The 55,827-nt window shown below is 71.5% G+C and carries 51 protein-coding genes and 4 tRNA genes (2 of these 55 only partly in view); 32 read left to right on the top strand and 23 right to left on the bottom strand.

The features are described from left to right. A protein-coding gene (glmS, locus tag ACIBJF_RS04770; protein WP_399172241.1) for a glutamine--fructose-6-phosphate transaminase (isomerizing) crosses the window boundary here: on the top strand, positions 1-1,718 show its 3' portion. 100 nt of this gene lie to the left of the window's left edge; the window shows 1,718 of its 1,818 coding nt (coding positions 101-1,818); its start codon lies beyond the left edge, outside the window; the stop codon is at positions 1,716-1,718. 146 nt (positions 1,719-1,864) lie between these two features. On the opposite strand, the gene ACIBJF_RS04775 is transcribed toward glmS, so the two are convergent. Next, a complete protein-coding gene (locus tag ACIBJF_RS04775; RefSeq protein WP_399172242.1) occupies positions 1,865-2,425 on the bottom strand; it encodes a GPR1/FUN34/YaaH family transporter in 561 nt (186 codons plus the stop codon). Positions 2,426-2,540: 115 nt separating this feature from the next. Further along, a complete protein-coding gene (locus tag ACIBJF_RS04780) occupies positions 2,541-3,068 on the bottom strand; it encodes a universal stress protein (RefSeq protein WP_351808640.1) in 528 nt (175 codons plus the stop codon). A gap of 317 nt (positions 3,069-3,385) precedes the next feature. Here ACIBJF_RS04780 and ACIBJF_RS04785 point away from each other — a divergent pair, with 317 nt between their 5' ends. The 4 genes from ACIBJF_RS04785 to ACIBJF_RS04800 all read left to right on the top strand — a co-directional run bounded on the left by ACIBJF_RS04785 (position 3,386) and on the right by ACIBJF_RS04800 (position 6,183). Continuing rightward, positions 3,386-3,676 (top strand): hypothetical protein, encoded by a 291-nt coding sequence (locus ACIBJF_RS04785; RefSeq protein ID WP_399172243.1) that lies wholly within the window; start codon positions 3,386-3,388, stop codon positions 3,674-3,676. 377 nt (positions 3,677-4,053) lie between these two features. Continuing rightward, positions 4,054-5,271 (top strand): helix-turn-helix domain-containing protein, encoded by a 1,218-nt coding sequence (locus ACIBJF_RS04790; RefSeq protein WP_399172244.1) that lies wholly within the window; start codon positions 4,054-4,056, stop codon positions 5,269-5,271. A gap of 107 nt (positions 5,272-5,378) precedes the next feature. Next, entirely contained in the window at positions 5,379-5,981 is a 603-nt protein-coding gene (gene orn / locus ACIBJF_RS04795) for an oligoribonuclease (protein ID WP_351808649.1), read from the top strand. A gap of 129 nt (positions 5,982-6,110) precedes the next feature. Continuing rightward, a tRNA-His gene (locus ACIBJF_RS04800) sits at positions 6,111-6,183 on the top strand. A 77-nt stretch (positions 6,184-6,260) separates the two neighbouring features. Here ACIBJF_RS04800 and sigJ read toward each other — a convergent pair. Further along, positions 6,261-7,202, bottom strand: a complete 942-nt coding sequence (sigJ, locus tag ACIBJF_RS04805; protein ID WP_399172463.1) for an RNA polymerase sigma factor SigJ — start codon at positions 7,200-7,202, stop codon at positions 6,261-6,263. Between the two features lie 131 nt (positions 7,203-7,333). Here sigJ and ACIBJF_RS04810 point away from each other — a divergent pair, with 131 nt between their 5' ends. Further along, a complete protein-coding gene (locus ACIBJF_RS04810; protein ID WP_399172245.1) occupies positions 7,334-7,720 on the top strand; it encodes a DoxX family protein in 387 nt (128 codons plus the stop codon). Positions 7,721-7,791: 71 nt separating this feature from the next. On the opposite strand, the gene ACIBJF_RS04815 is transcribed toward ACIBJF_RS04810, so the two are convergent. After that, positions 7,792-8,847: a LacI family DNA-binding transcriptional regulator gene (locus tag ACIBJF_RS04815; RefSeq protein WP_399172246.1), complete on the bottom strand. Its 1,056-nt coding sequence runs from the start codon at positions 8,845-8,847 to the stop codon at positions 7,792-7,794. Positions 8,848-9,237: 390 nt separating this feature from the next. Between ACIBJF_RS04815 and ACIBJF_RS04820 the strand changes: the two genes are divergently transcribed. From ACIBJF_RS04820 to ACIBJF_RS04835, 4 genes are all read left to right on the top strand, one after another. Beyond that, positions 9,238-10,572, top strand: coding sequence for an ABC transporter substrate-binding protein (locus ACIBJF_RS04820; protein ID WP_399172247.1), 1,335 nt, complete (start codon positions 9,238-9,240; stop codon positions 10,570-10,572). Continuing rightward, positions 10,569-11,594 carry a carbohydrate ABC transporter permease gene (locus ACIBJF_RS04825; RefSeq protein WP_399172248.1) on the top strand — a complete coding sequence of 342 codons (1,026 nt, stop codon included), beginning with the start codon at positions 10,569-10,571 and terminating at the stop codon, positions 11,592-11,594. The genes ACIBJF_RS04820 and ACIBJF_RS04825 overlap by 4 nt, the downstream gene beginning before the upstream one ends. Beyond that, a complete protein-coding gene (locus ACIBJF_RS04830) occupies positions 11,591-12,484 on the top strand; it encodes a carbohydrate ABC transporter permease (protein ID WP_356309570.1) in 894 nt (297 codons plus the stop codon). The genes ACIBJF_RS04825 and ACIBJF_RS04830 overlap by 4 nt, the downstream gene beginning before the upstream one ends. A 101-nt stretch (positions 12,485-12,585) precedes the next feature. Beyond that, positions 12,586-14,016, top strand: coding sequence for a GH1 family beta-glucosidase (locus tag ACIBJF_RS04835; RefSeq protein ID WP_399172250.1), 1,431 nt, complete (start codon positions 12,586-12,588; stop codon positions 14,014-14,016). Positions 14,017-14,089: 73 nt separating this feature from the next. On the opposite strand, the gene ACIBJF_RS04840 is transcribed toward ACIBJF_RS04835, so the two are convergent. From ACIBJF_RS04840 to ACIBJF_RS04855, 4 genes are all read right to left on the bottom strand, one after another. Next, entirely contained in the window at positions 14,090-14,617 is a 528-nt protein-coding gene (locus ACIBJF_RS04840; RefSeq protein ID WP_399172251.1) for a hypothetical protein, read from the bottom strand. 548 nt (positions 14,618-15,165) lie between these two features. Further along, positions 15,166-16,626 carry a cellulose binding domain-containing protein gene (locus tag ACIBJF_RS04845; protein ID WP_399172252.1) on the bottom strand — a complete coding sequence of 487 codons (1,461 nt, stop codon included), beginning with the start codon at positions 16,624-16,626 and terminating at the stop codon, positions 15,166-15,168. 135 nt (positions 16,627-16,761) lie between these two features. Continuing rightward, positions 16,762-18,147: a sensor histidine kinase gene (locus ACIBJF_RS04850; protein ID WP_399172253.1), complete on the bottom strand. Its 1,386-nt coding sequence runs from the start codon at positions 18,145-18,147 to the stop codon at positions 16,762-16,764. Next, the gene (locus ACIBJF_RS04855) at positions 18,144-18,863 is read right to left on the bottom strand and encodes a response regulator transcription factor (RefSeq protein ID WP_399172254.1); all 720 of its coding nucleotides are present in this window, start codon (positions 18,861-18,863) and stop codon (positions 18,144-18,146) included. Before ACIBJF_RS04855 ends, ACIBJF_RS04850 begins: the two co-directional genes overlap by 4 nt. A 98-nt stretch (positions 18,864-18,961) precedes the next feature. On the opposite strand from ACIBJF_RS04855, the gene ACIBJF_RS04860 reads away from it, so the two are divergent. Continuing rightward, on the top strand, positions 18,962-19,474 hold the full coding sequence (locus ACIBJF_RS04860; protein WP_399172255.1) for a hypothetical protein: 513 nt from the start codon (positions 18,962-18,964) through the stop codon (positions 19,472-19,474). 24 nt (positions 19,475-19,498) lie between these two features. On the opposite strand, the gene ACIBJF_RS04865 is transcribed toward ACIBJF_RS04860, so the two are convergent. Both ACIBJF_RS04865 and ACIBJF_RS04870 read right to left on the bottom strand, forming a co-directional pair. Continuing rightward, positions 19,499-20,368, bottom strand: a complete 870-nt coding sequence (locus ACIBJF_RS04865; protein WP_399172256.1) for a spermidine synthase — start codon at positions 20,366-20,368, stop codon at positions 19,499-19,501. Positions 20,369-20,443: 75 nt separating this feature from the next. Then, positions 20,444-20,857, bottom strand: a complete 414-nt coding sequence (locus ACIBJF_RS04870) for a hypothetical protein (protein WP_399172257.1) — start codon at positions 20,855-20,857, stop codon at positions 20,444-20,446. Between the two features lie 266 nt (positions 20,858-21,123). On the opposite strand from ACIBJF_RS04870, the gene ACIBJF_RS04875 reads away from it, so the two are divergent. Next, positions 21,124-22,587, top strand: coding sequence for a hypothetical protein (locus ACIBJF_RS04875; protein WP_399172258.1), 1,464 nt, complete (start codon positions 21,124-21,126; stop codon positions 22,585-22,587). A gap of 6 nt (positions 22,588-22,593) precedes the next feature. Here the strand turns inward: ACIBJF_RS04875 and ACIBJF_RS04880 are convergent, their stop codons facing one another. Further along, the gene (locus ACIBJF_RS04880) at positions 22,594-23,190 is read right to left on the bottom strand and encodes a histidine phosphatase family protein (protein WP_399172259.1); all 597 of its coding nucleotides are present in this window, start codon (positions 23,188-23,190) and stop codon (positions 22,594-22,596) included. 215 nt (positions 23,191-23,405) lie between these two features. On the opposite strand from ACIBJF_RS04880, the gene ACIBJF_RS04885 reads away from it, so the two are divergent. The 7 genes from ACIBJF_RS04885 (at position 23,406) to ACIBJF_RS04915 (ending at position 29,683) form a co-directional block, all read left to right on the top strand. Further along, entirely contained in the window at positions 23,406-24,350 is a 945-nt protein-coding gene (locus ACIBJF_RS04885; protein ID WP_399172261.1) for a phosphatase PAP2 family protein, read from the top strand. After that, positions 24,247-25,473 (top strand): hypothetical protein, encoded by a 1,227-nt coding sequence (locus tag ACIBJF_RS04890; RefSeq protein WP_399172262.1) that lies wholly within the window; start codon positions 24,247-24,249, stop codon positions 25,471-25,473. Before ACIBJF_RS04885 ends, ACIBJF_RS04890 begins: the two co-directional genes overlap by 104 nt. After that, positions 25,464-27,062 carry a hypothetical protein gene (locus tag ACIBJF_RS04895; protein ID WP_399172263.1) on the top strand — a complete coding sequence of 533 codons (1,599 nt, stop codon included), beginning with the start codon at positions 25,464-25,466 and terminating at the stop codon, positions 27,060-27,062. Before ACIBJF_RS04890 ends, ACIBJF_RS04895 begins: the two co-directional genes overlap by 10 nt. After that, complete coding sequence (locus ACIBJF_RS04900; RefSeq protein ID WP_399172264.1) at positions 27,059-28,396, top strand: AAA domain-containing protein; 1,338 nt, start codon at positions 27,059-27,061, stop codon at positions 28,394-28,396. Before ACIBJF_RS04895 ends, ACIBJF_RS04900 begins: the two co-directional genes overlap by 4 nt. Positions 28,397-28,522: 126 nt before the next feature. After that, positions 28,523-28,891, top strand: coding sequence for a hypothetical protein (locus ACIBJF_RS04905; RefSeq protein WP_351808705.1), 369 nt, complete (start codon positions 28,523-28,525; stop codon positions 28,889-28,891). After that, entirely contained in the window at positions 28,888-29,619 is a 732-nt protein-coding gene (locus ACIBJF_RS04910) for a bifunctional DNA primase/polymerase (RefSeq protein WP_399172265.1), read from the top strand. Before ACIBJF_RS04905 ends, ACIBJF_RS04910 begins: the two co-directional genes overlap by 4 nt. Beyond that, a tRNA-Lys gene (locus tag ACIBJF_RS04915) sits at positions 29,610-29,683 on the top strand. The genes ACIBJF_RS04910 and ACIBJF_RS04915 overlap by 10 nt, the downstream gene beginning before the upstream one ends. Before the next feature lie 159 nt (positions 29,684-29,842). Here ACIBJF_RS04915 and ACIBJF_RS04920 read toward each other — a convergent pair. Then, positions 29,843-31,132: a M6 family metalloprotease domain-containing protein gene (locus tag ACIBJF_RS04920; protein ID WP_399172266.1), complete on the bottom strand. Its 1,290-nt coding sequence runs from the start codon at positions 31,130-31,132 to the stop codon at positions 29,843-29,845. A gap of 289 nt (positions 31,133-31,421) precedes the next feature. Here ACIBJF_RS04920 and ACIBJF_RS04925 point away from each other — a divergent pair, with 289 nt between their 5' ends. After that, on the top strand, positions 31,422-33,230 hold the full coding sequence (locus ACIBJF_RS04925) for a putative bifunctional diguanylate cyclase/phosphodiesterase (protein WP_399172267.1): 1,809 nt from the start codon (positions 31,422-31,424) through the stop codon (positions 33,228-33,230). Here the strand turns inward: ACIBJF_RS04925 and ACIBJF_RS04930 are convergent. From ACIBJF_RS04930 to ACIBJF_RS04940, 3 genes are all read right to left on the bottom strand, one after another. Then, a complete protein-coding gene (locus ACIBJF_RS04930) occupies positions 33,209-34,324 on the bottom strand; it encodes an LLM class flavin-dependent oxidoreductase (RefSeq protein WP_399172268.1) in 1,116 nt (371 codons plus the stop codon). The genes ACIBJF_RS04925 and ACIBJF_RS04930 overlap by 22 nt on opposite strands. 76 nt (positions 34,325-34,400) lie before the next feature. Further along, positions 34,401-35,138 carry a decarboxylase gene (locus tag ACIBJF_RS04935; RefSeq protein ID WP_365323347.1) on the bottom strand — a complete coding sequence of 246 codons (738 nt, stop codon included), beginning with the start codon at positions 35,136-35,138 and terminating at the stop codon, positions 34,401-34,403. Next, positions 35,135-35,935, bottom strand: a complete 801-nt coding sequence (locus ACIBJF_RS04940; protein WP_399172269.1) for a decarboxylase — start codon at positions 35,933-35,935, stop codon at positions 35,135-35,137. The genes ACIBJF_RS04935 and ACIBJF_RS04940 overlap by 4 nt, the downstream gene beginning before the upstream one ends. Positions 35,936-36,096: 161 nt before the next feature. On the opposite strand from ACIBJF_RS04940, the gene ACIBJF_RS04945 reads away from it, so the two are divergent. Together ACIBJF_RS04945 and ACIBJF_RS04950 are read left to right on the top strand one after the other, a co-directional pair. Beyond that, a complete protein-coding gene (locus ACIBJF_RS04945; RefSeq protein ID WP_399172270.1) occupies positions 36,097-37,047 on the top strand; it encodes a D-2-hydroxyacid dehydrogenase in 951 nt (316 codons plus the stop codon). A gap of 24 nt (positions 37,048-37,071) precedes the next feature. Continuing rightward, positions 37,072-38,487, top strand: coding sequence for an amidase (locus tag ACIBJF_RS04950; protein WP_399172271.1), 1,416 nt, complete (start codon positions 37,072-37,074; stop codon positions 38,485-38,487). Positions 38,488-38,499: 12 nt separating this feature from the next. Here the strand turns inward: ACIBJF_RS04950 and ACIBJF_RS04955 are convergent, their stop codons facing one another. Beyond that, the gene (locus tag ACIBJF_RS04955; protein WP_399172272.1) at positions 38,500-38,994 is read right to left on the bottom strand and encodes a DUF3830 family protein; all 495 of its coding nucleotides are present in this window, start codon (positions 38,992-38,994) and stop codon (positions 38,500-38,502) included. 47 nt (positions 38,995-39,041) lie between these two features. Between ACIBJF_RS04955 and ehuB the strand changes: the two genes are divergently transcribed. From ehuB to ACIBJF_RS04985, 6 genes are all read left to right on the top strand, one after another. Continuing rightward, positions 39,042-39,968: an ectoine/hydroxyectoine ABC transporter substrate-binding protein EhuB gene (gene ehuB, locus ACIBJF_RS04960; RefSeq protein ID WP_399172273.1), complete on the top strand. Its 927-nt coding sequence runs from the start codon at positions 39,042-39,044 to the stop codon at positions 39,966-39,968. Continuing rightward, positions 39,965-40,684: an ectoine/hydroxyectoine ABC transporter permease subunit EhuC gene (gene ehuC / locus ACIBJF_RS04965; RefSeq protein ID WP_399172274.1), complete on the top strand. Its 720-nt coding sequence runs from the start codon at positions 39,965-39,967 to the stop codon at positions 40,682-40,684. The genes ehuB and ehuC overlap by 4 nt, the downstream gene beginning before the upstream one ends. Beyond that, the gene (ehuD, locus tag ACIBJF_RS04970) at positions 40,681-41,331 is read left to right on the top strand and encodes an ectoine/hydroxyectoine ABC transporter permease subunit EhuD (RefSeq protein WP_399172275.1); all 651 of its coding nucleotides are present in this window, start codon (positions 40,681-40,683) and stop codon (positions 41,329-41,331) included. Before ehuC ends, ehuD begins: the two co-directional genes overlap by 4 nt. Further along, entirely contained in the window at positions 41,321-42,103 is a 783-nt protein-coding gene (gene ehuA, locus ACIBJF_RS04975; protein WP_399172276.1) for an ectoine/hydroxyectoine ABC transporter ATP-binding protein EhuA, read from the top strand. Before ehuD ends, ehuA begins: the two co-directional genes overlap by 11 nt. Before the next feature lie 214 nt (positions 42,104-42,317). Continuing rightward, positions 42,318-43,076, top strand: coding sequence for an IclR family transcriptional regulator (locus ACIBJF_RS04980; protein WP_399172277.1), 759 nt, complete (start codon positions 42,318-42,320; stop codon positions 43,074-43,076). Positions 43,077-43,171: 95 nt separating this feature from the next. After that, positions 43,172-43,245: transfer RNA gene (locus ACIBJF_RS04985), tRNA-Lys, on the top strand. Between the two features lie 56 nt (positions 43,246-43,301). Here ACIBJF_RS04985 and ACIBJF_RS04990 read toward each other — a convergent pair. From ACIBJF_RS04990 to ACIBJF_RS05010, 5 genes are all read right to left on the bottom strand, one after another. Continuing rightward, positions 43,302-44,975: an AMP-binding protein gene (locus ACIBJF_RS04990; RefSeq protein ID WP_399172278.1), complete on the bottom strand. Its 1,674-nt coding sequence runs from the start codon at positions 44,973-44,975 to the stop codon at positions 43,302-43,304. A 39-nt stretch (positions 44,976-45,014) separates the two neighbouring features. Continuing rightward, the gene (locus tag ACIBJF_RS04995) at positions 45,015-45,479 is read right to left on the bottom strand and encodes a DUF3592 domain-containing protein (RefSeq protein ID WP_399172279.1); all 465 of its coding nucleotides are present in this window, start codon (positions 45,477-45,479) and stop codon (positions 45,015-45,017) included. A 118-nt stretch (positions 45,480-45,597) separates the two neighbouring features. Then, entirely contained in the window at positions 45,598-46,203 is a 606-nt protein-coding gene (locus ACIBJF_RS05000) for a lytic polysaccharide monooxygenase (protein ID WP_399172280.1), read from the bottom strand. A 132-nt stretch (positions 46,204-46,335) separates the two neighbouring features. Next, complete coding sequence (locus ACIBJF_RS05005; protein WP_399172281.1) at positions 46,336-47,478, bottom strand: SPFH domain-containing protein; 1,143 nt, start codon at positions 47,476-47,478, stop codon at positions 46,336-46,338. A 252-nt stretch (positions 47,479-47,730) separates the two neighbouring features. Beyond that, complete coding sequence (locus ACIBJF_RS05010) at positions 47,731-48,966, bottom strand: peptidoglycan-binding protein (protein WP_399172282.1); 1,236 nt, start codon at positions 48,964-48,966, stop codon at positions 47,731-47,733. A gap of 186 nt (positions 48,967-49,152) precedes the next feature. Between ACIBJF_RS05010 and ACIBJF_RS05015 the strand changes: the two genes are divergently transcribed. The 4 genes from ACIBJF_RS05015 to ACIBJF_RS05030 all read left to right on the top strand — a co-directional run bounded on the left by ACIBJF_RS05015 (position 49,153) and on the right by ACIBJF_RS05030 (position 54,405). Further along, positions 49,153-49,226: transfer RNA gene (locus ACIBJF_RS05015), tRNA-Lys, on the top strand. Between the two features lie 209 nt (positions 49,227-49,435). After that, complete coding sequence (locus ACIBJF_RS05020) at positions 49,436-50,212, top strand: FadR/GntR family transcriptional regulator (RefSeq protein WP_399172283.1); 777 nt, start codon at positions 49,436-49,438, stop codon at positions 50,210-50,212. A 270-nt stretch (positions 50,213-50,482) separates the two neighbouring features. After that, positions 50,483-52,474, top strand: coding sequence for a glycosyltransferase family 2 protein (locus ACIBJF_RS05025; protein WP_399172284.1), 1,992 nt, complete (start codon positions 50,483-50,485; stop codon positions 52,472-52,474). Beyond that, positions 52,471-54,405, top strand: coding sequence for a galactose oxidase-like domain-containing protein (locus ACIBJF_RS05030; RefSeq protein WP_399172285.1), 1,935 nt, complete (start codon positions 52,471-52,473; stop codon positions 54,403-54,405). Before ACIBJF_RS05025 ends, ACIBJF_RS05030 begins: the two co-directional genes overlap by 4 nt. A 10-nt stretch (positions 54,406-54,415) precedes the next feature. On the opposite strand, the gene ACIBJF_RS05035 is transcribed toward ACIBJF_RS05030, so the two are convergent. Together ACIBJF_RS05035 and ACIBJF_RS05040 are read right to left on the bottom strand one after the other, a co-directional pair. Beyond that, positions 54,416-55,441, bottom strand: coding sequence for a glycoside hydrolase family 6 protein (locus ACIBJF_RS05035; protein WP_399172286.1), 1,026 nt, complete (start codon positions 55,439-55,441; stop codon positions 54,416-54,418). A 122-nt stretch (positions 55,442-55,563) separates the two neighbouring features. Next, positions 55,564-55,827, bottom strand: the final stretch of a protein-coding gene (locus ACIBJF_RS05040; protein ID WP_399172287.1) for a class F sortase. The gene runs 399 nt beyond the window's last position; 264 of the gene's 663 nt are visible here — the last part of the coding sequence; its start codon lies beyond the right edge, outside the window; the stop codon is at positions 55,564-55,566.

The raw sequence follows: 55,827 nt of genomic DNA on the forward strand, positions 1-55,827 counted from the left end.
TCGTCGTCACCTCGCCGAAGGCGCCCGGCCTGAAGATGGTCAAGGCCAAGGGCCGGGTGCGCGACCTGGAGGCCAAGGTCCCGGCGCGCTTCAAGGGCACCACCGGCATCGCCCACACCCGCTGGGCCACCCACGGCGCCCCCTCCGACATCAACGCCCACCCACACATGTCGGCCGACAACAAGGTCGCCGTCGTGCACAACGGCATCATCGACAACGCCGCCGAGCTGCGCCGCAAGCTGGAGGCGGACGGTGTCGAGTTCCTCTCCGAGACCGACACCGAGGTGCTCACCCACCTCATCGCCCGCTCCACCGCCGAGAAGCTGGAGGACAAGGTCCGCCAGGCGGTCCGGGTGATCGAGGGCACCTACGGCATCGCGGTGCTGCACGCCGACTTCCCCGACCGCATCGTGGTGGCCCGCAACGGCTCCCCGGTCGTCCTCGGCATCGGCGAGAAGGAGATGTTCGTCGCGTCCGACATCGCCGCCCTGGTCACCCACACCCGCCAGATAGTGACCCTGGACGACGGCGAGATGGCCACCCTCAAGGCCGACGACTTCCGCACCTACACCACCGAGGGCACGCGTACGACGGCCGAGCCCACGACCGTGGAGTGGGAGGCCGAGTCGTACGACATGGGCGGCCACGACACCTACATGCACAAGGAGATCTTCGAGCAGGCCGACGCCGTGGACCGCGTGCTGCGCGGCCGCATCGACGACCGCTTCTCCACCGTGCACCTCGGCGGCCTCAACCTGGACGCCCGCGAGGCCCGGCAGATCCGCCGCGTGAAGATCCTCGGCTGCGGCACCTCGTACCACGCGGGCATGATCGGCGCCCAGATGATCGAGGAGCTGGCCCGTATCCCCGCGGACGCCGAGCCGGCCTCCGAGTTCCGCTACCGCAACGCGGTCGTCGACCCCGACACCCTGTACGTGGCCGTCTCCCAGTCCGGTGAGACGTACGACGTGCTCGCCGCGGTCCAGGAGCTGAAGCGCAAGGGCGCCCGGGTCTTCGGCATCGTCAACGTGGTCGGCTCGGCGATCGCCCGCGAGGCGGACGCCGGTATCTACGTCCACGCGGGCCCCGAGGTCTGCGTGGTCTCCACCAAGTGCTTCACCAACACCACGGTCGCCTTCGCGCTGCTCGCCCTGCACCTGGGCCGCACCCGTGACCTCTCGGTCCGCGACGGCAAGCGGATCATCGAGGGCCTGCGCAGGCTGCCGGACCAGATCACCGAGATCCTCAAGCAGGAGGAGAAGGTCAAGGAGCTGGCCGAGCTGTACGCCGACGCCCGCTCGATGCTGTTCATCGGCCGCGTGCGGGGCTACCCGGTGGCCCGCGAGGCCTCCCTGAAGCTCAAGGAGGTCTCCTACATCCACGCCGAGGCCTACCCCGCCTCCGAGCTGAAGCACGGCCCGCTGGCCCTGATCGAGCCGGCCCTGCCCACGGTCGCGATCGTCCCCGACGACGACCTGCTGGAGAAGAACCGCGCGGCCCTGGAGGAGATCAAGGCCCGCAGCGGCAAGATCCTCGCGGTGGCCCACCAGCACCAGGAGAAGGCCGACCAGACGATCGTCGTCCCGAAGAACGAGGACGAACTCGACCCGATCCTGATGGGCATCCCGCTGCAACTCCTGGCGTACCACACGGCGAAGGCCCTCGGCCGGGACATAGACAAGCCGAGGAACCTCGCGAAGTCGGTCACGGTGGAGTAGGAAATTCCACGCGACCGCCGAAGCGACAATTGAGCAACCCCCGCGGCGAGTAACCACGTCCGCGAGAGCGGCGCCGGTTCAGGCGCAAAAAGGGGACCCCCACGTGTGCCACCATCCACGTGGGGGTCCCTTCAGTGCTGCTCGAATCAGCCGGCGGCCGTCACCCCCCGGCCCGCAGCACGACCGGGAAGCGCCGTCGGCCAGTGGGCCAGCGCGGCCGTCGCGGCGTACCAGGCCACCGCACCGGACACGGCGGCCACCCAGCCACCGACCTTGGTCAGGAACGAACTGTCGGCGAAGGCCGCGACAGCCAGCACCAGCATCGCCAGGAACAGCAGCCCGTGCATGACCTGACCGAGGCTGTCCCCGCCCGCGAGGGTCAGGGTGAGCGCCACCAAGGCGAAGAGGAGCAGGAAGACTCCGGCCGCGTTGGCCGAGGAGTGACCGGCGACGGCCCAGGTGAACCACAGCGCACCCAGGGCCACGAATCCCGTACCGGAGGCGCTGTCACCGCCACGGAAGGCCAGCAGACCGACGAGGAACAGGGCAACTCCGCCCACATAGTGGGCCACTGAGACGGCGTCGGACGCTGCCACGCCGTCGATGACACCGGTGGTACCGAGCCCGAACGCCAACAGGGTGATACCCAGGGCGAGTCGGCCGACCACGGTGGTGCTTCCGCTTCCCGCAGAGACTTCGTTGTCCACGGCGGGCTCCCTTCATGCTGTGCTGTTGCGCGGTGACCGGTATATGCCCTTCACAAGGGCACAAACCACCTCTACGCGCGAGTAGTTTCGCGCTGCACAAAGGGAGTTGAAAGGCTCAGGGGATGACGATCACGGGCCGCTGCGCCCGCTTGGCGAGCCGCCCGGCGACGGAGCCGAAGATACGGCCGACGATGCCGTGCGTGGAGCCGACGACGATGGCGTCGGCCTCGTACTCCCGGCCCACCTCTTCGAGTTCGTGGCAGATGTCCCCGCCCCGCTCGACGAGGATCCACGGCACCTCGGCCAGATAGTCCGCGCACGCCAGCTCCAGACCGAGGACCTCGGTGCGGTGGTCCGGCACGTCGACGAAGACGGGTGGCTCGCAGCCGGCCCACACGGTGGTCGGCAGCCGGTTGGCGACATGGACGATGATCAGACCCGAGTGGGAGCGGTGGGCCATGCCGATGGCGTAGGCGAGGGCGCGCTCACTGGAGGTGGAGCCGTCGAAGCCGACGACGACTCCGTGCCGGAAGGCTGGGTCGCAGATGGGGCGTGGCTCTTCCGCCGCCAGGGGATCGGCCGCCGTGGGGTCGGCGACCGGCCGCTTGCGGTCCGCGGGTTCGAAGAATTCGTGACCGGCCATGGCTGTCTCGGCGTTGTGATCCTTTATGGGTGGGACGACAGTGTGCGGCGGAGCTGTGTCCGGGAAACATCTTCCCAACCCCATACCCCCAAGGGTACGGCGGCACGCCTCCCGAGCCCAGATCCAGCGCACGCTCCGTAAGCGGTCCCCCGACGTCCGGAGGGGTTCACCGGAGCATGCACGAGCGGCGCCCGTAACGCAATGGTTGCTGCCTCGTACAGGCGGTTTGCACAGGATCAACAGGTGTACGACCGGTGACCGAGCGGTCGAACGGCCGTTGAACGGGATGAGCCCCACCGCCACAGGGAGTACGAGTCATGCCCGGTCGCCGATCCACCTCCGCGCCGCCGCCCGCGCCGGACACCGTGCGCGATGTGATCCGCTGGGCCGCCTTCAGCTGCGTCGTCGTCCCCGTGGTCCTGCTCTGGTACGGCACCCCGCCGGCCGGCGCGGCGGGCGCCGCCCTCGGCCTGGCCGCCGTCACGGCCGTGTGCCACGTCCTGCTGCGCCGGTCGGAGCGGTGTGCCGGGCGGTACGGGTGTGACGACGAGGGTTTCGGGGAGCAAAGAGGCGGACGTCACACCCGTCGACAGACACCGGTCGACTGACCTGTTTCCGTACCCCCGAACGCTTCTTTTCAGCCAACTTCTGAATGTCGCCACAGAGGGGCCCCAACCACCCTCCAACCCCCGTTCGACCTGCACGGAAAGGGTCTACGGGCGGCTGTACACCCTACGCGGTTTGGCCACTGCGACAAGGCGCACTTCCCTGCACGGCCCTCGAGTGCAACGCTTCGTGATCGAATGCTTCACGCCAAGTTGTCATGTCGACAATTCGGGCGTGTGGAACTGGTCACCGTCAGACCGCGGGACCCAGTAGATTCGATCTTGACTGTCTTACGGCGGGGGACTCGTGCAGGACCGAGGGGAAACGTGCAGGAGCGACACAACCGAGGAGCCGCGACCACCGAGGGGGGCTTAGCAGGATGAGCCACGACTCCACTGCCGCGCCGGATGCCGCGGCCCGGAAACTCTCCGGGCGACGCCGCAAGGAGATCGTCGCGGTGCTGCTGTTCAGCGGCGGCCCCATCTTCGAGAGTTCCATACCGCTGTCGGTGTTCGGGATCGACCGCCAGGACGCCGGCGTGCCGCGCTACCGACTGCTGGTGTGCGCCGGCGAGGAGGGCCCGCTGCGGACCACAGGGGGCCTGGAACTCAGCGCACCGCATGGACTGGAGGCGATCTCCCGCGCCGGGACGGTCGTCGTACCGGCCTGGCGGTCGATCACCGCGCCGCCACCGGAGGAGGCGCTCGACGCGCTGCGCCGGGCGCACGAGGAGGGTGCCCGCATAGTCGGGCTGTGCACCGGAGCCTTCGTCCTCGCGGCGGCGGGCCTGCTGGACGGCCGCCCGGCGACGACCCACTGGATGTACGCGCCGACGCTGGCCAAGCGCTATCCGTCGGTGCACGTCGATCCACGAGAGCTCTTCGTGGACGACGGCGACGTCCTGACATCGGCGGGGACGGCGGCCGGAATCGATCTCTGTCTCCACATCGTGCGGACGGACCACGGCAACGAGGCGGCCGGCGCGCTGGCCCGCCGCCTGGTGGTCCCGCCGCGCCGCAGCGGCGGTCAGGAGCGCTACCTCGACCGGTCTTTACCGGAGGAGATCGGCGCCGACCCGCTCGCCGAGGTCGTCGCCTGGGCGCTGGAACACCTCCACGAGCAGTTCGACGTGGAGACCCTGGCGGCACGCGCCTATATGAGCCGCCGTACGTTCGACCGCCGGTTCCGCTCGCTGACCGGCAGCGCGCCGCTGCAGTGGCTGATCACACAGCGTGTGCTGCAGGCCCAGCGCCTGCTGGAGACGTCGGACTACTCCGTGGACGAGGTGGCGGGCCGCTGCGGCTTCCGCTCCCCCGTCGCGCTGCGCGGGCACTTCCGCCGCCAGCTCGGCTCGTCCCCCGCCGCCTACCGGGCCGCCTACCGGGCCCGCAGGCCGCAGGGCGAGAGGCCGGCCGACACGGAGCCGCCGCTGCCGCCGTCCGGCCAGCCGGGGCCGGGCACGGGCCTCGCGGGCCCGGGACCGATGGGCCACGCGCCCGTGCTGCACCCGGACCGGGACAACGGGGTGCCGATGCAGAGCCGCCGCACGGCGGCGGGCGTGGTGGGCCTGCTGCCGGGGCCGCGGAGCGGTAGCTGAGAAAAAGGGGGCGAGCACCTGCTCGCCCCCTTTTTCCGCCGAGCCCGGCAGAGGCCGGCATCAGCACGGGGAGCCACAAAAGCTCAGGTCCGCTTTAGGGTGGACGCATGAACGATCGCATGGTGTGGATCGACTGCGAGATGACCGGCCTCTCGCTGTCCGACGACGCGCTCATCGAGGTGGCCGCCCTCGTCACCGACTCCGAGCTGAACGTACTCGGCGAGGGGGTGGACATCGTCATCCGCCCGCCGGACCAGGCGCTGGAGACGATGCCGGAGGTGGTGCGTCAGATGCACACCGCGTCCGGGCTGCTCGCGGAGCTCCCGAACGGCACGACCCTTCAGGACGCCGAGGAGCGGGTCCTCGCCTATGTGAAGGAGTACGTGAAGGAGCCCGGCAAGGCCCCGCTGTGCGGCAACTCCGTCGGCACCGACCGCGGCTTCCTGCTGCGGGACATGCCGACCCTGGAGGACTACCTCCACTACCGGATCGTCGACGTGTCCTCCATCAAGGAGCTGGCCCGCCGCTGGTATCCGAGGGCGTACTTCAACAGCCCGGAGAAGAACGGCAACCACCGGGCCCTCGCCGACATCCGCGAGTCGATCGCCGAGCTGCGCTACTACCGCGAGGCCGTCTTCGTCCCGCAGCCCGGCCCGGACTCCGACACCGCGAAGGCGATCGCCGCCAAGCACGTCGTGCCGGCGCGGTAAGGACACACCTGCGCCCTTTCGGGGTCCGCTGGGAGGCCCGCGCGAAAACCTGTGCGCGAGCACCCCTTCGGACCCTGTAGACTTCTTCTCGGCCGGTCGGGGAAACGACAAGTTCCACCGCCGGTCGTGGTGGGTGTAGCTCAGCTGGTAGAGCACCTGGTTGTGGTCCAGGATGTCGCGGGTTCGAGTCCCGTCACTCACCCTCACCGATCAGCCGGTGACTCCGTCGCGAGACGGGTCACCGGCTGTTTCGTTTCCACCGCCCCGGGACGCCGGGCGTCAGTGACCGGCGGGGCGTCTCTCCGGCAGCCGTCCGATGTCGGACACCGGGCCGAGGTGACCAAGCTTGTCTGGGTTGGACACGGCGTGGATCGCCCGGACCGCGCCGTCGGCGATGTCGAGCTCGACCACACTGGCCACGCGCCCTTCGGCGTCGTACGTCACGGCGCCCGGCCGGCCGTTGATCCACGCCGCCCGTATCGAGGCGCCGAGGGTCCGGACCCGGCGGAAGCCGCCCACCAGCAGTTGTGCGACGTACCGCGGGTCGGTCACCGACCTGGCGAGCGCCCGCGCCTTGCCGCCGCCGTCGCCCTGGAACACCACGTCCGGCGCGAGCATGCCGAGCAGCGCGTCCATGTCGCCGCCCTCCGCGGCTTCGAAGAACCTACGGGCGAGCTCCTCGCCCTCCGCCCGCCGCACCGGGGGCGGCGGGGTGCCGGCCGGCTGTCCGTCGGGGGCGATGCGCTTCCTGGCACGGGCGAAGATCTGCCGGCAGTTCGCCTCGGACTTGCCGGTGATCCGGGCCACCTCCGGGTAGCCGTACTCGAAGGCCTCGCGCAGCATGAACACCGCGCGCTCGACCGGGGACAGGGCTTCCAGCAGCACGAGGAACGCCATCGACAGCGAGTCGGAGAGCTCGGCGTGCTCCGCGGGCCCGGGCCTGTCGGCGGCCACCACGACGGGCTCGGGCAGCCAGTCGCCGACGTAGGTCTCCCGGCGTACCCGCGCCGAGCCCAGGTAGTTGATGCCCCGTCGCGTCACCGAAGTCGTCAGGTACGCCTTCAGGTTCGCGACCGGGGTGCCGGCCCGGCGCGCCCGGGTCAGACCGAGGAAGGTGTCCTGCACGAGGTCCTCGGCATCGCCCACCGATCCGGTCATCCCGTAGGCGAGGGAGAACAGCAACGACCGGTATCGCTCCGCGTCCGCTTCGACCCCTGTCACCGCCACGGACTCCCCCTTCGAACATCCGCAGGACGTCCAGCAGCGTATCCGAGGCCGCCGGCTGTCACAGGCGCCCGGGGTGCCCTGTCTCAGAGGGGCGACAGCGAACGACAGGAACAAGGAGACAGCAGATGAACCTCGCGCTGTGGATCGTGACCGGACTGCTCGCCGTCGCCTACCTGCTCAGCGGTGGCGGCAAGGTGATCGTGGCGAAGGAGAAGATCGCCGCCTTCGGGCCCAGTGCACAGTGGGTGAACGATTTCAGTGCGGGCGGCGTCAAGGCCATCGGAGCCCTGGAGGTGCTGGCCGCGGTGGGGCTGGTCCTGCCCGCGGCGCTCGACATCGCGCCGGTTCTGGTGCCGTTGGCCGCGCTCGGCCTGGCGCTCCTCATGGTGGGTGCGGCGATCACCCGACTCCGGCGGCACGAGGTCACGCTCATGGCGGTGGACATGATCTACGTCGTCCTGGCCGCCTTTGTGGCGTGGGGGCGTTTCGGGCCCGAGTCCTTCGTCCACTGACCGGGACGGTGTGCGGGTGGGCCCCGGTCGGCTTCACGGGTCGCGGCCCGGCGGACCGGGCCCGGCCGGTGCTACGACGACGCCCGCGCCACCAGTTCCGTCGCCAGTACCGCGTGCCGCCGCTCCAGTCCCCGGGAAACAGGTGGGCGGCGGTCGGCGATCTCCGTGAGGAGGAGGTCGATCATCGCGCGGCCCATCTCCTCGATGGGCTGGCGGACACTGGTCAGCGGCGGGTCCATGTGGCGGGCGATGGCGGAGTCGTCGTAGCCGACGAGGGCCACGTCGTCCGGGATGCGGCGGCCCGCCTCGCGCAGCACCTGCCGGGCGCCGGCCGCCATCACGTCCGAGCCGGCGAACACCGCGTCCAGGTCGGGGCGGCGGTCGAGGAGCAGGGACATGGCCCGGCGGCCGCCCTCCTCGGTGAAGTCCCCCAGTTCCACGAGGAGTTCGTCCACCTCCCGGCCCGCGTCGCGCAGGGCGTCTCGGTAGCCGTCGACGCGGCGCTGGGCGCCGTAGACGTCGAGGCGGCCGGTGATGTGCGCGATGCGGGTGCGGCCGCGGGAGAGCAGGTGCTCCACGGCCGAGCGGGCGCCGCCGTAGTTGTCCGAGTCCACCGAGGTGAGCGTCTCCCCGGCTGAGCGGGGGCCGCTGATCACGGCCGGGATCTCCAGCTGAGCCAGCAGATCGGGCAGGGGGTCGTCGGCGTGGACCGAGACCAGCAGGACGCCGTCCACCCGGTGCGCCGCCAGGTACTGGGCGAGGCGCCGGCGCTCGCGGTCGCTGCCCGCGAAGATCAGCAGCAACTGCATCTCGGTGTCGGAGAGTTCGGAGCCGACCCCGCGCAGCATGTCGGAGAAGTACGGCTCCGCGAAGAAGCGGGTCTCCGGCTCGGGCACCACCAGCGCGATGGCGTCGGTGCGGTTGGCGGCGAGGGCGCGGGCGGCGGTGTTGGGGACGTAGCCGAGCTCGGCGACCGCCGCCTCCACCGCGGCGCGGGTGGCGTCGCTGACCCTGGGCGAGCCGTTGATCACCCGCGACACCGTGCCCCGGCCGACCCCGGCCCGGGCGGCGACCTCCTCGAGCGTGGGCCGCCCCCCGCCGCGGCCCCGCGCTCCGTGGCTTGCCATGAGCTCCGCCTTTCTCGCCGCGTCCTCTGTGCTGGCCGAATGTAACAGCACCGTTCGCCGCAGTGGCCGTCGTGGGGCCACCGCCCCCAGACCCCGGCTCATCGGCCGTCGGCCTCACCCGCGCACGCCAGGCAGGCTGGATACCGCCTGCCGGCGCCCCCGGCTTCACCCAGTTAACACTCGGATAACTGAACGCAGTTACCGCTGTCCGTTCCCTTGACACCCCGCCGCCGACCGGCGACTCTTCAACACATCACTCGTGGGAGCGCTCCCACACTACCTGGCACCTACACATCCCGCACGTTCCCCGCCCGAGCCGCAGCGAGTACGAACGGGCCCGATTCATGCAGTTGGCCGGGGGGTCGGCACGTCAGGCAACAGGAGGACGCAATGCGCACGAGCATCCGCCGGTCCCAGCGGCTGATGGCCCTCGCGGCCGTCGCCGCCTTGACCACGGGGCTGCTGGCAGGCTGCGCCAAGGACTCGGACGACAAGTCGTCGGACGGCTCCGGCGGCGGCGGAAACGGCAGTGGCAAAGGCAAGATCACGCTGACCATCGGCACCTTCGGCGTCTTCGGCTACAAGCAGGCCGGCCTCTACGACGAATACATGAAGCTGCACCCGGACATCAACATCAAGGAGAACGTCACCACCCGCACCGACGTCTACTGGCCGAAGGTACTCACCCGCCTCCAGGCCGGCTCCGGCACCGACGACATCCAGGCCATCGAGGTCGGCAACATCACCGAGGCCGTGCAGACGCAGGCGGCCAAGTTCGTCGATCTCGGCAAGGAGGTCGACGAGTCCCAGTGGCTGGACTGGAAGAACGCCCAGGCCACCACCAAGGACGGCAAGCTCATCGGGCTCGGGACCGACATCGGGCCGATGGCCATCTGCTACCGCAAGGACCTGTTCCAGAAGGCGGGCCTGCCCACCGACCGCGCCAAGCTCGCCGACATGTGGAAGGGCGACTGGTCCAAGTACGTCGCCGTCGGCAAGCAGTACATGCAGAAGGCGCCCAAGGGCACCAAGTTCGTGGACTCCGCGGCCTCCGTCTACAACGCGGCCCTCGGCGGCGGTGACGAGCGGTACTACGACAAGGACGGCAACGTCGTCTGGGACAAGTCCGACGGCGTGAAGAAGGCCTGGAACGTCGCCATGGACGTCGCCACCAGCGACATGTCGGCGAAGCTGAAGCAGTTCGACCCGACCTGGGACCAGGGCTACGCCAACGGCACCTTCGCCACCGTCGCCTGCCCGGCGTGGATGATCGGCTACATCGAGCAGAAGTCCGGTGACTCCGGCAAGGGCAAGTGGGACGTGGCGGCGGCGCCCACCGCGGCCAACTGGGGCGGTTCCTTCCTCGGCGTGCCGACCGCGACCAAGCACCAGAAGGAGGCCGTCGCCCTGGCCAAGTGGCTGACCGCGCCCGAGCAGCAGGCCAAGGTCTTCGCCAAGCAGGCGAGCTTCCCGTCGACCCCGTCGGCCTACGCGAGCCTGAAGCCGGCCGCTGACACCACGGCGTACTTCTCCGACGCGCCGCTCACCCAGATCTTCTCCGACTCGGCGAAGACGATCCCGACGCAGTACTTCGGCGTCAAGGACCAGCCGATCAACTCCGCGATCACCGACATCGGCATCCTCCAGGTCGAGCAGAAGGGCAAGTCGGCGTCCCAGGGCTGGGACGCGGCGTCCAAGGAGATCAAGGACGTGCTCGGCCAGTGACCAGCCCCAAGCAGGCTCTCGCGCACCCCGCGTCGAGCGCCGACGCCGCGCCCGGCACTCCGCCGGGCGCGGCGCGGGGCGCTCACGGTCGCGGTACGCCGGCGGGCGCCGACTCCTGGCGCAGCCGGCTGTACCGCTGGGACATGAAGGCGTCGCCGTACGCGTTCGTGTCCCCGTTCTTCGTCCTGTTCGGGGCGTTCACGCTGGTCCCGCTGCTCTACACGGCCTGGTACTCGCTGCACGACGTGCAGCTGTCGTCCCTCGACCACCAGACCTGGGCGGGCCTGGACAACTACAAGAACCTGTGGTCCTCGGACTTCTTCTGGAACGCCCTGAAGAACACCCTGACCATCGGTGTCATCTCCACCGTGCCGCAGCTGCTCGCCGCGCTCGGGCTCGCACATCTGCTGAACTACCGGCTGCGGGGCTCCACCGTCTGGCGTGTGGTGATGCTGACCCCGTACGCCACCTCGGTGGCCGCGGCGACCCTGGTGTTCACGCTGCTGTACTCGTGGGACGGCGGCATGGTCAACTGGATCCTGCACTTCTTCGGGGTGAACCCCGTCAACTGGCGCGAATCCGACTGGGGTTCGCAGTTCGCGGTGTCGTCGATCGTGATCTGGCGGTGGACGGGTTACAACGCGCTGATCTACCTCGCCGCCATGCAGGCGATCCCGGCCGATCTGTACGAGTCGGCGGCGATCGACGGCGCCAACCGCTGGCAGCAGTTCCGGCATGTGACCATCCCGCAGCTGCGGCCCACGATCCTGTTCACGATCGTGGTCTCCACCATCGGCGCGACACAGCTCTTCGGTGAGGTTCTGCTGTTCGGCGGGGTCAGCGGGTCCAAGGGCGGTTCCTCGCACCAGTACCAGACGCTCGGCCTGTACATGTACGACCAGGGCTGGATCATCGGCAACCTCGGCAAGGCGTCCGCGATCGCCTGGTCGATGTTCCTGATCCTGCTGATCGTCGCCGCGGTCAACCTGCTGCTCACCCGACGGCTGAGGAAGTCCCAATGACGACGAGTGAACTGACCCTGCCCGTGACGAAGGCCCCGAAGGCCGGGCGTCGCCGGGTGATGGGCGCGGGCAAGCAGCTGCACGCGGGCCCGGTGACGTACGTCGTGCTCACCGTCTTCGCGCTGGTCTCCCTCGCCCCGCTGGTGTGGACGGCGATCGCCGCGTCCCGCACCGACCGGCGGCTGGCCGAGACCCCGCCGCCGCTGTGGTTCGGCGGCAACCTGTTCACGAACCTGCAGACCGCCTGGGACCAGGCGGGGCTCGGCACCGCGATGTTCAACTCGGTGATCGTGGCGGGCACGATCACGGTGAGCACGGTGCTGTTCTCCACCCTGGCCGGCTTCGCCTTCGCCAAACTGCGGTTCCGCTTCTCCAGCCTTCTGCTCCTGCTGACCATCGGCACGATGATGATCCCGCCGCAGCTGGCCGTCGTACCGCTGTATCTGTGGATGTCGGACCTCGGCTGGTCCAACCAGCTGCAGACGGTGATCCTGCCCAGTCTCGTCACCGCCTTCGGCACGTTCTTCATGCGGCAGTACCTGGTGCAGGCGCTGCCGACGGAGCTGATCGAGGCCGCCCGGGTGGACGGGGCGAGCAGCATCCGGATCGTCTGGCACGTGGTCTTCCCGGCGGCGCGTCCGGCCATGGCCGTCCTCGGCCTGCTGACGTTCGTGTTCGCCTGGAACGACTTCCTGTGGCCGATCATCGCCCTGAACCAGCAGAACCCGACCGTGCAGGTGGCCCTGAACTCGCTCGGCACCGGGTACGTCCCGGACCAGGCCGTGATCATGGCGGGTGCGCTGCTGGGCACGCTGCCGCTGCTGATCGCCTTCGTCCTGTTCGGCAAGCAGATCGTGGGCGGGATCATGCAGGGCGCGATCAAAGGCTGACGCCTCCTTCGCAGGGGCCGGGCCACCGCCGTCCCGGCCCCCTTCTCCCCTCCCCCTCCGACCACCCCAGGTCTCCTCCGACCTCCAATGGGAGCGCTTCCATGCCTGAACCCGTTACGTCCGTGACCTTTCCTCCCGCCTTCCTCTGGGGCGCCGCGACCTCGGCGTACCAGATCGAGGGGGCGGTGCGGGAGGACGGCCGCACCCCCTCGATCTGGGACACCTTCAGCCATACGCCGGGCAAGACGGCCGGCGGCGAGACCGGTGACATCGCCGTCGACCACTACCACCGCTACCGCGACGACGTGGCGCTGATGGCGGAGCTGGGCCTGACCGCGTACCGCTTCTCGGTCTCCTGGTCCCGGGTGCAGCCCACCGGCCGGGGCCCCGCGGTTCAGCGCGGCCTGGACTTCTACCGCCGCCTGGTGGACGAGCTGCTGGCGAAGGGCATCAAACCGGCGCTCACCCTCTACCACTGGGACCTGCCGCAGGAGCTGGAGGACGCGGGCGGCTGGCCGCAGCGGGACACCGCGCTCCGGTTCGCCGAGTACGCGGGCCTGGTCGGCGAGGCGCTGGGCGACCGGGTGGAGCAGTGGATCACCCTCAACGAGCCCTGGTGCAGCGCCTTCCTGGGCTACGGCTCCGGTGTGCACGCCCCCGGCCGCACCGACCCGGCGGCCTCGTTGCGCGCCGCCCACCACCTCAACCTGGCGCACGGTCTCGCGGCTTCCGCCCTGCGCTCGGTGATGCCGGCCCGCAACGAGATCGCGATCAGCCTCAACTCCTCGGTGGTACGGCCGCTTTCGCAGGACCCGGCCGACCTGGACGCGGCCCGCCGGATCGACGACCTGGCCAACGGGATCTTCCACGGCCCGATGCTGCACGGGGCGTACCCCTCGTCGCTGCTGGAGGCCACGGCCTCGATCACCGACTGGTCGTACGTCCTCGACGGCGACACCCGCGCGATCAACGTCCCGCTGGACGCGCTGGGCCTGAACTACTACACCCCGGCCCTGGTGTCCGCCGCGTCCGGCGAGGTCAAGGTCCCGCGGGCGGACGGCCACGGCGCCAGCGACCACTCCCCCTGGCCGGGCGCCGACGACGTGCTCTTCCACCAGACGCCGGGCGAGCGCACGGAGATGGGCTGGACGATCGATCCGACGGGTCTGTACGACCTGCTTCTCCGGTACACGCGCGAGGCGCCCGGTCTGCCGCTGTACGTCACGGAGAACGGCGCCGCCTACGACGACAAGCCCGACCCCGACGGCCGCGTCCACGACCCCGAGCGGATCGCCTACCTGCACGGCCACCTCTCCGAGGTCCGCCGCGCGATCACCGACGGCGCCGATGTCCGCGGCTACTACCTGTGGTCCCTGATGGACAACTTCGAGTGGGCGTACGGCTACGGGAAGCGGTTCGGCGCGGTGTACGTGGACTACGCGACGCTGAAGCGGACGCCGAAGTCGAGCGCGCTGTGGTACGGGGAGGCGGCTCGTACGGGGACGCTGCCGGGGGTGGAGCCGGCGGCCTGACAGCCAGGCGCGGCCCGCCGTGGGGGGGCGGGCCGCGTCTCGGGGGGCTACGCGGTGGCGGAGTCGGCGGCTGTCACGTCCCCGCGAACAGTTCCTCGCCGCTCGTGGCGGAGAGCGCCCGGTCGAACCAGATGCCCAGGGTGTCCAGGTCCTCGCAGCACATGACGCGATCCCGATCGGCTTCGGAGATCTCGACGCCTCGCACATCGAGGATGCGGAGAATGTCCTCGGCACGGGCCTTGGCACGGCCTTCGGCACGCCCCTCGACACGGCCCTTGGCACGGCCTTCGGCTCGGGCTTCGGCAAGACCCTTCGCAAGGCCCTCGTTGATGGCTTCCTCGATGATGGTGCCGCTGCCGGGGAAGCGGGGAGTGTACGTGGCCATGAGTCGCCTCCACAGTGCACGGGCCGGGGTGTCGCCCAGGCCGACTTCGGTGAATTCCGCCCAGCGCTTCGCGGTCTCGCCGCCGGTGTCGGCCACCGCCTCCGCCAGCGCGTCCGGTATCGCAGGCAGGCCCGGATCCTTGGCGTGCGCGAGCGCGGAGAAGACGGCGAGGGCGAGGTCCTCCGCCGCCTCGTCCGGGTCGGTGACCGCGGGCACGTTGCCCGGACCCAGGACGAGAGGGAAGACCGCGATGCCGGTGTGGCCGGGCAGGCCGACGCGGACGGGTTCCGCCGCCCAGTCGCGGTCGCCTTGTCCCGGCAGACCACCAGCAGGACCAAAGGCAGCTGGTACTTGGCGTACAGGTGCGCCAAGTAGTAGGTCCAGCTGCCCGGCTTGTCCGGGTCCGGCTTGCCCTGGGCCTCCACGGCCAGCAGGAAACCGCCGTCCTCGGCCGTCTCGACCCGTAACAGCGTGTCCACACGGCGCGCGAGCGGTCTGATCTCGGTGAGATCCGTGTCCATGAGCTGGATCGCCGTGGGCGCGGGGAAGGGGATGCCCGCCCTGGGGAGGGCCCGGGCGAAGAGCCCCGGGTCCTCCCGGAAGATCTGGTGCATCGCCTCGTGCGCTGAGCTGACCATGCGACGGAACGTAGGCGACGTGTCCGACGCGGCGACGGCGGTTCCGGGGCGGGTTCAGTCGTATGGGTGAATGTGCCCTTGGCCTATGCCAGGCCCGGTCCTGACGTCAGCGCACGGTCCGCAGGGTCAGTTGAAGGCGCCGAACGCCTTCGAGAAGGCGAACTTGTCCTGGACGATCGAGCTGCAGGTGGGGTCGGCGGAGTTCTTCGCGCCGCCTGCGCACTGCTTGTCGCGGGCGGCGGACCACATCGACAGGCCGCCGAGGCCCTTGGACTTGGCGAAGTTCACCAGCTGGGTGGCGTCGTCCACCTTGAAGATCTCGGAGGAGACGTCGTTGACGCCGATCATCGGGGTGACCGCGACCGTCTTCCAGGCGGCGGAGTCGGACAGGCCGAGGACGCTCTTGACCTGGGCCTGGGTGGCCGTGGCGGCCTGCTGGGCGTAGTCGCCCATGTCGCCGTTGTACGAGGCGCCGTAGTCCATCGCCATGATGTTGACGGTGGAGATCCTCACGCCGTTGGACTTGGCGTTGGAGAGGAGGTTCACGCCGTCCTGGGTCAGGCCCTCCGGCATCACCGGGAGGGTGAAGGAGACGTCCAGGCCGGGGTGCTGGGCCTGGAGCTTGGCGATGGCCTGGGCGCGGCGGGTGTTGGCCGCGGTGTTGGGCAGCGCGCCGCCCTCGACGTCGAAGTCGACCTTGGTCAGCTTGAACGCGTCGACCGCCTTGCCGTACGCCGCCGCCAGCGCGTCCGCCGAGGAGCAGGTGGTGGCCAGTTCGGAGCCGGAGGCACCGCCGAAGGAGACCCGGACGTCACCGCCCTTGGCGCGCAGGGAGCCGATCTGCGCGGCGACGGCGTCGCTGGTCAGGTCGGTCACACCGCCCCACTTGGGGGTGCAGCCGCCGCCGTCTGTGAGGAACGCGAGGTTGTAGTTCTTCACGCCGGTCGCGTCGGCCGCGCCGACCAGGTCGAAGGCCGGGTAGAGGGAGGTGTCGACGTACGGGGCGAAGCCGGCGGAGGCGGTGGTGCCGCTGCCGGTGGTCCGGGAGGCGGTCGGGGTCGGGGTGGCCGTCCTGGTCGGGGTGGGCGTGGCGGTCTTGGTCGGGGTCGCGGTCGGGGTCGGGGACTGGGTGGGGCGGCCGCTCGGCTCCGGCGTGGCGCCGGCGTCCGCGGAGCACTGGGAGTCGTCGATACGACAGCCCGTCGGGTCGCCCTTGCCGTCGACCACGAAGCCGACCGTCACCGACTTCCCGCGGGCGAGGCCCTCGGTGTCCCACTTCGCGGGCTTCACGGTGACATGCGAACCGCTGACGCTGGACTCGCCGTTCCACAGCGAGCTGAGCTTGGCGCCCGCCGGGAGGTCGAACTCCAGGGTCCAGGTCTTCTCGGTCTGGCCGCTGTTGTTGGTGACGACGTACTGCGCGGTGTAGCCGGTCGACCAGTCGCTGGTCTTGGTGTACGCGGCGTTCACACCGGCCGCGTTGGCGGTGCCGGTGAGCAGGAGGGCGCCGCCGCCGACCACGGCCGCGGCCACCAGACCGCCGATCGCCTTGTTCCTGCCACTGATCCTGCGCCGGTGCGTGGTCATGCGCGTGCCTGCCTTCGCTGTTCACGGGGGGGGTGGGGTGCGGCAGCACGCTAGCGATCCGGAATCGGGCGAACCGCTCGATCGGGGCGGCGGTTGCAGACCTTAGGGTTCGCTTAAGGATGGGATCGGGGACGATTAATGGTCGAGACCAGTCGCGACCGGTTTGCGCGATCGGTGTCTTCGCACCCGGTGCCCCCGGCCGGCCGGCTTGCGCCCGTCCAGCTGGAACCAGATCCGCACCTCGGCGCCGCCCAGCACGGAGGAGCCGATCCGGACGTCCCCGCCGGTGGACTCGGCGAGCCGGCGCACGATGTCGAGGCCGAGGCCGGTCGAGCCGGCGGTCCCCGAGCCGCGGCCCCGGGCCATCGCCGCGTCCGGGTCGGGTATGCCGGGGCCGGCGTCGGAGATCAGCACGATCACCGCGTCCTCGCCGTTGTGCACGTCGACCGCGAAGGCCGTGCCCTCGGCGGTGTGCCGGAACACATTGCCGAGCAGGGCGTCGAGCGCGGCGGCCAGATCGGCGCGGGCCACGGGTACGCGCACCGGCCGCTCGATGCCGGCCACCCGCCACTTACGGCCCTCGTCCTCGGCGAGCGCGGACCAGAACTCCATGCGCTCACGCACCACTTCGGCCGCGTCGCACCCGGCGCCGGGGCCGGGCGCGGCCGTCTGCGGCTTCGCCTCCCGGGCCGTACGGATGATGGTGTCGACCTCGCCCTCCAACTGGGCGACGGCGGCCCGGGTCTGCTCGGCGGCCGGCCCGCCGCCCAGGGAGGCCGCGTTGAGCCGCAGCACGGTCAGTGGTGTGCGCAGGCGGTGCGAGAGGTCGGCCGCCAGCTCTCTTTCGTTCGCGAGGAGTTGGACGACCTGGTCGGCCATGGAGTTGAAGGCGACCGCGGCGAGGCGGAGTTCGGTGGGCCCGTCCTCCGGCACCCGGGCGCCCAGCTTGCCCTCGCCCAGTTCGTGCGCGCCCTGGACCAGCCGCTGGGCGGGCCGCACCATGCGCACCCCGAGCCGGTCGGCGACGGCGACCGAGCCGACGATCAGCGCGAGGCCGACGGCCGCGAGCACCGTCCAGGCCGTGCCGACGCCGTTGGTCACCTCGGACTCGGGGACGTACACCTCGACGACCGCGATGTCGCCGGAGCCGAGCGCGACCGGCTGCAGCAGGGTCGATCCACCGGCGACGGACGTGGTGGAGGCCCGGCCCAGTCTCCGTACGGCCTGGATGTCGCGGTCGGCGGCGCGCTGCCGGCCGAGGTCCAGCGCGGACCGGCCGCCGCCGGCGGGCAGATGCACGGCCATCCCGGAGTCGGCGCCGGCCGAGGCCACGACCCGCTCCAGTTTGTCCCGGTCGGTGGTGATGGACAGCGCGGGCGCGACGGCGGCGGCCTCCCGCTCGGCGTTGGAGAACGCCCGGTCGCGGGCCATCTCCTTGACGACCAGGCCGAGCGGGACGGCGAAGGCGACCACGACCATCGTGGTGACCGCCAGGCAGACCTTGACCAGGGCCCACCTCATCGCACCGGCTCCCCGTCCGGAGTCGGTTCCGTGGGGGGTTCGAGCTTCACACCGACTCCCCGGAGCGTGTGCAGATAGCGGGGCCGGGCGGCCGTCTCCCCCAGTTTGCGGCGCAGCCAGGACAGATGGACGTCGATGGTCTGGTCGTCACCGTAGGACTGCTGCCAGACCTCGGCGAGGAGTTCGCGGCGCGGGACGACCACCCCGGGACGGCCGGCCAGGAAGGCGAGCAGGTCGAACTCCCGGCGGGTCAGGTCGAGGCGGACGCCGTCCAGTTCCGCCTGACGGCGCAGCGGGTCGACGGTCAGGCCGCCGACCCGCAGGACGCTGGACGGCGGGGCCTCGCCGCCCCCCGACCGGGCCCGGCGCAGCACGGCCGCGATCCGCGCGGAGAGGTGCTCCACGGAGAACGGCTTGGTCAGGTAGTCGTCCGCGCCGGCGTTGAGCAGCCGGACGGTCTCCGTCTCGTCGTCCCGGGCGGTGGCGATGATCACGGGGACGTCCGTGATGCCGCGCAGCATCTTCAGCGCCTCGGAGCCGTCCAGGTCCGGCAGTCCGAGGTCCAGGATGACCACGTCGAAACGGAAATGGGCGACCTCGCGCAGCGCCTCCAGTGCCGTACCGACGCTGCGCACGGTGTGTGCGGCCTCGGTCAGGTGCCGGATGAGCGCCGAGCGTACGAACTGGTCGTCCTCGACCACGAGCACACTTGCCATGCGCCGCACCGTACGCCATGCGGCCCACACCGGGCGGGCGCCTGTGGACAACTCGGGGCATGTGCGCGCGGCGGCCCCCTGGGGCAGTATGGGCCGCGATGCGCAGAGGACTCGTACACGTACTGGCGTGGCTGCTCGCGACGGGAGCGGCGGTCACGCTGTCGTGGTGGGGTGTGCACACGGTGATGGCCGGGACGGCGTACGACCCGCCACGCGCCCTGCCGATCACGGCCGCCGACGCGACGACCCAGGGCTCGAAGTCCCTGAACTCGCCGACGCACCGGCCCTCCCCGGCCACCAGCCCGTCGGCCAGGCCGCCGGCCCCGACTCCCACCCCGAAGCGGACACCGGGCCCTTCCCCCACACCCTCCTCGTCGTCGTCCGCGTCCGGCCGGGTCAAGTCCTACGACACCGACGGCGGCCGGGCCGTGTTCGACCTGGGCCCGTCCAGTGCCACGCTCGTCTCGGCGACGCCGGGGACCGGCTGGTCGATGCAGGTGTGGAAGACCGAGACCTGGATCCGGGTGGAGTTCAGCAGGGGCACGGACCGGGTGTCGGTGATGTGCACCTGGCACGACGGGCCGCCCCATGTGGACATCGGGAACTACTGAGCCCCGCGCCCGGGAGGAGCCGGGTCAGCGGAACACCGACGGCGGCGGCGCCGGGGAGGCCACGGCCGCGGTGTCCGTCACGGGGGCCGCGCCGCCGGTGAAGTCCGTGAGCGGCTTGCCGTGTTCGACCCGGCCCGGGTGCGGGTCGGAGGCCGCGCGGCGGGTGAGTTCGGGCAGCGGGAGCGGGGCGTCGGAGGCGACCAGGACGGCGTTGCCGAAGCGCTTGCCGCGCAGCACGGCCGGGTCGGCGATCAGCGCGAGTTCGGTGAACCGGGCGGCGGCGGTGGCGATCTGGCCGCGCAGATGGGCGAGCGGCGGGCCGTCGGCGAGGTTGGCGGCGTAGACCCCGGACGGTTTCAGGGCGCGGCGGACCTCGTCCAGGAACTCGATGGAGGTGAGGTGGGCCGGGGTGCGGGCGCCGCTGAAGACGTCCGCGATGACCAGGTCCGCCCAGCCGTCCGGCACCTTGGCGAGGCCGGCGCGGGCGTCCACCGACCGCACCCGGATCCGGGCGTTCGGATCCAAGGGCAGCTCGCGGCGGACCAGTTGGACGAGGCTCGCGTCGCGCTCGACGACCTGCTGGGTGGAGCGGGGCCGGGTGGCGGCGGTGTAGCGGGCGAGGGTGAAGGCGCCGCCGCCGAGGTGCACGACGTGTACGGGCTTGCCGGGCGGGGCGACGAGGTCGATGACGTGGCCGAGGCGGCGCTGGTACTCGAAGGAGAGATACGCCGGGTCGTCCAGGTCGACGTGCGACTGGGGCGCGCCGTCGATCAGCAGCGTCCAGGCGCGGCCTCGGTCGGGGTCGGGCACGAGCTGTGCGAGCCCGCCGTCGACCGCCTCCACGACGGCTTCGACGGCCGCCGACCTGCGCCGTGCATTCCTGGACCTGCCCATCCGACCATCTTCGCAGCCCGTCGGGGCGCTCGCCGCATCAGCGGCGGTCGGCTCGGGCGGCGGCCCCGGGCCGCCTCACTGGCAGCCGTCGGCCGCCTCGATCATCCGGGCCGCCTCCCCGAGGGCCCGGCGCAGTACCACCGGGTCGGTGGCGAGGTCGGCCTCGCCGGGCGGCAGCAGCCAGTCGGAGCCCTCCACCGGCGGCCCGGGGTTCAGTCTGAGTCCGCGCCCGTCGGTCTTCGTGCAGGTGCTGCCCGGCACGTCCCAGCCGGCCGCCGTGCCCGCCGGAACCAGGAAGCCGAGCGTGGCGCAGCCGCCGTCGTGCAGCACCGGACCCACCGCCTCACCGGCGCCGCGCCGCAGGATGTCGACCGCCTCGAAGCCCTGCCGGGCCGGTACCGTCACGAGGTCGCAGGCCGACGCACCCCCCTCGGCCGACGACGGCGACGTACAAGGTTCGTTGCTCTGGCTGGACTCCCTGGTCTCCATGCCGGCCTCCACCACACAGCCCTGTTGCGGTCCATGTAGTCCAACGCGCGAGCGCGTCAACGGCTACGGTCCACGTGCGCCGCAAAGGATGGCACTTCATGGCAGATCGGGGATGAGATATCCGGTTTGTAGCCAAACGCAGCGTGGCGGGTCGTTCACAGCAGGTACGTTCATGCCCGCCGGAACCAGGGCGTCACTCGGACGACTCGTCCCGAATCCGCCCCGGCACCGGCATGGTTCGACGGTTCGCACGAGAGGACCCGGCCATGGCGTCGTCAACCGAGACCTCGTCACAGCCCGAACGGCCTGCACGGCCGAACCTCGCCTTCCGGCGACTGCGCGGCACGCGTTCACCCGCCGAGTTCGCGGCGCTCGTACGACGCGCCGCGCGCGAGATCGGTGAGCGGGTGAGCTGTGACGCGCGTTACGTCGGAAGGGTCGAGGCGGGCGAGATCCGCTGCCCGAACTACGCCTACGAACGGGTGTTCCTGCATATGTTCCCCGGCCGCACGCTCACCGACCTCGGCTTCTCGCCGCGTTCGGCCGTACGCGGCCGCACAGCGCGTACGGCGGCGGAGGCGCCCGGGGGACCCCGTGCCGCGCAGCCGCCCGGTGAGTCGCGGGGGGCTGTCGAACCGTATGAGACGCAGGGCCCGTGCGGTGCGCCAGAGCCGTACGCGAAAGACCATCTGAACCACGAGGAGAGCGACGTGCTGCGTCGCGCATTCATGACCGGCGGAGGCGCCACGGTCGCCGCCGCCACGCTGAGCCCGCTGGGGCTCACCACGGACGCCGCGGCCGCGGTCCGGACCGCTCGCCGGCCCGGAACCCCGGAGGCGCTCGCCCTGGAGGAGGCCGTCCGCCGGATCCGGCTGCTCGACGACCGGCACGGCGCGGACGGCCTCTACCGGCGCGCGGCGGCGCCCTTGCGCGCGGCCTACGCGCTGCTGGACGCCGGCGCGACCCGGCAGACCACCGCCGAACGGCTGCACTCGGGCGCCGGTGAACTCGCCATCTCCGTGGGCTGGCTGGCGCACGACTCCGGCCGCTTCGACGACGCCCGCTCGCACTACGCGGAGGCGCTGGCCACGGCCCGGATGACCGGGGACCCGGCGCTGGAGGCGCACGCCTTCTGCAACACCGCGTTCCTGGCGCGGGACACCGGCCGCCCCCGCGAGGCGGTGCGCGCGGCGCAGGCCGCCCAGCGCGCGGCCGCCCCGCTGGGTTCGGCGCGCCTGATGTCCCTGCTCGCGCTGCGCGAGGCCGGCGGCTGGGCGGGGCTCGCCGACCGCACCGGCTGCGAGCAGGCACTCGTCCGGGCCCAGGCTCTCTTCGCCCGGGGCCGCTCGGACGCCGACCCGGAATGGATGAGCTTCTACGGCGAGGCCGAGCTGGAGGGTCTGGAGGCGCAGTGCTGGTCGACGCTGGGCGACTGGCGGCGGGCGTCCCGGCACGCGTATCGCGCGGCCGAGCTGCAGGACCCTCACTTCACCCGGAACATCGCGCTGTACACCGCCGAGTTGGCCGACGACCTCGCCCGCGAGGGACGGCCGGACGAGGCCGCGGCCGCGGGCCTGCGCGTGCTGTCCCTTCTGGACCAGGTTCAGTCCTCCCGCATCCAGACCATGCTGGCCGGTACGGCGCGGGTGCTGCTGCCGCACCGGCGGGCGTCGGGGGTGTCGGAGTTCCTGGACCGGCACGCCTCCATGCCGAGGACGGGGCGGGTCTGAAGGCCGTCAGAGCGCCAGGTGCCCCAGGTCGTTCCAGCTCTCGATCGCCGGCTCCCCGTACGCCCAGCCCAGCACCGACAGCGAGGTCGGGTTGAGGCGGATCCGCGCGGCGAAGTCCAGCGGCAGGCTCAGCCAGCGGGCGCCTATGGAGCGCAGGATGTGGCCGTGGGCGAAGACCATGACGTCCCGGTCGGCCGACCGGGCCCAGGCCACCACCTCGTCCGCGCGCGCGGTCACGTCGGCGATGCCCTCCCCCTCCGGCACCCCGTCCCGCCAGATCAGCCACCCCGGCCGCACCGCCTGGATCTCGGCCGGCGTCATGCCCTCGTAGGCGCCGTAGTCCCACTCCACGAGCGTGTCCCAGACGGTGGCCCGGTCACCGAAACCGGCCAGTTCGCACGTCTCACGCGCGCGTGCCAGCGGGCTGGTGCGCACCTCCACCCCCGGCAGTCCGTCCAGCGGGGCCCGGTGCAGTCGCTCGCCGAGCAGCTTGGCTCCCCGCCGGCCCTCCTCCAGCAGCGGCACGTCGGTCCTGCCGGTGTGCTTGCCGGACAGTGACCACTCCGTCTGTCCGTGCCGGGCCAGCAGGATGCGCGGTGCCATGGGAGACCTTTCCGGGAGCGGGACGCCACAGGGACGCCACGAGAACGAGAAGAGACGACTTCTCCATCATCGCGCACCCCCCGTCGGGGCAACCCGAGGGGCGATCCCGGCGTCTTTGTGGGCCGGAGCGCCCTCATGGGCGGGATACGGACACCGTAAAGTGGCACGGTCGCCCTCCGGGTGGCGCCGCACAGCAGAAGGGGGAGGGCGATCGGATGCCGCAGACCGAGACACCGGGCACCGAGGTGCTTCCGCGTACCCGGCTGCGCTGGTGGACCGAGCTGCCCCTGATCCTCCTCGTCTACGGCTGCTACTCGGCCGGCCGCCTCCTCGCCCGCGGTGACGTCACCTCCGCGGTCGACCACGGCCTGGCGATCCTGCGCATCGAGAAGGCCCTGAGCCTCAACGCCGAGCACCCGCTCAACCGGCTGTTCACGCGCGAGCCCTGGCTCGGGGTGCCGGCCGACTTCTGGTACGCCTCGCTGCACTACCTGGTCACGCCCGCCATCCTCGTCTGGCTGTTCCGGACCCGCGCCGAGCACTACCGGCGGGCCCGCACCTGGCTGATGACGTCCACGTTCATCGGCCTGTTCGGTTTCACCCTGCTGCCGACCTGCCCGCCCCGGCTGCTGTCCGCCGGCCACGGTTTCGTGGACACGATGGCCCACTACAGCTCGTACGGCTGGTGGGGCGGCGAGGCGAGCGCGCCGCGCGGCATGGGCGGGATGACCAACCAGTACGCGGCCATGCCGAGCCTGCACGTCGGCTGGGCGCTGTGGTGCGGAGTGATGCTGTGGCGGTACGGCGGCACGCGCGTGGCGAAGATCCTCGGTGTCCTGTATCCGCTGGGCACCGCGCTCGTGGTCATGGGCACCGCCAACCACTACTTCCTCGACGCGGTCGCGGGCGTCGCCGTGATGGGCGTCGGCCTCCTGCTCGCACCGAGCGTCACACGGGCCGCGGACCTGGTCCGAACCCGCCTGTTCCCGCCGCGCACACCGGTCACGGAGGGCACGGGGTCCCCGATTGTCAGTGCCGGATGCCAGACTTCCGCGGGTGAGCGAATTCCACGGCAGCGCGAGTCGCGGCTCGACGCCGGGGCCGAACCGGACGCCTCCCCCAGCGACGCGGGGGAAGGGGCTCCGGCACCGGCTCGCTGAGCTGCGCGGTCCCGACGTACCGGCCAAGGCCCTGGACGCGCGCGCCCTCGCGGCGCTCGCCGCGAACCCCGGGTGCGCGCGGCGGGCGATCCTGGACGGCGCCGGGGTGGACAAGGCGCGGCTGGCGAGCGCGCTGGGCGCGCCGTCCGGGTTCGGGCAGTCGCAGTTCGCGCTGACCCGCGGGAACGCGTTCGAGGCGAAGGTGAAGGCGGACGGCGGCGCGGAGCTGCTGCGGCTGGCGCACGCCCGCCTCGACCCGGGCGCCGAACCGCCCGAGGGCGCCGCCGTACCCGACCTGACAGCCCACGGCCCCGAGGGGCGTACGGCCCGTACCTCCCTGGCGCTGCGCGAGGCCACGCAGGCGGGCGGCTGGACCCTGCTGGACCACCCGATGCTCGCCCTGGACGTGGCCGGCTCGCTCGCCTTCCTGGAGCCGGACGCGGTGGTGGTGCACCCGGACGGCAGCTGGTCCGTGGTGGAGATCAAGTCCTTCCCGATGCTGGACGGCTCGGCGGACCCGGCGAAGGTCGGCGCGGCGGCCCGGCAGGCGGCGGTGTACGTGCTGGCCCTGGAGGACGTCGCCGCGCGGCTGGACCCCGCCCCTGTCGTACGGCACCGGATCCTGCTCGTGTGCCCGAAGGACTTCTCCAACCTGCCCGCGGCCTGCGCCGTCGACGTGCGCAAGCAGCGCGCGGTCACCGCCCGCCAGCTGACCCGGCTCACCCGGATCGAGGAGATCGCCGAGACCCTGCCCGAGGGCACGTGCTTCGCGCCCGACCGGGGTGCCGAGGAGCTGACGGCGGCCGTGGCGGCGGTCCCGGCGACGTACGCGCCCGAGTGCCTGTCCGCGTGCGAACTGGCCTTCCACTGCCGGGAACGCTCCCGCGAGGAGGGTGCCGTCACCCGTCTGGGCCGGCCGTTGCGCGCGGAACTGGGCGGTCTGACCACGGTCGAGGACGTCCTCGCGGCGGCCCGGGGCGAGCAGGGCGACCCGGACGATCCGGCGGTCGCGGCCCTGCGCCGGGCGGCCGCCCTGCGCGCGGAGGCGCTGGCGAGCGCAAAGGCACTGGCGGACACGGCGTCGGCGGACGCGGCTCACCGGGAGGTCGCCCCGTGTCCCTGATCGCCACCCTCGCCCGGCTGGAGGCCGTCAGCAGCGGCCGGGCCCAGCCCGCCGCGACCGTCCGGCACCGCCATCTGTCGGCGCGCCCGCTGGTGTTCGTGCCGCTCACCACCGCCGGTGAGGCGGGCGCCCCGCTCGGCGCGCTGGTCGGCACCGACCGGGACGCGCCGCGCCTGCTGGTCGTAGCGCAGCCCCGCGACCGCGATCTGCGCTTCTCCTTCCTCGCCGACCTGGCCGATGTCGTCCTGCCGTACATCGACTCCTACGCCGAGTCCGTGGAGGCGGCCGAGCGCACCGAGACCGACCCGGAGACCGGCAAGCGGGTCAAGGTCGAGGTGGAGCTGTGCGCGGACGCTCCCCAGCTGATCGTGCCGAGCCGCGCGGGCCTGGACTTCGTACGGCTCCTCGGCCGCTCGATGCGCTTCCGCCGGACCGCCGAGCAGGACCCGGAGACCCCCTACCCGGCGCCGCCCCGGGTGCCGCTGCTCGGGCGCTGGCTCACCCACTACGGCGAGCGGTCCCGCGTCCCCGGCTCCTCCCTGCTGCTCGCCCTGACCGATGTGCTGTCCCGGCACTGGGCGACCGGCCAGTCCGGCCTGGAGGACCAGCACCTGGGCGCGCTGCTCGCCTGGATCGACCCTCCGGAGGGCACGTCCGGCGCCGAGGCCGCGCGCCGGGCCGAGCTCGCCAGGGACGCCGCCGGCCAGTTGCTGTGCCCGCCGGCCGGACCCGCCACCGACCCGGCGTTCGACAACAAGCTGCTGGCCCCCGCGATCGAGCGCTACGACCGCGCGCGCACCGCACTCGCCGCCGCCGAGGACGCCCTGGCCGCCGACGACCGGCTGGCCGCGCTCACAGCGGCCGAGCGGGAGATCCGCGACCTGGTGGAAAGCCGCACCCGGCCCACCTGGGACGCGGTGTGGCGGGGCCTGGACCTGCTGCGGGCGCTGCCGGAGGGCGCGCATGTGGAGGAGCGCTGGACCCGGGACCGCTGGTCCTTCACCGGCCACCGCGACCGGGTGCTGGCGGGCGAGCCCCCGCAGCCGCGCCGGGACGACGCGGTGACGGCGGCGAACAAGCTGGCCACACGCGAGCGCGAGCAGGCCCGGCTGGAGGCGCAGGAGGCGCTGGACGACCCGCTGGTGATGGCGGGGCGGCGGCTGGCCGGGGAGGCGTTCGCGGGCGAGGTGACCGATGTCGTGATGGCGTACAGCGAGGGCAAGCGGCCGAGCCCGCGCCCGCTGGTGACGGTCCGCACGGACGACCGGCCGCATCTGGCCGAGCGGGCGAAGGCGTACCGCTCGCTGGGCGGCAAGCCGCAGTCGGCGGAGTTCGTCGGGTTCGAGGGCTCCCCGGACGGGGGTGTGCTGGTCCTGCGCATCCTGGACAAGATGGGCCGCGGCAAGGAGCCGGAGCCCGGTTCGGTGCCGGAGAAGGGCGACCGGATCTGCTTCACCCTCTTCGAGCACGAGCAGCGCGGCGGCGCGAAGCTGCCCGACCCGGAGGAGACCCCGTGGACCCACGGCGGCCCGCCGGGTGAGGCCGTCCAGGAGGCCGCCGATCCCCTCACCGAGGAGGACGTCCTGTGACGACGGTCGACTTCGACCCCAAAGCCGCTGCCGCCCGCGCCACCGACGCCATCCTCCACGACACCCTGCACGGCACCGAGCGCGGTGTGGTCGTGGACTCCCCGCCCGGCGCCGGCAAGTCGACGCTCGTGGTCCGCGCGGCACTCGAACTGGCCGAGGCGGGCCGCCCGCTGATGGTGGTGGCGCAGACGAACGCCCAGGTGGACGATCTCGTCCTCCGGCTCGCCGAGAAGAACCGGGACCTGCCGGTCGGCCGCCTGCACAGCAGCGACACCGACCCCTACGACAAGGCGCTGGACGACCTGCCTCAGGTCCGCACGTCGGCGAAGGCGGCCGATCTGAACGGCCTGCCGGTGGTCCTGTCCACGGCCGCGAAGTGGGCGCACGTCAAGGTGGACGAGCCCTGGCGGCACGCGATCGTGGACGAGGCGTACCAGATGCGCTCCGACTCGCTGCTGGCCGTGGCGGGCCTGTTCGAGCGGGCGCTGTTCGTCGGCGACCCCGGGCAGCTGGACCCGTTCGCGATCGTCGGCAGCGAGCAGTGGGCGGGCCTGTCGTACGACCCCTCGGCCTCCGCCGTGACCACCCTGCTGGCCCACAACCCCGGCCTGCCGCAGCACCGCCTCCCGGTCTCCTGGCGCCTGCCCGCGTCGGCCGCGCCCCTGGTGTCCGACGCGTTCTACCCGTACACCCCCTTCCGCAGCGGCACCGACCACGGCGACCGCCGCCTCGCCTTCGCCGTCCCCTCCGACGGCTCCGGCCCGGACCAGGTGATCGACGAGGCGGCGGAATCCGGCTGGGGCCTGCTGGAACTGCCCGCCCGGCACACCCCGCGCACGGACCCGGAGGCGGTGCGGGCGGTGGCGAGGGTCGTGCGCCGACTGCTGGACAGAGGAGGCGCGGCGGTCTCCGAGCGCTCGGATGATCCCGCTCCCCTCACCGCCGACCGCATCGCCGTCGGCACGGCGCACCGCGACCAGGCGGCGGCGGTGCGCTCGGCGCTCGCCGAGCTGGGCGTGGCCGACGTCACGGTGGACACCGCGAACCGTCTCCAGGGCCGGGAGTACGACGTCACGGTCGTCCTGCACCCGCTCTCCGGCCGCCCCGACGCCACCGCCTTCCACCTGGAGACGGGCCGCCTGTGCGTCCTGGCCTCCCGGCACCGCCACGCCTGCATCGTGGTCTGCCGCGCGGGCGTCGGCGACCTGCTGGACGACTACCCGTCCACGGAACCGGTCCAGCTGGGCACGCTGGTGAAGTTTCCGGACGGGTGGGAGGCGAACCACGCGGTGCTGGCGCATCTGGCGGAACACCGGGTGAGCTGGCGACCGTGACCGGATCACCGGGTTCCGGTCCTCCGCGAGAACCGGCCGTGACGGCCTCTTGCGGGGGCGCGGGACAATGGACGGTGGCCCCCCTGAAGGCGGTGCCCAGCGAAGCGTACGAGGAGGAGACAGGACATGGCGGAGCCCACGCCGCGTCGTAACGAACCGCGGCTACGCCCCGCGCCTCTGATCTTCGAGCCCGCGGAGGCGGCCGGCGATCCCGAGCACTTCTTCGACCTGGAGTCGATCGAGGATCCGCGGGCGCTGCTGGCCCGGGCGACGGAGCTGACCCAGGCGTTCCGCGCGGCGGCCGACCGGGCCGTGGAGTTCCAGGCCATCGCGGCGGCCCAGCTCGCCGACCCGCGCCGGTTCGACCGGCTGACCCCGGGGGACATCGCCGAGCGGGCGGAGTGGACCGAGGACTACGCGAAGAAGATGGTCGAGTTCGGCCGGGACCTGATGCGGGGGAACGCCGAGGGACGGGCGTACCCCGATCCCGTGTGACCCGGCAGTCCCCTGCCTGCGTCCGCGTCAACCCAGACTCTCTGAGTAACCCGCATGGCATATGCCAGGCGGGCAAGATACTCCTCCCCCACCCCCTCTGTCCCGGTTTTCGGCAACTCAGAAGAACGGGCCGCTCACGCCCGGTACATCTGGGTGGCATGAGCAGCACACCGAACGTCACCCGAGTCACCTCCGACGGCGTCACCTGGCTCGCCTCGGCGGGCACGTACCCGCGGAGCACGCTGGCCCTCTGGGAGGAGCACCCGGACGCCCCGGTCGTCCTGCCCTGCGGCACCGTCTTCGACGTGGTGAGCGCCCCGGCGATCTTCGGCCGCCGGATGCTGGACCGGCTGTGGGACGACGGCCCGGGCTCGGGCCCGGTCGCGGTGTTCCGGGGCCGCGTGCTGCTGTTCGCCGCGCCGGGCACCGCCCAGCGGCTGCCCTCGCTGCTGGCGTGGGAGGAGTGGGGCTCGAACCGTACGGAGGCGGTGCCGCCGCTGCTGTGCCACGGCACGGGCGACGCGGTGACCGTCCCGGCGCCTGCCGCCGGCGACACCCCCGGCGAGTCCCGCTGGCTGGTCGCCCCGGACACCCGTCACCCCTGGCTGCCGGGGCCGGAGGTCGTCCTCTGGGCGGCCGTACGGGCGGCCCGCGCGACGGTGCGGATATCGATTTTTCCTCCCGCCGACCAGGGTGCTAAGGTCTACGACGTCAGCAGGCGCCGCTAGCTCAGTTGGTTAGAGCAGCTGACTCTTAATCAGCGGGTCCGGGGTTCGAGTCCCTGGCGGCGCACGATGGCGATGGCGAGGCATGTCCGCACACAGCGCGGAGGGCCTCGCCATCGTTGTTTTCGCGCGGCTTCGCCGCGCGCCGTGGGGGCTTCGCCCCCCACACCCCCATAAGGCCGGTCCGGTGACCGCAGGCCGGAAGATCGGCGGCCGAGCCGGAAGATCAGCCGGTCACGCCCGGCGTGATACTGACCGTCCACGCCCCCGACGCCGTCCTCCCCTCCACCTCCACCCGGACGCCCTCCCCGGGCACGGTGAAGCTCTCGCCGAGGGCGACCGGGGCGTCGGCGAGAGGCGGGTAGACCGAGTTCTCCCAGCAGGCCTCGGTGTGCGGGTGGGCGTCGACGACCGCCACCGGGCCGCCGCCGGACGCCGCTCCGCTGCTGACCCGGTAGACCAGGACACCCTCCCGGCAGGTGGCCCGGTCGTTGCCGGCCGCATCGCGCGCCTCGAAGGCCAGGGCGCTGTCCGGCCCGGTGCGCACGATCGCCAGCTTCACCCCGTGCCCGAGACCGAAGGACGGGGTGCCCGCCGCGCCCTGCACCGGGACTCCGGGGCCAGCCTCCAGCGGCTCCAGGGTCAGCCGGGTCGGCCGCGCGCCGCGCACGCACACCACCTGGCGCGGATCCAGCCAGCCCAGCTTCCACTTGTGCCAGGCCAACAGGTCCGGCGCCAGCCCGAACTGGCTGCCCATCAAGTCCCAGTCGCCGACGTGGGTGTCCCAGTCGCCCTTGCCGTCGGCCGGGCGGCGGTAGAGGTCGGGCAGGTCGAACACGTGCCCGGTCTCGTGGGCGAGGACGAGGTGGTCCGGTGGATGCTTCTCGAAGACCGTGACGACCCGGCGGACGTCGGTGCCGTCCACATGGACGGGCGTGTCGAGGTTCACGACCTTCGTGGCGTCCGAGTCGACGCCGGGTGCGTCCGGGTCGGCGACGAAGTACACGACCTGGTAACGGGAGAAGTCGACCTCCTTGTCGGCCACGGCGAACGCGTCCCGGATATAGGCGGCCCGGTCGTCCACGTCCCAGTCCCGCCTTATCGCGTACGCCGTGGACGGGCGGGGCATCCGCAGCCAGTGACCCAGCGGATGCGGGCGGAGGTTGAGCCTGCCGTAGGAGGCCTGCTGGTAGTAGCGGCTGGTGGCCGGGAAGTGGTCGGCGGTCAGCTCCGCCGGGCTGGTGCGCGGGGTGGCGTCCGGGAAGGAGAGGAACACCATCACGGCGTCCACCGTGCCGATCGGGCGGTGGTAGTCGGCGTTCCAGGTGTCCACCCCCTCGGAGTGGTGGGCGCTGGTCCGGTGCAGGGCGCACGGGGCCGTGGAGAAGGGCTCGGCGGCCGACCGGCCGCCGAGGATCGACGTCGCGGCGAGCGCCGACAGCGTGGTGCACACGGCGGCGGTGCTGCGCAGCTTGTGCACGGGCTGACCTCCGGACGCGGTTCGCGGGACCCGCATCCAGATTGCTGGTATTTGTAGTGCTATGCCCTGTTCGTCTGCACCACAAGGGTGAGTGCGCCTTCGGGTGCGCCGGTGCGCTCCGGCGCCCGACACCCCGGAACACTCACGGAACGTCACAACTGGTCGGGGACCCCAAGAACCCGCCCAGGTGCGGGCAGAAACGATCTGTCAGAAACTGTGCTCCGTCCGGGACACTTGAGAGCGGCTGGAAGGGCCCGGTGCCAGCCTCTATGATCGGCACACTTTCCGGCACGGACATCGATCGAGTGCACTGCGGGAGCGAGCGGTGAGCGGAACGTCCGAAGGGCCGACGCCCGCGGCAGACCTCGACCGGTCAGCCGTCACAGACAGTGACCACACCACCTACCACCGTGTCTTCGCGGCCGCCCCGCTCGCCATGGCCGTCGTGGACCGCGCCGGGCTCGTCGCCGGCGCCAACGCGGCCTTCGGCGAGCTGCTCGGCACCGATCCGGACACGCTCGCCGGGCGGGTCGCCGCCGACCTCGTCGACCTGGCCTCCGACGCCCGCAGCTGGCACGCCTACCGCGAGGTCCTGCGCGGCCGGCAGGCGAAGCTGCGCTGCACCCGCCGGCTGAAACACCCCGAGGGCCACTCGGTGTGGGTGCAGGTCACCGTCGCCCCGCTGGCCGGCGGCGAACCCGGTGTGCTGCTCTCGGTCGCCGACATCAGCGCCCGCCGCGAACTCCAGGCGCGCTTGCGGCACTTGCAGATGCACGACCCGGTGACCCGGCTGCCCAACCGCACGCTGTTCTTCGAGCGGCTCACGGCCGCACTGGAGGCGGAGTCGTACGAGCAGAGCGGCACCGGCCGGATCGGCCTGTGCTACCTGGACCTCGACGGCTTCAAGGCGGTCAACGACACCCTCGGCCATCGCGTCGGCGACCGGCTGCTCGCGGCCGTCGCCGAGCGCCTGACCCGGGTGGCCGACGAGGCCGGCTACGCCCGCGCGGTGACCCCGCTGGTGGCCCGGCTCGGCGGCGACGAGTTCGCGCTGCTCGTGGAGGACTCCACCGGCACCGAACAGCTCGCCGATCTCGCCGAGTCGGCGCTCAAGGCCCTGGAGGAGCCCTTCGACCTGGCGGGCCAGCGGCTGTCGCTGACCGCCTCCATCGGCGTCGTCGAGCGCCATGCCGCCGGTACGACCGCGACCGGCCTGATGCAGGCGGCCGATACGACGTTGTACTGGGCGAAGGCCGACGGCAAGGCCCGCTGGACGCTGTTCGATCCCGAGCGCAACGCCCACCTGATGACCCGTCAGGCTCTGTCCTCCACCCTGCGCCCCGCCATCGAGCGCGGCGAATTCGCCCTGGAGTACCAGCCGTTGGTCGGCATGGAGGACGGACGCCTGTCCGGGGTCGAGGCGCTGATCCGCTGGAATCATCCTCAGTTCGGCACACTGACGCCGAATCGGTTCATCGGACTGGCCGAGGAGGACGGCTCGATCGTGCAGCTCGGCCGCTGGGCGCTCGCCACCGCCTGCCGCCAGGCCCGCCGCTGGCAGCTGGACCACCCCGAGGAGCCGCCCATCTTCGTCAGCGTCAACGTGGCCGTACGGCAGGTGTGGGACTCCGACCTGGTCTCCGACGTGGCGGAGATCCTCGCCGAGACCGGGCTCGCCCCGCATCTGCTCCAGCTGGAGCTGACCGAGTCGGCGGTGATGGGCTCGGCCGGCCGGCCGCTGCAGGCCCTGCAGGCGCTCAGCGACATGGGCGTCCGCATCGCCATCGACGACTTCGGCACCGGCTACTCCAACCTCGCCTACCTCAGCCGGCTGCCGGTCTCGACCCTCAAACTCGACGGTTCCTTCGTACGCGGCTTCCAGTACGAGGCCGACAAGGACCCCGCGATCGCCCCCAACCCGGCCGACGAGGTCATCGTCGAGGCGATGATCCAGCTCGCCCACCGGCTCGGCATCACCGTCACCGCCGAGTGCGTGGAGACCTCGGCCCAGGCCACCCGGCTGCGCCGCATCGGCTGCGACACCGGCCAGGGCTGGCTGTACTCCCGTCCGGTGCCGCCGGATCGTATCTCCGAACTCCTCGGCGAGCAGACCTACGTGGTCGGCAAGCCGTAGGCGTCTGCGATCAACTCGTAGGAGCGCAGGCGGAGTTCGCCGCGGTGGGCGTGGGAGACGAGCATCAGCTCGTCGGCCCCGGTGCGCTTGTGCAGGTCGTCCAGGCCGGAGCGGACCTCGTCGGCGGTGCCGTGCACGATGTTGGACGTCCAGGAGGTGATGAACTCCTCCTCCATGGGGCTGAACTCGTGCTTGTCGGCCTCGTCCGGGTCGGGGAAGAGGCCGGGCCGGCCGGTGCGCAGCCGGAGCATGTTCAGGGCCATCGCCCGGGTCTGGCGGCGGGCCTCGCGCGCGTCGTCGGTGGCGAGGGTGGAGACGCCGATCAGGGCGTAGGGCTCGTCGAGGACCGCGGAGGGGCGGAAGGTCTGCCGGTACAGGTCCAGGGCCGGGATGGTGTTCTGCGCGGAGAAGTGGTGCGCGAAGGCGAACGGCAGGCCCAGCATTCCGGCGAGGCGGGCGCTGAAGCCGGAGGAGCCGAGCAGCCAGACCGGCGGGCGGTGCGGGGACTGGACGCCGCCCGGGGTGCTGCCCTGCACGGGGCCGGGGATCGCGTGGATCCGACGGTAGGGGTGCCCGTCGGGGAAGTCGTCGTCCAGGAAGCGGACGAGTTCCGCGAGCTGCTGCGGGAAGTCGTCGGCGCCCTCGTTCAGGGTGTCGGTGCGGCGCAGGGCCGCGGCCGTGGCGCCGTCCGTGCCGGGGGCCCGCCCGAGGCCGAGGTCGACGCGGCCCGGCGCCAGCGCCTCCAGCGTGCCGAACTGCTCGGCGATCACCAGCGGGGCGTGGTTGGGCAGCATGACGCCGCCCGAGCCGAGCCGGATGCGCTCGGTGTGGGCGGCGAGGTGGGCGAGGATCACGGCGGGCGAGGAGGAGGCGACACCGGGCATGGAGTGGTGCTCGGCGACCCAGTGCCGGTGGAAGCCGCGGGCCTCGGCGAACCGGGACAGCGCCACACTGGTGCGCAGGGCGTCGGTGGCGGTGCTGCCCGCGCCGACGGTCACCAGGTCCAGTACGGACAGGGGGACGGGTGCGGTCCCGTGCGTGGTGCCCCGGATCTCGTCCGTGCCCCGGATCTCGTCTGCCTCGTCTGCCGACACGGTGTGGCCTCCTGTTTGTGGCGTGGGCTGTCCTGGCTCCACTAACAGGAGGCAGTCTCCGCTTATTCCCGTACGCCTATGTCCGCACCTGGACCAGCGGCTCCCGGGTGAACAGCGACCCCAGCGCCGGCGCGTTCACCCGGCGGTCGGCGAGCCTCAGCCCCTCCCACACCGTCACCTGGTTGGCCGTGAGCACCGGCTTGGACAGCGCCTTCTCCAGCAGGGACAGATGGGCGGCCGTGTGCAGGGCCGTGTCCGGGAGCAGTACCGCGTCCGCGTCCGGGACGTCCGCCGCCCGGGCCAGCGTCAGCACGTCCTCCTCGCCCCACGTGCCGACCTCCGCCGCCGTGACGATCCCCGAGGAGCGCATCCCGGTCACCTCCAGGCCGCCGGCCCGCAGGAAGTCCGCGAACAGCGCGGCGATGTCCTCGGGGTAGGTGGCGCCGACCGCGACCCGCCGTACGCCGAGCTCCCGGGCCGCGTGCACGAAGGCGAAGGACGTCGAGGACGCGGGCATCCCGGCCAGCCGGGCGAGCGTGCGCACCTGGTCCTGGGCGCCCTCCCAGCCGTGCACGAAGCCGCCGCTGGTGCACGCCCACACCACCGTCTCGGCCCCGCTCAGCCGCAGGGTCTCCATGCCGGCGCCGAGCCGCTCGGCGGAGCCCATCTCGCGCAGCGCCGCCACCCGGTGCGCGTCCTCGCCGATATCGGTGTGGACCAGGTCCACCCGGATGTCGCTGCCCAGGAGCTGCTCGATGCGTGGATAGTCGTCCTCGGCGGAGTGGCCCGGGTAGAGGAATCCGAGTGCGGTCATGTCCAGCCTTCCTGCGTCTCTTCCGGCGTCTCTTCCGGCAGTGTGGGGGGCCAGGCGCGCGCCGACTCGTCCAGCAGCGCCTGATAGGGCCCCACGGCTCGGGTACCCAGCCGGCGCAGAGCAGCCCACATCGTGACCTGGTTGGCAGAGAGCACGGGGATGCGCAGTTCGGCCTCCAGTTGGGGGATCACGTCGTACGTCGGAAGGTTGGTGCAGGAGATGAAGAGCGCGTCGGCCGTGCCGGGGCGCACCGCCTGCCGGGCCATGGCGACGACGTCCCGGTAGGGCACCTGCCAGATGTGCCGGGTCAGGCCCATGAAGGCGCACCCGGTGACCTCCACGCCGGCCTCGGCGACGAAGTCCTCCAGCGCCCGGGTCACGGACACGGTGTACGGCGTGACCAGCGCGACGCGTCGTATCCGCAGCTCGGCCAGCGCCTCCAGCAGCGCACCCGAGGTGGTCACGGAGGGCGGCGCGCCCGCGAGGCTCATCGCCGCGCACATCGCCCGCTCCCCGGCGGCCCCGCCGACGAAGCTGCCGGAGGCGCAGGCGTAGGCGACGACCTCGGGCGCGACGGCGGTCAGCGCGCGCACGGCGTCGCCGAGGGTCTCGTGCTCGCTGACCAGCCGGGCGAGGTCCAGGCTCACCTCCACCGGCACGAACGGGGTCCGGGTCAGATGGAGCGACACCTCGTCGGGGACCCAGCGCCACAGCTCGCGGTCCAGGGCGAAGTCGAAGGGGGCCACGACTCCCACACCGCGCTGGGGGCGGGGGCCGCCGAGAAAGGAGACGTCCATCGCTGGCACCGGCCTCACGCTGGGAGACGAGTGGGCAACGCATCGCGAATGCGCCCGTGTTGACGAAGGTAGGTTCGGGTGCGAGCGTGGTCAATCCGCGCACAGTCCGCGCATGTCAGCACGCATGATCCGCGCACGTCGGACGCTCGGAGCCGCCCCGTATGACGACCCTGCCGACCCTGCTGGTGCTGGACGCCGACCCGCCTCCGCGGCTCGGCCGGCTGACCGGGCGCGCCCGGATCGTGCACACGGACGCCGCGCACCTGGCCGAGCGGCTGCCGCAGGCGGACGTGCTCCTGGTCTGGGACTTCGCCTCGCACGCGGTCCGCGAGGCCTGGCCCGGGGAGGGGCCCCGCCCGCGCTGGGTGCACACGGCGAGCGCGGGGGTGGACCATCTGATGGGCCCGGAGCTGGCCGCCTCCGACACGGTGGTCACCAACGCCCGCGGGATCTTCGACCAGCCGATCGCCGAGTACGTGGCGGCCCTGGTGCTGGCGGTCGCCAAGGACCTGCCGCGCACCCTGGAGCTCCAGCGGGAGCGGACCTGGCGGCACCGGGAGGGCCGGCGGGTGGCGGGCACGCGCGCGTGCGTGGTCGGCTCGGGCCCGATCGGCCGGGCGATCGTACGCGCCCTGAAGGCCCTCGGCGTGACGACGGCCCTGGTCGGGCGGGTGCCGCGGACCGGCATCCACGGACCGGCCGACCTGGACCGGCTGATGTCCCGCGCGGACTGGGTGATCGCGGCGGCGCCGCTCACCGAGGAGACGTACCGCATGTTCGACAGGCACCGCTTCGGCGTGATGCAGCCCTCGGCGTTCTTCGTCAACGTCGGCCGGGGCCAGCTCGTCGACGAGGACGCCCTCGCCCACGCCCTGACCCGGCGCTGGATCGCCGGCGCCGCACTGGACGTGTTCACCACCGAGCCGCTCCCCGCGGACAGCCCCCTGTGGGACCTGCCCGGCCTTCTGGTCTCCCCGCACATGAGCGGGGACACGGTGGGCTGGCGGGACGAACTGGGCGCGCAGTTCGTGGAGTTGTACGAGCGGTGGGTGGCGGGCAGATCACTGGTCAACGTGGTCGACAAGAAGCGCGGATACGTCCCAGGTCACTGACCGCCCGGACCTCTTGGAGGGTGCATGCAGCTCACCGACCTCACCGCGGTACAGCTCCTCGACGGTTACCGCAAGGGCGAGTTCAGCCCCGTGGAGGCGACCGGACAGGCCCTGGAACGGGCGCGCCGCATCCAGCCGGAGGTGAACGCCTTCGTACGCCTCACCGAGGAGGACGCGCTCGCCCGGGCCCGTCAGTCGCAGGAGCGCTGGCGCCGCGGTGAGCCGGCCGGGCTGCTCGACGGGGTGCCGGTGACGGTGAAGGACATCCTGCTGCTGCGCGGCCACCCGACCCTGCGCGGCTCCAGGACGATCTCCGAACAGGGCGAGTGGGACGAGGACGCCCCCTCGGTGGCCCGGCTCCGCGAGCACGGTGCGGTGTTCCTGGGCAAGACGACGACCCCCGAGTTCGGCTGGAAGGGCGTGACGGACTCCCCGCTGTCCGGGATCACCCGCAACCCGCACGACCACTCCCGCACCGCCGGCGGCTCCAGCGGGGGCAGCGCGGCGGCCGTGGCGCTCGGCGCGGGCCCGCTGTCGCTGGGCACGGACGGCGGGGGCAGCATCCGCATCCCGGCCGCGTTCTGCGGAATCTTCGGGCTGAAGCCGACGTACGGCAGGGTGCCCCTGTACCCGGCGAGCGCGTTCGGCACCCTCTCCCACGCGGGCCCGATGACCCGGGACGCGGCCGACGCGGCCCTGCTGCTGGACGTCATCGGCGCCCCGGACCCGCGCGACTGGTCGGGCCTGCCGCCCGCGCCGGGCTCCTTCACGGAGGCGCTCAGGGGCGGCGTCCACGGCCTGCGGGTGGCATACTCCCCGACGCTCGGCGGCCAGGTCGCGGTCCGGCCTGCGGTCGCGGCGGCGGTACGGCGGACGGTGGCCTCGCTGGCCGACCTCGGCGCGTACGTGGAGGAGACCGACCCGGACTTCAGCGACCCGGTGGAGGCCTTCCACACCCTGTGGTTCAGCGGCGCGGCCCGGCTCACCGAGCGGTTCTCCCCGCGCAAACGGCAGCTGCTGGACCCCGGTCTGCGGGAGATCTGCGTGCGGGGCGCGCGCTACAGCGCGCTGGACTATCTCGCCGCCGTCGACGTCCGCATGGACCTCGGCCGGCGCATGGGCCGCTTCCACGAGCGCTACGACCTGCTGGTCACCCCGACCCTGCCGCTGACGGCGTTCGAGGCGGGCGTGGAGGCGCCCAGGGGCTCGGCCCACCACCGCTGGACGGGCTGGACACCCTTCACCTACCCGTTCAACCTCACCCAGCAGCCCGCGGCGACCGTCCCGGTGGGCACGGACGCGGATGGCCTCCCGGTGGGCATGCAACTCGTCGCCGCCCGCCACCGCGACGACCTGGTCCTGCGCACCGCGCACGCGCTGTACGAGGCCGGGGTGGTGCCGGCCCCGGCGGTCGCCGCCGTCCGGGCGCCCGGCGTGTGAAGCGCGGGCCACTCACGCCCGCCGGAACGCCAGCGTCTCCCCCGCCGCCCCGCTGCGCCACAGGTCGTTGCACGCCTCGGCCATCGCCTCCAGCCCCTCCACCACCTGGCCCCACACGATCCCCGGTACCCAGCCCACGTCACCGTTGAGGAGCAGGTTGTTGCGCTCGTAGAACAGGGCCAGGTCGACCACCGTGGTGCCGGGGCGGACCTCGCGGTCGTAGCCGTAGGCCCTGGTGCCCAGTTCGGTGCCGGCGAAGGAGAAGTAACAGAGGTCGCCGGGAATCGGGGTGACCGTCGGGTTCTCCAGTGGGGGTTCCGTGGAGGCGAAGGGCGGGAAAAGGGCGTAGATCTCGTTGCGCGCGTATTTCGCGTGATAGACGTCACTCGCCAGCGGGAGCGCGTCCCATACCGCCGCGCAGGTCAGGGGCGCGCGGTCGGCCAGCAGTCGTGCCGTGCAGTGCACGTCCCGCTTCTGGAGCGAGACGGTGACGAATCGATCGGCCATGAAAACAAGGGTGCATAGCCCGGATGCGCTTGGGTAGCCGCGCCGCCATGGCTCCACCACTTGGGAACGACGTACACACATTCCGGTCGGAAATAAGATACGCCCGACACACCCGGCGTTCGGTGCTCGGTGGCCTCGCCGCCCTCGGCGTGCTCGGCGCGGCGGGCTGCTCCCGGGTGGCCGCGGCGTCGGGCAAGGAGGGCGGAGACCTGCTCGACCGGCTCCGCGCGCAGGGCGTCGTACGGCTCGGGATCGCCGGCGAGATCCCCTTCGGCTACATCGACAAGGACGGGCAACTCACCGGCGAGGCGCCCGAGCTGGCCAAGGTGATCTTCAAACGGCTCGGGGTCGACCGGGTCCAGCCGGTGCCCACCGAGTTCGGCTCGCTGATCCCGGGGCTCAACTCGCAGCAGTTCGACGTCGTGGCGGCCGGGATGTACGTCAATCCGGACCGCTGCGAGCAGGTGATCTTCGCCGATCCCGACTACCAGATGCTGGACTCGTTCATCGTGCGGAAGGGCAATCCGCTGGGGTTGCACTCCTACAAGGACGTCGTCGCGAAGAAGGCCAAGTTCGCCACCGGCACCGGATACGCGGAGATCCAGTACGCGGTCGAGGCCGGGTACAAGCAGAGCGACATCCTGATCGTCCCGGACCAGGTGGCCGGGCTGAACGCCGTCGAGGCGGGCCGCGTCGACGTCTTCGCCGGTACGGCGCTCACCACCCGCGAGGTCGTGAAGAAGTCCGCCAAGACCGGGGCGACCCGGCCGTTCGCGCCCCTGGTCAAGGGCAAACCGCACGTCGACGGCGGCGCGTTCGCGTTCCGCCCGACCGAGACGAAGCTGCGCGACGCCTTCAACGTGGAGCTGCGCAAGCTGAAGAAGAGTGGGGAGTTGTTCCGGATCCTTCGGCCCTTCGGGTTCACGAGGGCCGAGATGACCGACCTCACCGCGAAGGAGCTGTGCGGCGGATGACCTCGGGACTGTGGGAACTGGTACTGAAGGGCGTCTGGACCACGGTCCAGCTGCTGGTGTTCAGCGCGCTGCTGGCCGCCGCGGTGTCCTTCGTCGTCGGCATGGCGCGGACGCATCGGCTGTGGATCGTGCGGTTCGTGGCCGGCTTCTACACCGAGGCGTTCCGCGGCACCTCGGCGCTGGTGATGATCTTCTGGGTGTTCTTCGTGCTGCCGGTCGCCTTCGGCTGGCAGCTGGTGCCGATGTGGGCGGGCACGCTGGCGCTCGGGCTGACCTACGGCGCGTACGGCTCGGAGATCGTGCGCGGCGCGCTGCAGTCGGTCGATCCGGCGCAGCAGGAGGGCGGCATAGCGCTCAGCTTCACCCCGGTCCAGCGGCTGCGGCTGATCCTGCTGCCGCAGGCGGTGCCGGAGATGATCCCGCCCTTCTGCAATCTGCTGGTCGAGCTGCTCAAGGGCACCGCGCTGGTGTCGGTGATGGGCATGGGCGATCTGACGTTCAGCGCGAATCTGGTCCGGCTCGCGCTGCAGCAGAGCGCGGAGATCTACACCTACGTGCTGCTGATCTACTTCGTGATCGCCTTCCTGATCACGCGGCTGATGCGGGGCCTGGAGAAGCGGCTGAAGGCCGGGATCGGCAAGGACGCCGGGACGTTCTCGGCGGCGCGTGAGCTGAAGCGGGCGCAGACGACCGGAGTAGGGGGGCGCGTCGCATGAAGTGGGACTGGAACGCCGTCAGCGAGTTCATGCCGCACTTCTGGGACGGGCTGCGGGTCACCCTGGAGGCCCTGGCCCTCGGTTCGCTGCTGTCCTTCAGCCTGGGCCTGGTGTGGGCGCTGCTGATGCGGACGCCGAGCCGGTGGGTGCGCTGGCCGGTCGGGGTGGTCACGGAGTTCGTGCGCAACACCCCGCTGCTGGTCCAGCTGTTCTTCCTGTTCTACGTGCTGCCCGAGTGGAACGTGACCTTCTCCGCGCTGACCACCGGTGTCTTCGCGATCGGCCTGCACTACTCGACGTACACCATGCAGGTCTACCGGGCCGGTATCGAGGCGGTGCCCGCCGGCCAGTGGGAGGCGGCGACCGCGCTGAACCTGCCGCGGCGGCGGACCTGGACCGCGGTGATCCTGCCGCAGGCCATCCGCCGCGTGGTCCCCGCGCTCGGCAACTACGTGATCTCCATGCTCAAGGACACGCCGATGCTGATGGTGATCACCGTGCTGGAGATGCTCGGCCAGGCCCGGCTCTTCTCCCAGCAGCACTTCCAGTTCACCGAGCCGGTCACCGTGATCGGTGTGGCCTTCATCCTCATCTCCTATCTGGCCTCCCTTCTCCTGCGAGCTCTGGAGCGACGCCTTGTCCGTTGAGACCCGTCCGCAGCCCTCCCCCACCGACGCCCAGCCCACCGAGCTGATCCGCCTGCAGAACGTCACCAAGCGGTTCGGCGCCAACACCGTGCTCGACCGGCTGGACTTCTCCGTCGACGCCGGCCGGCACGTGACCCTGATCGGCCCGTCCGGATCCGGCAAGACCACGATCCTGAGGCTCCTGATGACCCTCACCAAGCCCGACGAGGGCACGATCACCGTCGACGGGGAGCAGCTGTTCCCGGCGCCGGAGAAGCAGGTCCGCGAGGTCCGCAAGAAGATCGGCATGGTCTTCCAGCAGTTCAACCTGTTCCCGAACATGAGCGTGCTGCGGAACATCACCGAGGCGCCGGTGCAGGTCCTCGGGATGTCCAGGGACGAGGCCGAGGAGCGCGCCCGGGAGCTGCTGGAGCTGGTGGGGCTGACCGACAAGTGCGACGCGAAGCCGACCCGGCTCTCCGGCGGACAGCAGCAGCGGGTGGCGATCGCCCGGGCGCTGGCGATGCGGCCGCAGGTGCTGCTGCTGGACGAGGTGACCTCCGCGCTCGACCCGGAGCTGGTCGCGGGCGTCCTCGACGTGCTCAGGGACATCGCGCGCAGCACCGACATCACCATGCTCTGCGTGACCCACGAGATGGGTTTCGCCCGCGACATCTCCGACCGGGTGCTGATGTTCGACGGCGGCCGGGTGATCGAATCGGGCTCCCCGGAGCAGATCTTCAACGAGCCGGAGCAGGACCGCACCCGGGAATTCCTCAGCGCGGTCCTGTGACTGCGGCGCCTGGATCCGGAAGATACCGAGGTCCAACCGCTGGGTCATGACTTTGGCATATGCCAGAGGGTCTGCGTCGCAGCTGGGAGGGGTCGGGCGGGCGCAAGAATCTCGCCAACCCCCTCTCCCCGGACCGGGTTTGCCCGTTATCGTGGTAGCGATCCACCGACCAGGATCTCGCGGCACACAGGCGAGCGAGCGCAGGGGGAACACCGTGGCGCTGATGAACGAGCCGACCGCCCCGTACCACTCCGCCCAGTACGCCCTGCGCGTACTGGAGACCGTCGCCGGCCACTGCGCCGGCGTCACCGACACCGAGCTGGCCCGCCGCACGGGCCTCGACCCAGAGCGGCTCACCGCCCTGCTGCTCATGCTGCGCCGGGAGGGCTATGTCGAGCAGATCGCCGACGGGTCGTACGTGACCGGCGACACCCTGCGCCGCCTCACCTCCGCGCACGACCGGGAGCGGGCGCTGCGCGAGAAGCTCCAGCACACCCTGGACCGGCTGCGCGACTCGGTCGGCGCGGCGGTCTACATGAGCCGGTACGTCGACGGCGAGGTCAAGGTCACCCAGTACGCCGCCGGGCCCACCACCCCGGCGGTCAACGAGTGGGTCGACTTCCGCACGGCCGCCCACGCCACGGCCGTCGGCAAGAGCCTGCTCACCCAGCTGGACCACAACGCCCGCCGCGACCACCTCTCCCGGCACAAGATGGCCCGCCTCACCTCGCGCACCATCACCAGCGACAAGCTGCTGCTGTCCCGCCTGGAGTCCCAGCCGCCGACCGTGCCCGTCCTGGACCTCCAGGAGTACGCCATCGGCACGGTCTGCGCGGCGGTCCCGATCACGGCGGGCGCGTCGGTGGGCTGCCTGGCGCTGTCGCTTCCCGTGGAGCACGCACACCGGCTGAAGCAGGCGGCGGACACGCTGAACCGCAGCGCGGCCCCGGTACTGCTCTCGCTGACGATCTAGCCGGTCCGGGGGTGGTCACAACCACCCCCGCGGACCAGGTAGTATTTTCTTCGTCGCCAGCCGCGGAGAGAAAAACCGCGGCGGGCGGGAGTCATGCGCCGCTAGCTCAGTTGGTTAGAGCAGCTGACTCTTAATCAGCGGGTCCGGGGTTCGAGTCCCTGGCGGCGCACGATGACGATGGCGAGCCACGTCCGCAAAAAACGCGGACCTGGCTCGCCATCTCTGTTATTGCGCGGCTGCGCCGCGCGTAGTGGGGGCTTCGCCACCCACACCCCCTTCGGTATCCGCGTCCGTGAGCCTCCGGTACCCCTCCTCCCCCTGTGGCCGCCACCACACCGGGTCGGCGCACGCATACCCCTCCCGCCGCAGCAGTGCCCGGTGGATCTTGTTCGTGGCCGTCACCGGCATCCGCTCCACCACCCGCACGAACCGGGGCGCCATCTTCGTCCCCAGGTCCGGCTGGGCCGCCAGGAACTCCGTGAAGCCGACCGGATCGAAGGTGCCGGCGATCGTCGCCATCACCTGGTCCCCGGTCACCGGGTCCGGCACCGCGTACACGGCGACGGCCACCGCGCCCTCGTACCGGGCGACGATGTTCTCGATCATCGCGGCGGCCAGGTTCTCCCCGTCGACACGGATCCGGTCGTCGGTACGGCCCGCGAAGTACAGATAGCCGTCGGCGTCCCGGTAGAACAGATCACCGGTCCAGTACGCCCCGCCCCTGCGCCGCTCGGCCTCGGCGGCCGGATTCCTCCAGTACCCCTCGAAGGGGTTCGGCCCCCGGTTCACCAGCTCGCCGATCGCCTCCTCGCCGTTGAGCAGCCGCCCGGCCGAGTCGAACACGGCCGGCGGGCACTCGCGCCCGGTGGCGGGGTCGAGCACCACCAGGCCGGGCCCGGCCGGTCCCACCGCGCCCTGCGGCGTGCCCGGCGCCCACTGGATCGCCGCGCCGCCCTCGGACGAACCGTACCCCTCCACCAGCCGGACCCCGAACCGCCGCTCGAAGGCGGCCGCGTCCACCGCACCCGCCTCCGTGCCGAACCCGAGCCGCAGCGGGTTGTCGCGGTCGTCCACGCGCTCCTCGGTGGCGAGGACGTACTGGACGGCCCGCCCGACGTAGGTGAAGTACGTCGCCCCGAACCGGCGCACGTCCGGCAGGAACCGGGACGCCGAGAACCGCCGCCGCAGCGCGACCCCCGCGCCGGCGGCCAGCGCGGGCGCCCAGTCGGCGATCACCGCGTTGCCGTGGAACATCGGCATGCAGATGTAGTGCACGTCGTCCGCGCGCACCCCGAACTGCCGCACCAGCGCCTGCCCGGCCGCCGCCAGCCGGCCCTGGGAGCAGAGCGCGGCCTTGGGGGCGCCGGTCGAGCCGGAGGTGAAGTACAGCAGCAGCCGGTCGGCGGGGGCGGCGCGGGAGGGGTCGGGCACGGCGTCGGCGTAGGGGGCGAGGAGGGCGGCGTACTCGGGGGAGTCCGTGACGAGCAGCCGTACTCCCCCACGCTCGACTGCGCTCGCGCGGGGGGACCCCCATGGAAGGCCGAGCCCTGCCAGCAGGGGCAGGTGGGCCCGCTCGGTGACCAGGAGCGGGCACTCGGTGTGCAGGATGTCCCGGGCCAGTTCGGGGCCCCGGCGGGTGGGATTGATCCCGGCGACGGCCGCGCCGGCCAGGGCGGCGGCGCCGAGCCAGAGCGGGAACTCCTCGGTGTTGTCGAGGAGCACGCCGACATGCGGTACGGCGCCCGGGGGCAGCAGGTCGGCCAGGAGTGCCGCGCGGGCGGCGGCGCCCGCGGCGACCTGGTGCTGCGTCAGCGTGCGGTCCTCGCACCTGAGCCCCGGCCGGTGGTCGTCCCACCGCGCGGCGACCAGCTCGGCGACCGTGCGCGTCATGGACTCCATGGAGGCGCACGGTAACTGACATGACGTCAGATAGGGAGACTAGGGCAGGAAGCCGTCCGCCATCGAGAAGACCGCGTGGGCGACCACCATGAAGGTGACGCAGCCCGCGATGAACACGCCGAAGAACGCCACCAAGCAGCCGGACTCGGCGGCGAGCCTCCCACGCGCCGGGGCGTGCGCCGTCGCCCGTTCGGGTCGCTCGGCTGTGTAGTGCACGGTGACGATGTCGCCCTCGACCCGCGTCCCCGGCCCGTTGGTCTCCTCGAAGCGGACGGTACGGCCCTCGCGGGTGGTGAACTCGTACACGTGGTGGAGCGTCGTGCTCACGGAGGTCTCACCGCCGCCGCCGGTCGTGGTGTACGTCCGCAGGCAGCGCGCCTCGGCCGTCAGCCCGCCGTTCCAGGCCCGGCGCACCTCCCGCGATCTGCGCAGGAGCCTGACCAGGGCGAAGACCGCCAGGGCGATCATGAGCGCGGGCACGACGTAGAAAAGCAGCTCGAACATGAGGTCCCCCCGAGGTCGGTACGCCGTCCCGCTCGGCCGGCGTGCGAGGAACGTACCCGTGGGTAGGGGCGGCCGGCCTCAAGGGAACCTCAGTTTCCGTGCTGTGGCGGAACGGTCCTCAGAAGGTGACGTCCGAACAGGCATAGAACGCGTTGCCCGTGTCGGCGATCGTCCACACCGCGAGGATGACGTGGTGCCCGCTCAGCCCGCTCGGCAGGGTGCCGCTGTGGCTGAGGGTGGCCGGCGGGCGCTGGCCGTTGTACGGGACCGTCAGGAACGGGGTGAGGTTGAGGTCCGAGCGGGACAGGGGGTGATTCTGGTTCCAGCCCTGCTTGGTGACGTAGTACTTGAAGTCCGTCGTGGCGTGCTGGGCGGTGAACTGCCAGCGGAAGGTGTACGTCTGGCCGCCGGTCACCCTTGTGGTGGGCCAGGCTCCGCCGGACGGGGTTGTCGGCGAGCTGAGCTGGGCGAACCGGCTCAGGCCGCCGTTGCAGATCTGGCCGTCGGCGGGTCCCGCGGCCGGGAAGCCCTTGGGACCCTCGACGCTCTGTGGCTCGTACTGGATGTCACCGCAGCCCGTCACCGTGCCGTTGGCGCAGAGCTTCTGCCTGCTGACGGGGAGGTCGGTGTAGCCGTGCCCGCTGGCGCCGCCGGTGGAGAGCGCGAACGCTCCGGCGGTCACCACGCCCAGCACGACCGCGGACAACCTGGTCCTGGTGTGCATACTGCCGCTCCTGGAGAACGTGGGGAGTTCGGTGAGCTGTGCAGGTAGGTCTAGACCAAGTGCCAGGCTATTGCCGCTAGTTGAGCATGTCCATACCAATCGCAGACCGGGCCGCGACGGCTCCCTCGCGGCCTACGACGGCTCCCCGCGCCCCGCGCAGAAGGCCACCGTCAGGTCCCGCACCAGGACCTTCCGCTCGTAGTCGTCGAGTTCGACCAGGCCACGCGCGGTCAGCCGGTTCACCGTCTCCTCCACCGAGTCCAGCACCGAGTCCAGCATCCCGGCCCGCTGCCGGGCATCCAGCTCGGCGATCCGGCGCCGGTGCACCGCGCCGGCGACCTCCGGGGCGTACTCCACCGCGAGCGGCTGCACCGAGAACACCTCCAGGCCGACCGGCGCGGTCTCCTCCGCCACCAGCCGGGTCAGCGCGTCCCCGGCCGCGGGCGCCTCGCCGCCCGCCCTGTCCGCCGGCTTCACCGGCACCCGGGCCAGCGCCGCCTCCACGCACTCGCGCAGATATGTCTCGTGGTCCTCGATGCCGAGCACCGCCCGCGCGGTGTCCCGCATCCGCCACACCACCAGCACCACCACCCTGAGCGGCATCCCGTCGGGATCCGACGCCGGCATCGCCTGGCTGCGCCAGTGCCGCAGCCGCACATCGACCCGATGGCGCGGCAGCAGCGGGTTCACCCAGAGCAGCCCGGTGCGCCGTACTGTCCCCCGGTAGCGGCCGAACCGGCCGAGCACCCAGGCCCGTCCGGTCCGCCCCCGGGTCAGCCCGCCGAAGCCCAGGATCCCGAGCGCGCTGGCCCCGGCGTACGCCGCCCACTGCGCCGGACCGAACCCCGCGCCCAGGGACGCGGGCAGCCGCAGCGCCTCCACCGCGGCCGGCGGGAGCAGCCCCGCCCACCAGGACGTGGCCAGACAGCCGGTGATCCCGAACGCCCCGGCCAGGACCCCGGCCGCCCCCGGCAGCACCGCCGCCGGGCGCTCCTGAAGTTCCGGGTCGACCTCCGGCAGCGGCCTGCGGCGCACCGGCGCCGGGAGTGTCGGGCGCGGCTGCTCGCCGGTGCCCTGCCGGCGAATCACCAGGGCGGGCTTGAGCGGCACCGTCACCGGGTTCTGCGGGTCGGGGTCGTCGCGGAAGAGCAGATTGACGGGGATCTCGGTGGTCGCCCCGTCGTGAACCAGCCGCTCCGGACGCCCGTCCGGCTCCAGGGCGCCCTCCGGCTGTCCCTCGGATTCGGGCGGTGTGTGTGACGTGGTCGTACTCATGCGTGCCTCCAGCCTCCGCGCTAGATACGTCGTGTACAGGGGGTCGGGTCGGACGGGCAGGGGGCTCCGGTCGGTGAGGGGCCGCCCTTGGGTCGAGTTCGGGGTCGGGAACAACGTGCTCGGGGTCGCGAGCGGTGGTGTGTACGGGTGGTCGATCGGCCTGCCGCCGCGGCCGGGTGGCCGGTGAGTGGCCGGATGACCGGAGGCCGGTCACGCGGCCCGCGGTCCGAAAGCGGTCACGCGACCCGGTGGTCACGTGCCCGCCACATGGTCGGGGTCCACCTCCGCGAACAGGCGGCGCCAGGTTTCCGGGCCCGGGTAGCCGTCTGCCGCGCCGCCGCGCCAGCCCTGGGCGCGCTGGAAGGCCTCCACCGCACGCCGGTCGGCCTCGCCCCAGCGCGGACCGGGGCCTGCGGGGTAGAACCTGCCGAATCCTTTCTCCACCAGTCGGCGGCCCAACTGCGTGATGTACGCGTTCTCCTCACCCGGACGGAAGCGGTTCCGGCCCGGATAGCCGGGCACCCCGTGCGAGGCCGGCACTCCCCGCGAGGCCGGCACCCCTTGGGAGGCGGGCCGGGCGGGCGCTGCCGCTGCCGGGGTGAGGGGACCCCGGGTGTGGTACGGCCTGCCGCCCTTGGCGATCAGCATCCGGCCGAGCAGGGCGACGTACTTGTTGCCAGCACCCGGGCGGACGTGGGCGGCACCCGGATGGAGGACCCGCTTCCCGACCGACGCCGGCCGCGCGCCCTCCTTGCCGGAGGGCAGGCCCTTGTAGCGGTAGGGGACGTATTTGCCGGCGTTGCTCCAGTAGGGATACGGGGTGGCCTGGCTGCGGGTGCGCGGGGGTGTCTGCTCGTAGACCGTGTAGTAGGTGTGCGTGTAGTCCGTCCAGCCGCCGAAGATCACCACGTGAGAGCCTCGCTCGGGGTTGTCGGGGTTGTGGTGCAGCAGGATGTCGCCGGGCTCCAGCTCCTCCTTGGCGATCTTCACGGCGAACTGGTCAAGGCTGCCCGTCCACTCGTTGCCCGGCAGGCCCCAGGCCATGGAGACATAGCCGGAGCAGTCCTGCCGGTAACCGTCGGTCCAGTAGTCGCTCATGCTGTACGGCACCTGGGCGGCCACCCAGACCTTGGCCCGGTTGATGATCTTGGTCCGGGTGGTGGCGGGAATCGGGGCGGTGCCCGGCCCCGCCGGTGTGCCCTTGGGGCCGTGCAGCGGGGCCCGGGTGCCCTGCGGGGTGTCGGGCTCGCCGTCGCCGGGGACGCCCGGGCGCGCCGAGGCAGGGCGGCCGGGGGTGACGGCGCCGGCGGCCGGGCCGGCCGTACCGAGGACGGCGGACGCGGCGGCCACGGCCACGATCCCGCAGGCCGCCGGGCGGGCGCCGGGGCGGCCGGACGACGTGCGGGGACCGGCCCGCCGCCCCTGGGCGCAGCCGGCGCAGTCACAGTCGGCGGCGGGGTCGAATTCCTCGAAGGCCGGAGCCGTCATGCGATCTGCCTCACATTCCGAGCTGATTTGTCCGCGAGTGTGCACGTTGGTCAGTTTCCCAACTCGCCGCCGGACTGCCACATTGACGGTCCGAATGATGTACACGCCCCTCCGCGCCGCCGACCGGTCACCTGGGGGTGGTCATGGGCACCCCTCAAGGTCAGGTAGAGTTATCTCCGTCAGCAGGCGCCGCTAGCTCAGTTGGTTAGAGCAGCTGACTCTTAATCAGCGGGTCCGGGGTTCGAGTCCCTGGCGGCGCACGATGACGATGGCGAGCCACGTCCGCAAAAAACGCGGACCTGGCTCGCCATCTCTGTTTATCGCGCGACTGAGCCGCCCGTAGTGGGGGCTCCGCCACCCACACCCCCCGCCGGAAGGCCCCTCGCGAAAGCGAGGCCCTTCGCATGTCCGAAAATCACCCCTGTCCGGAACAGAGCCTTCCCCACGACTGGCCGGATACCCTCTGGCCATGGCAGCCCGGGACCTCCAGGAGCGGATCAAGAAGCTGATCGTCGACCGACGGCTGCCCTCGGGTGCCCCGCTGCCGACCGAGCCCGAACTGATGGAGTACCTCGGCGCGAGCCGGAACTCCGTGCGCGAGGCCCTGAAGGCGCTGCAGGCGATGGGGATCGTGGAGATCCGGCACGGGTTCGGGACGTACGTCGGCTCGATGTCGTTCGCGCCCATGATCGAGGGGCTTGCCTTCCGCACCGTCGCCGGGCACTACCGCGGCGAGGACTCCCTGCTGCAGCTGCTGGAGCTGCGCGAGGCCGTGGAGACCGGGCTGGTCTCGCGGCTCGCCGGGCGACTGCCCGAGGCGGACCTCGTTGAACTGGACGCCCTCGTGAACCGTATGGAACAGGAGGCCGCCGAGGGGGCGGGCCTCGCCGAGACCGACCGGGCCTTTCACGCCACCCTCTACCGGGGGCTGGACAACGTGTTGCTGAGCGAGGTGCTGGAGGCGTTCTGGGACGCCTTCCACCGGGTGCAGCGGGATCTGGTGGACGTGCCGCAAGACCCCAGGGTCACCTGCCGCCAGCACCGGGAGATCCTGGACGCGGTCCGGTCCGGCGACTCACTGCGGGCGGAGGAGGCCATAAGAGATCACTTCGGCAACGTCCGCGTCCGCCTGTCCACCAGCGGCGCACCCCGGCCCTCCGAGACACCCGGCACACCCCGGCCCTCTGGGACCACCGGCGCGCCCCCGTCTCCCGAGCCCCACCCGCGCCACAATGAACGGGTTTGACCGGTAAACACCGCGTTTCGCGTCTTGCGATCATGCGGAGCGCCGTAGAACTCTGGATGTCCAAGCTGTCGTCGTTTGGCGGGAGTTGGGGGGAAGCAAACGGTTGACGGACGGCGGGGAGGGGGGCCCCGCTCATGAACCGATGCCGAGGGGGGCATCAACGCAACCGGAAGGGCGCGGTCCCGTGTCTATGAGGTGGGGAAGACGTGGGGACTGCGAGCCACCACAGCAATCGAACACGCGGTGACCTGCGTGTGGGGGGAATGACTCATGACGTCGACGCCGTCGGGCGCCGGACAGAGCCACGTTCACGACGACCCGTCACAGACCACACAGCTCAGGGTGATCGGCCACCGGACGGGCCAGTTCCGCCGGATCAGGAAGAGCCTGCCGAGATACGACTACGAGCACTACAGCCGGCTCGCGGGCCCCCTCACCCAGCCCGACCCGACCAAGCCGTACCAGGTGCAGTACCGGTCGCTGCTCTCGCAGGAGCCGCACCGCATCCGTGCCGCGCTCATGCTGGGCGCGGCCCCCGTGCTCTCCCTGGTCCTGCTGTTCTGGCTGCTGCAGCCCGAGCACTGGACCGAACGCGACTATCCCGCCTACGACTTCCTGCCGGCGCTCGACGTCGTCATGCTCGTCTCGATCGGCCTGATCGAGTTCTTCCGCTGCATGAACGTGCTGTCCAACGCGCACGCCACCCTTGTCGCCCGCGACCCGGTCCCGGTGGTCCCCGAAGCCGGCACCTCGGTCGCCTTCCTCACCACCTATGTGCCCGGCAAGGAGCCGCTGGAGATGGTGACGAAGACCCTGGAGGCGGCGGTGAAGCTGCGCCACCGGGGCCTGCTGCACGTGTGGTTGCTGGACGAGGGCGACGACCCGGAGGTCAAGGAGGTCTGCGCCCGGCTCGGCGTGCACCACTTCACCCGCAAGGGCGTCGAGCGGTGGAACCGGCCCAAGGGAGCGCACCGCGCCAAGACCAAGCACGGCAACTACAACGCCTGGCTGGAGGCGCACGGCGGCGACTACGACTTCTTCGCCTCGGTCGACACCGACCACGTGCCGCTGCCCAACTACCTGGAGCGGATGCTCGGGTACTTCCGCGACCCGGACGTCGGCTTCGTCATCGGCCCGCAGGTGTACGGCAACTACGACACCTTCGTCACCAAGGCCGCCGAGTCCCAGCAGTTCCTCTTCCACGCCCTGATCCAGCGCGCCGGCAACCGCTACGGCGCCCCGATGTTCGTCGGCACGTCCAACGCCGTGCGCATCAGCGCCATCAAACAGATCGGCGGCCTGTACGACTCCATCACCGAGGACATGGCGACCGGCTTCGAGATGCACCGCGCCAAGAACCCGGCGACGGGAAGGAAGTGGAAGTCCGTCTACACCCCGGACGTGCTCGCCGTCGGCGAGGGCCCGAACGCCTGGACGGACTTCTTCACGCAGCAGCTGCGCTGGTCACGGGGCACCTACGAGACGATCCTCAAGCAGTACTGGAAGGGCTTCTTCTCGCTGCCGCCCGGCAAGCTCTTCAACTACACGATGATGATCGTCTTCTATCCGATGTCCGCCCTCAACTGGATCCTCGCAGCCCTGAGTTGCGCCCTGTTCCTGGGCCTCGGCGCCTCGGGCGTGAACATCGACCCGACCGTGTGGCTGATGCTCTACGGCAACGCCTCCGCCCTCCAGATCGGCCTGTACATCTGGAACCGGCGGCACAACGTCTCCCCGCACGAGCCGGAGGGCTCCGGCGGCGTCGCGGGCATGGTGATGTCCGCCCTGTCCGCGCCGATCTACGCGCGCTCCCTCATGGACGCCGTACTGCGCCGCAAGAGCAGGTTCGTGGTCACGCCGAAGGGTGAGTCGGCAAGCCCCGATACGCTGTTCGGGACGTTCCGGGTCCACTGGTTCTTCATCCTGGTCTTCGCCGGCTCGCTCGCCGCCGGCTTCGTGCTCGGGCACTCGCACCCCGCGATGATCACCTGGGCGTCCTTCGCCCTGCTGATCACCGCCTCACCGATCTTCGCCTGGCGCTACACGCTGCGGCAGGAGCGGAAGAGGCCGAAGCCGGCGGCGGCCACGGGGGCCACCGAACCGCAGGACGCGGTGCCCGCGGCGTACGCGGCCCATCTGCCCCTGAAGCGGCCCACCTGGGCGGCCGGCGAGCAGCACGAGGGCCGGGGCGCGGACCGGACCGGGGAGAACGAGCAGACCATGCAGATCGCCCTTGGCGGACTTGGGGGACATAAGGAATGAAGGACCAGGCCGGCCGCCGTCGCGCCCGCAGGCTCGCGATCGGTACGGCGGTGGTACTCGCGCTGGCCGGGATGAACGGGCCGTGGCTCTACCGCTTCGGCACCGCGCAGTACCACCACTACAAGATCAACAGACCAGAGTACAAGGCCGAGAACGGCCACTGGGACATCATCGAGTTCCCTCCGGAGTACCGCCAGGACACCATCCACGCGGCGCTCCTGCACACCGGCAAGGTGCTGCTGGTCGCCGGCTCGGGCAACAACCAGGACAACTTCGACAAGAAGAAGTTCGACACCCGGATCTGGGACCCGGTCAAGGGCACGATCAAGAAGATCCCCACGCCCAACGACCTGTTCTGCACCGGCCACACCCAGCTCGCCAACGGCAACCTGCTGATCGCGGGCGGCACCAAGCAGTACGAGAAGCTCAAGGGTGACGTCAAGAAGGCCGGCGGCGTCATGATCCTCTACAACGAGAACCCGGACAAGCCGATCACCCTGCCCGCGGGCACCAGGTTCACCGGCAGGCAGAACGGCAAGACGTTCGTCTCCCAGGACCCGGTGCTGGTCCCGCGCGCCACGAAGGTCTTCGACAAGACCGGCAAGTGGCTGCGGAACAACCCCGGTTACGGCCGTGTCTACGTCGAGGCGCAAGCCGAGGGCAGCCAGTACGAGACCGGCACCCAGGACAACTACCGGATCCAGGGCCTGACCGGCGCCGACGCGCGCAACACCTACGGCATCGCGCAGAAACTCGCCCTCGACAAGAAGGACTTCGAGGGGATCAAGGACGCCTACGAGTTCGACCCGGTCGCCGAGCGGTACATCAAGGTCGACCCGATGAACGAGGCCCGCTGGTACCCGACGCTCACCACCCTGTCGGACGGCAGGATCCTCAGTGTCTCCGGCCTCGACGACATCGGTCAGCTGGTGCCGGGCAAGAACGAGGTCTTCGACCCGAAGACCAGGAAGTGGACGTACACCAAGACGGTCCGGCAGTTCCCGACGTATCCGGCGCTGTTCCTGATGCAGAACGGGAAGATCTTCTACTCGGGTTCGAACGCGGGGTACGGACCGGACAACGTCGGCCGTGAGCCCGGCATCTGGGACGTGGACACCAACAAGTTCACCAAGCTGCCGGGGCTGAGCGACGCGAACATGATGGAGACGTCCGGGACGGTGCTGCTGCCTCCGGCGCAGAACGAGAAGTTCATGGTGATCGGGGGTGGCGGCGTCGGTGAGTCGAAGCTGTCCAGCAAGAGGACCCGGCTGATCGACCTGAAGGCGAAGAAGCCGGAGTTCGTGGACGGTCCGGAACTGGAGAAGGGCACGCGCTATCCGCAGTCCTCGGTGCTGCCCGACGACACGGTGCTGGTCTCCGGTGGCTCGGAGGACTACCGGGGGCGCAGCGACTCCGACATCCTGCAGGCGCGGCTGTACCACCCCGACAGCAACAGCTTCACCCGGGTTGCGGATCCGCTGGTGGGGCGGAACTACCATTCCGGGTCGATCCTGCTGCCGGACGGGCGGGTGATGTTCTTCGGGTCCGACTCGCTGTACGGCGACAAGGCGAACACCAAGCCGGGGAAGTTCGAGCAGCGCATCGAGATCTACACGCCGCCGTATCTGTACCGGGACTCGCGGCCGACGCTCGGCGGAGGTCCGCGGACGATTGCCCGCGGAGCTTCGGGGACGTTCACGTCGGATCACGCGGCCGGCATCAAGAAGGTGCGGTTGATTCGGCCGAGCGCGTCCACGCATGTGACGGATGTGGATCAGCGGTCGATCGCGTTGGACTTCAAGACGGCCGGGAACAAGATCACGGTGACGGTGCCGAAGAACCGGAACCTGGTGCAGTCCGGGTGGTACATGCTGTTCGTGGACGATGACCAGGGGACGCCTTCGAAGGCGCAGTGGGTGCGGGTGCCGTAGCCCGCACCCCTCAAGGCCGGCTGTTCTTCGCCAGTTCAAGGGCGTAGGTGGCCCACCAGTCCCCCGCCTTCGGTCCCCCCTTGCACGTGCCGTCCGACTCCCCCGGCCGTTTGACCCACAGGTAGGCGTCCACCAGGGGGTCGGCCGTCTTCGTCGTCGGGGTTTCTCCCAGGGCCCGGCCCGGCGGGTTGCACCAGCGCTGGGCCGGGTCGCCGCCGGTGTAGGGGCCGTTGCCGTTGCGGCTGGTGTCGATGACGAAGTGCTTGTCGCCCACCTTCGCCGAGAGCTGCTTGCCGTAGGCGATGGAGTCCTGGGTGGAGTAGAAGTTGGAGACGTTGACGGAGAAGCCGTCGGCCTGGTCGATGCCGGCCTGCCGGAGGGGCTGGAAGATCTGGTCGGGGTGGCCCCAGCCGGCGTTGCCCGCGTCCAGGTAGACCTTGGTGTTCTTCAGGGACTTGAGCCTGGCGATCGCGCCCTTGAGGAGGTCGTAGCGCTCCTCGTGGAACTGGGCGGGGGTGCAGCCGTCCGCGAGGTGGAGTACGGCGTCCGGTTCCAGGATCACGATGGCGGAGCGGTCCTCGATGCCCCGGGCCACACCGTCGATCCAGGCGCGGTAGGCGTTGCCGTCGGCGGCGCCGCCCTGGGAGTACTGGCCGCAGTCGCGGTGCGGGATGTCGTAGAGGACGAGCAGGGCCGTGCGGTCGGACTTCTCGGCGGCCTCGGTGAAGCCGCGCGCCTCCTTCTCCGGGTTCTCCGGGCCGATCCACTCCCCCATCGGCTGCTCGGCGATCCTGCGGATCTGCGCGGCCTCGGTCTTCTTGCCGGACTTCTCGTAGGCGGCGACCTGGCGGGCCGCGGTGCCGTCCGGGTTCACCCAGAACGGGTCGGCGGCCTTGGGCTGTTGGGTGATGCGGGCCCCCGGGTCGCCGTGGTCGTCCCCGCCGCCGTCCGAGCATCCGGCGAGCAGCAGTGCCGCCCCCAGCACCACCGCCGCCGACGCCCGCGCGGACGCACGGGCCCCCCTGCTGTCGTACATGCGATTCCCCCCTGGTCCCCCCTGGGCGCACCGGTCCGGGTGTCAATCCTGGCATATCCGGCCGGTCCCTCACGAGGTCGCGCGGTCGCACTGCGGGGCGTACGGGGCGGGGCGTACGAGGGTCAGCGGGCGGTTCCGGTGAGGTAGGCGGAGACCACGACGTTGGCCGTATAGCGGTGGAGGGTGCGGTCGAAGGGGCCGCCGCAGGTGATCAGGCGGAGTTCGGCGCGGCCGGGCCGGTGCGGGCCGTAGGCCTGCCGGGCGTCGAAGCCGGCGCGGGGCAGGACGCGGACGTCGTCGATGACGAACTGGGCGACCTTGCCGTCCGAGCGGACCACCCGGACCGTCTCGCCGGGCTCGAGGGTGCTGAGCTTGTAGAAAACCGC

Source organism: Streptomyces sp. NPDC050743 (assembly GCF_044456925.1).
Classification (GTDB): domain Bacteria; phylum Actinomycetota; class Actinomycetes; order Streptomycetales; family Streptomycetaceae; genus Streptomyces.

Coding starts and splice junctions, on each gene's coding strand:
- ACIBJF_RS04790 (WP_399172244.1), top strand. CDS start 4,054: ATGAGCCACGACTCCACTGCCGCGCCGGATGCCGCGGCCCGGAAACTC.
- orn (WP_351808649.1), top strand. CDS start 5,379: ATGAACGATCGCATGGTGTGGATCGACTGCGAGATGACCGGCCTCTCG.
- ACIBJF_RS05020 (WP_399172283.1), top strand. CDS start 49,436: ATGGCAGCCCGGGACCTCCAGGAGCGGATCAAGAAGCTGATCGTCGAC.
- ACIBJF_RS04785 (WP_399172243.1), top strand. CDS start 3,386: ATGCCCGGTCGCCGATCCACCTCCGCGCCGCCGCCCGCGCCGGACACC.
- ACIBJF_RS05035 (WP_399172286.1), bottom strand. CDS start 55,441: ATGTACGACAGCAGGGGGGCCCGTGCGTCCGCGCGGGCGTCGGCGGCG.
- ACIBJF_RS04880 (WP_399172259.1), bottom strand. CDS start 23,190: ATGGCACCGCGCATCCTGCTGGCCCGGCACGGACAGACGGAGTGGTCA.
- ACIBJF_RS04950 (WP_399172271.1), top strand. CDS start 37,072: ATGCAGCTCACCGACCTCACCGCGGTACAGCTCCTCGACGGTTACCGC.
- ehuD (WP_399172275.1), top strand. CDS start 40,681: ATGAAGTGGGACTGGAACGCCGTCAGCGAGTTCATGCCGCACTTCTGG.
- ehuB (WP_399172273.1), top strand. CDS start 39,042: ATGGCTCCACCACTTGGGAACGACGTACACACATTCCGGTCGGAAATA.
- ACIBJF_RS04865 (WP_399172256.1), bottom strand. CDS start 20,368: ATGGGCAGGTCCAGGAATGCACGGCGCAGGTCGGCGGCCGTCGAAGCC.
- ACIBJF_RS04830 (WP_356309570.1), top strand. CDS start 11,591: ATGACGACGAGTGAACTGACCCTGCCCGTGACGAAGGCCCCGAAGGCC.
- ACIBJF_RS04780 (WP_351808640.1), bottom strand. CDS start 3,068: ATGGCCGGTCACGAATTCTTCGAACCCGCGGACCGCAAGCGGCCGGTC.
- ACIBJF_RS04885 (WP_399172261.1), top strand. CDS start 23,406: ATGCCGCAGACCGAGACACCGGGCACCGAGGTGCTTCCGCGTACCCGG.
- ACIBJF_RS04845 (WP_399172252.1), bottom strand. CDS start 16,626: ATGACCACGCACCGGCGCAGGATCAGTGGCAGGAACAAGGCGATCGGC.
- ACIBJF_RS05005 (WP_399172281.1), bottom strand. CDS start 47,478: ATGAGTACGACCACGTCACACACACCGCCCGAATCCGAGGGACAGCCG.
- ACIBJF_RS04855 (WP_399172254.1), bottom strand. CDS start 18,863: ATGGCAAGTGTGCTCGTGGTCGAGGACGACCAGTTCGTACGCTCGGCG.
- ACIBJF_RS04835 (WP_399172250.1), top strand. CDS start 12,586: ATGCCTGAACCCGTTACGTCCGTGACCTTTCCTCCCGCCTTCCTCTGG.
- ACIBJF_RS05000 (WP_399172280.1), bottom strand. CDS start 46,203: ATGCACACCAGGACCAGGTTGTCCGCGGTCGTGCTGGGCGTGGTGACC.
- ACIBJF_RS04935 (WP_365323347.1), bottom strand. CDS start 35,138: ATGACCGCACTCGGATTCCTCTACCCGGGCCACTCCGCCGAGGACGAC.
- ACIBJF_RS04920 (WP_399172266.1), bottom strand. CDS start 31,132: ATGCGGGTCCCGCGAACCGCGTCCGGAGGTCAGCCCGTGCACAAGCTG.
- ACIBJF_RS04955 (WP_399172272.1), bottom strand. CDS start 38,994: ATGGCCGATCGATTCGTCACCGTCTCGCTCCAGAAGCGGGACGTGCAC.
- ACIBJF_RS04905 (WP_351808705.1), top strand. CDS start 28,523: ATGGCGGAGCCCACGCCGCGTCGTAACGAACCGCGGCTACGCCCCGCG.
- ACIBJF_RS04945 (WP_399172270.1), top strand. CDS start 36,097: ATGACGACCCTGCCGACCCTGCTGGTGCTGGACGCCGACCCGCCTCCG.
- ACIBJF_RS04870 (WP_399172257.1), bottom strand. CDS start 20,857: ATGGAGACCAGGGAGTCCAGCCAGAGCAACGAACCTTGTACGTCGCCG.
- ACIBJF_RS04940 (WP_399172269.1), bottom strand. CDS start 35,935: ATGGACGTCTCCTTTCTCGGCGGCCCCCGCCCCCAGCGCGGTGTGGGA.
- ehuC (WP_399172274.1), top strand. CDS start 39,965: ATGACCTCGGGACTGTGGGAACTGGTACTGAAGGGCGTCTGGACCACG.
- ACIBJF_RS04875 (WP_399172258.1), top strand. CDS start 21,124: ATGGCGTCGTCAACCGAGACCTCGTCACAGCCCGAACGGCCTGCACGG.
- ACIBJF_RS04995 (WP_399172279.1), bottom strand. CDS start 45,479: ATGTTCGAGCTGCTTTTCTACGTCGTGCCCGCGCTCATGATCGCCCTG.
- ACIBJF_RS04820 (WP_399172247.1), top strand. CDS start 9,238: ATGCGCACGAGCATCCGCCGGTCCCAGCGGCTGATGGCCCTCGCGGCC.
- ACIBJF_RS04815 (WP_399172246.1), bottom strand. CDS start 8,847: ATGGCAAGCCACGGAGCGCGGGGCCGCGGCGGGGGGCGGCCCACGCTC.
- ACIBJF_RS04990 (WP_399172278.1), bottom strand. CDS start 44,975: ATGGAGTCCATGACGCGCACGGTCGCCGAGCTGGTCGCCGCGCGGTGG.
- ACIBJF_RS05025 (WP_399172284.1), top strand. CDS start 50,483: ATGACGTCGACGCCGTCGGGCGCCGGACAGAGCCACGTTCACGACGAC.
- ACIBJF_RS04850 (WP_399172253.1), bottom strand. CDS start 18,147: ATGAGGTGGGCCCTGGTCAAGGTCTGCCTGGCGGTCACCACGATGGTC.
- ACIBJF_RS05010 (WP_399172282.1), bottom strand. CDS start 48,966: ATGACGGCTCCGGCCTTCGAGGAATTCGACCCCGCCGCCGACTGTGAC.
- ACIBJF_RS05030 (WP_399172285.1), top strand. CDS start 52,471: ATGAAGGACCAGGCCGGCCGCCGTCGCGCCCGCAGGCTCGCGATCGGT.
- ACIBJF_RS04860 (WP_399172255.1), top strand. CDS start 18,962: ATGCGCAGAGGACTCGTACACGTACTGGCGTGGCTGCTCGCGACGGGA.
- ACIBJF_RS04810 (WP_399172245.1), top strand. CDS start 7,334: ATGAACCTCGCGCTGTGGATCGTGACCGGACTGCTCGCCGTCGCCTAC.